Here is a 57,671-nt window from a genome sequence, read left to right on the forward strand (position 1 = left end):
GCCTGTGGCCCGCGGGTTCCTTCCTCGGGGACTTTCGTACGCCTGCCGGCGCCCGAAACTCTTCACGAATGCGGACTTGCAGCTTTCGAGCCCGCAGATATCGAAGCGGACATTCGCGTCGACGTGGGCATGATCATAACCTGACCCAGAACAGACCGGGAGCGAGGTGCCAAAAGCATCAACGTCGACGGGCGACTTAGGTCAGATCAGACGATCCTCGCTATGACATCGATGTTGCCCCGTGTCGCTTTGGAGTAAGGACAAGTTTCGTGCGCTTCATCCACCAGAGTTTGTACGACATCACGCTCCAGATCCGGCACCGCAATATCCAGTTGGACGCTGAGAAAGTGGCCGTTTTCTCCGTAGTTCAGATTCACCTCGGCCTCGATGCTCACCCCTGCAGGCAGCGCGATTTTTCGATCGTGGGCCGCTGATGCGATTGCGCTTGCGAAGCTGGCCGACCAGCCGGCCGCGAGCAACTGCTCCGGATTGGTGCCTATGCGCGCCGATCCGGGCGCCGAAAGCCAGATGTCCAGAAGGCCGTCGGAGCTGCGCGAGGCGCCATTTTCGCGGCCGCCCGTAGTTGCGGTCCTGGCCGTGTAGACAACCCTCGCGATGCGGCTCATGGGCATTCTTTTGCTGGCAGCGGTAACCGCCGGGGGCGGTTACCGCGAACTCGATCAGGCGTCGACCTCGACAACGGCATCAACGAAGGCCTGCGGCGCTTCCTGGGGTAGGTTGTGCCCGATGCCTCCGGTGACAACCCGATGCGCGTATTTCCCTGAGAACATCTTAGCGTATGCGCTGGCGTTCGGATGCGGCGCCCCATTGGCGTCGCCCTCGAGCGTGACCGTCGGCACGCCGATGAACGGTGCCTGCGCGAGTCTCTGCTCAAACGCGTCGTATTGCTGCTCGCCGGCGGCCAAGCCGAGCCGCCAGCGATAGTTATGGACCACAATGGCCACGTGATCGGGATTGTCCAAGGCCGCGGCGCTGCGCTCGAACGTGGCATCGTCGAAGTTCCACTGGGGGGACGCGAGTTGCCAGATCAGCCTGGCGAAATCTCGTGTGTATTTCTCGTAGCCAGCGCGGCCGCGATCAGTGGCGAAGTAATATTGATACCACCATTGCAACTCGTCCTTGGGTGGCAGCGGCAGCTTGCCGGCTTGCTGGTTGCCGATGAGGTAGCCGCTCACCGAGACCATCGCCTTGCAGCGTTCAGGCCATAGCGCGGCAATGATGTTCGCGGTGCGGGCGCCCCAGTCGCAGCCGCCAATCGTCGCCTTTTCGATGCCCAGTGCGTCCATCAGGGCGACGATGTCGGCGGCGATCGCCGACTGCTGGCCGTTGCGCATCGAATCGTGCGACAGGAAACGCGTTGGCCCGTATCCGCGCAGGTACGGCACGATCACGCGGTGGCCTTTCGCCGCCAGCGGAGGCGCGACATTGGCATAGGTGTGGATGTCATAGGGCCAGCCATGCAGCAGGATGACGGGTGGGCCGTCGGCGGGTCCAAGCTCGGCATAGCCGACGCTCAGCACGCCGGCGTCGATCTGCTTCAAGGGCCCGAAGGACGCCGCCACGGGCTCTCCCGTCGCCTGTTGCGCTTGTGCCGGGCCCATCAGGCCGAACTGGGTGGCGGCGAAAGCCATCGCGGTGGCGCCAAAGAACCGTCGGCGTTCTTGGTCGATCTCATCCGGGATATTGAGCGAATGCATTTGAGAACCTCTGTCGTTGTCCGGACGATCAGCCAAACGTGAAGGCAAAGACTTCCACGCCCGAGTCGAGAAACTCGATCTCGAACTGGCGATCGACGATGGGTTTCGATTGTCGAATAAGCTGGTACAGGCGCTGCTCAGTCACGGCACCTTCGCCCTTTTCATTGACGTCGATGCCGTAAGCCGTGCCTGGTGGCTGTCCGTCGATCAGCACGCGAAATCTCACGGACGTTCCCGGCGATGCCGGACCCATGACCAGATGAAGGTCGCGTGCGTGGAAACGGTAGACGATGCGGCCGTCGGACTTGTTCAGTACGACGTTCTCTTTCCTTACGGTCCAATCGCCAGACAACCCCCACTCATTCAGGCGTAATCGCGCCGGCAATTCGTAGGCATGCGGCTCGTCCAAGACTAGCTCGCCACTGGACACAAAATTCTGGGTGCGTTCATATCCGGAATAGTTTTCCGGAGACTTGAGGGTCTCCCAATCGGCCGCCGCTTCGATCCCGCGGGCATCTACCGACACAGGCTCACGATCGAATCCACCAGCGCCAGCCTCGGTCAGCAATTCCTGGATGACCATTTCCGATTGTTGGTATGACCCCTCGCCAAAATGATGATACCGGACACGTCCCCGCGAATCGATGAAATAGAGTGCCGGCCAATACTGGTTGCTGAAGGCCCGCCATAAGAGATGGTCGTTGTCGACGGCGATCGGATAATCGATCCGCAGGTCCTTCACCGCCCGGTGCACGTTGTTCGGGTCTTTTTCGAATGCGAACTCCGGCGCATGGATTCCGATCACCACCAAACTATGCTCCCGGTATTTCTCGTCCCAGGCCTGAATGTAGGGAAGCGCGCGCAGCCAGTTGATGCAGGTGTAAGTCCAGAAATCGATGAGAACGACCTTGCCATGCAAAGCCGAAGCCGTCAGCGGCGGTGAATTTATCCACTCGTGCGCCGCTTCGAGCGAAGCAAGCTCCGATTTTTCCTCAAGCCGGTAGGTAGAGAGTTCGTGAAGAAACGGAACCCGCATTGGTGTGGAGATTATGGACTGCGCCATATTTGTGCCTCCTAGAAAACCGGCAATCGGAGCCCCGATTGCCACTGCGAGCGCCACGGCGAACAGCAGCTTGGTTGCTTTCATCAATGACGCCTTTTAGTTCGATCGATGTCGTCGCGCGAATGGTTCGAATGCGCACTGCGCGCCCAATCGCTTCACAGTGGAAGCTCGTTGCCAGCCTGCTCAGCCACCATGTATTCCGCGTACCAGTCCGGCCAGTTCTCATCGCGCCGACCGCCTGTCCGCTGCTCGTGCTCGCCATGAGCCACAGATGCACGCCGAAGCGCGGTTGCGAGCTCGGCCGACGAGACAAAGGTGACGCCGTCGGCGTCGACGCGGCCTGGCGCTCGCGCAGTGACCTCCTGCAAGAGCCAGTTGTTTCCCGCCGGATCGCTGAAGGCAGCCCACGAGGAGTAGCTGCGTCTTTCCGGATCGGGCCCGCTGACGCGCCCTCTATCACCGGCATAATGGTACACTTCGCTTACGTCGAGCCCGCGATCGGCGAGTTCTGCGCGTGCTGCCTCGATGTCCGACACGACGAGTTCACCAGCGGTTTCGAGAATGTCGAGCTCGATACGAGCATAAGGGCCCGGTGCAACGCCTGAGCCGAAGACAACCGAACAGTTGGAGCCAGGAGGCGTAAACTGGACGATATGAAATTCGTCACCTATGAGGTCGGCGTCCAGCCGCCAACCCAAGCCTGTATAGAACAGCTTGGCGCGGTCGACATCAGAAACTCGAATGACTACGACCTCAAGCTTCATGTCGTGGGATCGCGGTTTTTGCGTCTCGACTACGGTGTTGCTGCGGGTAGTGGCAATCGTCATGTCTGCGTCCTCCGTTGAGTTTGATGGGAATGCTTCTTGTGCTCTCCGGTCCGTTCAATTTCTTTGCCGCAGCGACCTGAAGGCAGCGCGCAACTCGGCGGAGAAGAGCTCCGACTGCTCCCACGCGGCGAAGTGGCCGCCTTTGTCGACCTCATGGAAGTAGATCAGGTTGGGATAGGCGCGCCGGGCCCACGTCTCCGGGGCCTGATAGCCTTCCCCCGGAAAGACCGTGATTGCGACCGGCAGCGAGACTTTGTTGGTCTTTTCAGGGTCGGCAAAAACGGGACTGCGCCCGCCGCCGTACTCCCAGTAAATTCGCCCGGACGAGGTGGCGGTGTTCGTCAACCAGTACAGAGTTATGTCGTCCAGCACCTCGTCCGGCGACTTTTCAGGGTCGCTATCGTCGTAGGTCCAGCCTGAAAAGCCCGGATGCCCGAGCATCCACGCTGCGAGCCCCGCAGGGGAGTCATTGATGGCGTAGCCTATCGTCTGCGGTCGGGTGCCCATCATCGTGGCGTAGGATCTATTCCCCATCTTAGCGGCCATGCTGAGCGAGTCGAATGCCGTGCGCTCCTTACCCGTCAGGCCTGCCGGCACTGGTCCGCCGGTGGCGAGCACAGCAGCTATCTCTGGTGGTACGACAGCCGGCAGGTTGACATGGATGCCAAGAAGTCCCGCAGGGGCCAGGCGGCCCATCGCATTCGAAACGGGTGAGCCCCAGTCGCCGCCTTGGGCGACGTATTCTGTGTAGCCTAGGCGCTTCATCAGCTCTGCCCACGCTCGCGCAATGCGCTCTGTATCCCAGCCGGTCTCAGTTGGCTTGCCGGAGAAGCCGAAACCCGGCAACGACGGCAGTACGAGGTCGAACGCGTCCTCAGGGGAGCCGCCATGCGCGGTGGGATCGGTGAGCGGGCCGATCGTTTTGAGCAGTTCCAGCACCGAGCCGGGCCAGCCATGCGTCATGATCAGCGGCAGGGCTTGGGGATGTTTCGAGCGAACGTGGATGAAGTAAATGTCCACGCCGTCGATCGTGGTCATGAACTGAGGCAGGGAATTCAGCTTCGCTTCCGCCGTCCGCCAGTCGTAGGCCGTGCCCCAATACTCGACGAGCGGCCTGATCTTCGCGAGTTGAATGCCCTGCGACTGGTCACCGACGGTCTCCCGGTCGGGCCACCGTGTTTCTGCAATACGACCGCGAAGATCGTCGAGCGCCGCTTGTGGCATCTGAACTTTGAAGGGCCGGATCGAGCGATCCTCGACCGAATTTGCGAAGGCGGGCGCGGAGAGGGTGCAAAGCCCGAACGCCAGCGCAGCGGTACAGAGCACGCTGCAAGCCGCAACTGCGGCAAGCGTCTTGATGAGGGGGTTCATTGCAGTCGCTCCCTTCGGAAGTTCGCTACGCAGCTATCGCAGGGCGGAAGATGACCCGCGTCCGGCGCGCCATCCCCCGCCAACACGTCAGGTCTGCAACGTCTTGAATGTTGCGCGCACCTCATCGGTGAAGATCTTCGGCTGCTCCCAGGCCGCGAAATGGCAGCCCTTGTCTGTGCGGCCGTAATGCAGAAGCTTCGGGAACGCGCGTTCAGTCCAGCTCTTCGGAGCTGTGTAGATTTCGCTGGGGTTCGCAGTGGCGCCGACAGGAATTGTGATGCCCTTGGCGTCGAAGAAGCCGGCCTTCGCGGTTTGCGAGTGTTCCCAATAGAGACGTGCCGACGAGATCGCCGTGTTGGTCAGCCAGTAGAACGTGATGTTGTCGAGGATGTCGTCGCGGGTAAGGCCCTCCGGCTCTCCGTCGAAGGAGCGGGCGATCAGCGCATAGCTATCCGCATCGTGATCGAGGATCCACGCCGCCAGGCCGGCCGGTGAATCGACGATCCCGTAGAGCGTTTGCGGACGAAGCGCCATTTCGTTGGCGTAGCCCAGGCCGTTCTTATAGAAAAACGCGACCTGGTCGTAGCCGCGCTTCTCGTCGGGGCCGAGATCGGCAGGGGGCGGGCCGCCAGAGGCAAGCGCCTTCACGATCTCAGGCGGAATGGTCCCCGGCATGTTCGTGTGGATGGCGACCAGCTCGGGAGGTGCGATCAGAGCCATCTGTTCGGTGATAAGTGCTCCCCAATCGCCGCCCTGCGCGACGTACCGGTCGTAGCCGAGGCGCTTCATCAGCACGATCCACGCCCGCGCGATGCGCGCTGGACCCCAACCGGTTTCGGTGGGCTTGCCGGAAAAGCCGTAGCCCGGCATCGACGGGATCACCACGTCGAACGCGTCGCCCTCGGTACCGCCGTGCGCAGTGGGATTGGTGAACGGATCGATGATCTTCAGGAGTTCGATGACCGAACCGGGCCAGCCATGCGTGATGATGACAGGCAGGGCGCCCTTATGCTTGGATTTCACGTGGATGAAGTGGATATCGAGGCCGTCGATCTCGGTGACGAAATTCGGCAGCGCCTTCAACCGCGCCTCGCATTTGCTCCAATCATATTCTGTTCCCCAGTACTGCATGAGCTTCTGCATCGTGGCGAGTTGCACGCCCTGCGTTGGCCCTGCCGTCGCCCGGGCCGACCAGATCCGCCGGGAGGCTTCGTCGGATACGAGCTCGCGCTCGGGCCAGCGCGTAGCGATGATGCGCCGGCGAAGCTCGGTGAGCTCTTCCTGCGGGAAGCTAACGGTGAAGGGGCGAATGCCATCGCTGGTTGATGCGGCGGCCTTTTGTGACGGGAGCAGGCTCGCGGCGCCTGCGGCGGCGATGCCGACCGCGGCAGTACCCAAAAGTTGCCGGCGATCCTGGTCGATTGCTTCGGAGGTTCTGGTCGTGTTCATGGGACTCTCCTGGGGTTGATGGATGATGCTATCTGCCCTGCTTGACGTACCCCCGGGAGATGGGATTAGCCCGTTATGCGTCGTGAGCCCTTGTTAGTCGCTGCCTGCCTGACGCTTTTTTGAGCAGGTAGGAGGCGCCAGACAGTGGGACTCCCTATGGTGCGGGAGCGCTCCTTGACCTAAACTGAGGCGCTGGGTGCAGGCGGCTCCCAAAAGAAGAGACGCCATGACGATAACGGCAAGTCAGGCCAAAGACGGATTGTCGTTCGGCCCTTTCTGTTTGGCTGCGGGTGAAAGGCTCCTGACAAGAGAAGGCGTTCCCGTAGAGCTTGGCTCGCGCGCCCTTGAAATTCTCATCGTTCTGACTTCCGCGCCGAATGAAGTCGTCAGCAAGAAGGATCTGATGTCGCGGGTCTGGCCCGATGTGGTTGTCGAGGAAGGCAGCCTGCGGTTCCACATGACCGGACTGCGCAAGGCGTTGGGCGATGGAAAGGATGGCGCGCGTTACATCGCGACACTTCCGGGGCGCGGCTATTGCTTCGTTGCACCGGTTTCGCGATCAAGCGGCCCACACGACGAAGCCCCATTCATCGCCGCCGGGTTTCCGCATGCGAATCTTCCAAACCGCTTGAGCAGAATGGTCGGGCGGGATGAGGACGTTCTCAAGCTGTCGGCGCAACTGAATGCTTCGCGGTTCGTCACCATCGTTGGCGCCGGCGGTGTCGGCAAAACCACCGTCGCGATCGCAGTCGGGCATCATCTCATCGACGCATTTTATGGGGCAGTGCTGTTCGTCGATCTGGGAATGATCGGTGATCCCGGTCTGGTGACGACAGCCGTCGCCTCGATGCTTGGGCTAACCGTTCAAACAGAAGATGCCACGCCCAACCTGATCGCTTACTTGCGCAACAAGCGGATTCTCTTGATCCTCGATACCTGTGAGCATCTTTTGGATGCGGTGGCGCCTTTGGCAGCAAGCATCGTCGATGCGGCGTCGCAGGTCCACATTCTGGCGACGAGCCGCGAGGCGCTTCGGGTCGAGGGCGAGCATATCTATCGGTTGGATGCGCTTGCCTATCCGCCCGACGAACCTGGACTAACGGCGGCCATTGTCCAAACCTTCCCGGCCACCCAACTGTTCGTCGAACGTGCGGTGGCAGGCGGCGCTCGTTTGGACGTCAGCGATGCGGAAGCCCTGCTCATCGCAAGCATCTGTCGAAAGCTCGACGGAGTGGCGCTCTCCATCGAACTGGCGGCCAGGCGCGTCGAATCCTATGGGCTGCAACAGACCGCCGCACTTCTTGATCAACGCCTGACACTGCTGTGGCTCGGTTCGCGGATCGCGCCGCCGCGCCAGCAAACTCTGCAGGCGACGCTGGACTGGAGCTTTGGACTCCTGACCGACCTTGAGCGCGTGGTGTTGCGTAGGCTCGCTGTATTCGTCGGTCATTTCACGCTTGATGCGGCACTGGAGGTGGTGACGAGCGCGACCCTTGATCGATCGACCGTCCTAGGCGCCATGGACAGTCTCGTCGCCAAATCGATGGTAGCGACGCGTCCGGTCGGAGCGATGATACGCTACCGGCTCCTCGATACCACGCGCGCCTACGTTCTCGATATCCGGATCGATGACGCCGAGGCTGCCGATCTGGCAGTGCGCCACGCCGCGTACTTTCGAAGATGGCTAGAGCAGACGGGGATCGGATGGCCAAACCTGGCGACCGGTGAGGAACGGGCTCCTCATTTCGCCGCCATCAACAATGTCCGGGCTGCCCTGCAGTGGTGCTTCAGCGACCGCGGAAACGCCGACATCGGCATCGGACTGGTCACCGCTGCCGCGCCGGTTTTTCTAGCGATGTCATTGTTGCCGGAATGTCACCGCTGGTCCGAACGCGCGATATTGGCTTTCGACAATGCAGCTCTTGGCGGACTTGACGAGATGCATCTCCAGGCAGCCCTCGGCGTGTCTTTCATGTTTATGCGAGGAGGACGCCACAGGGCGCGAGTAGCCCTGGAGAGAAGTCTGGCGATTGCCGAGCAGCGCGGCGATCCGCTGGATCGAGTGCGTCTGTTGGGTCCGCTTAACATGTTCCATCTGCGGACGGGCAATTTCGTAACCGCCCTCGAAGTTGCAAGACGTTGTTCAGCCACCGCCGCCGGTCTGGAGGATTCGGTCGCGATCGCGCTTGCACACTCGATCCTGGGTATCTCGCTTCACTTGCGAGGTGACCTCGCGGAAGCGCGCGCAGAGCTGGAGGCGGCGCTCGACCGTGGACCGCGCTCTCAGCGGACCACGACGATCTATCTGGGCTTCGAAGGCAAAATCCTGGCCAGGGCGATTCTGGCGAGGAACCTTTGGCTGCAAGGCCATCCGGATCAAGCCACGGCACATGCCCGGCAGGCCGTCGAAGAGGCTGCCGCCATGGATCACTCTTTAACGCTGGCGATCGCGTTGATCTGGGCGATATCGGTCTTCCTGTGGACGGGCGACCTGAAGAGCGCCGAGGCCTACATCGACATGCTCATCGCCCGCGCGGAATCCCATTCCATGACTCCTTACTTACTGGTCGGTCGGGGATTCAAAAGCGAAGTCGCGATCCGTCAAGGCGATGCAAAAGGCGGTGTCGAGGGCCTGCAGACTTCTATTCAGAAGCTGCACGCGGCACCTTACGAATTGCTCACGACTCCGCTCAACCTCTCGCTGGTCAGGGGATTGTCTGCAATCGGTCAGGTCGATGAAGCAACTGCGCTGATCGACGAGTCGCTTGGCCTCGTCGAAAAGAACGGCGACCAATTGTACCTCCCGGAGTTGCTGCGGATGAAGGGAAGCCTCCTTCTTCAGTCGCAACGCAACCGCGACGAAGCTGCCGCATACCACATGCAAGCACTGGAGTTGAGCCGCAGTCAGCACGCGCGGGCATGGGAGTTGCGAACCGCAATCGACATGACGACGCTGATGGCAGGGCGCGGGGAGATCAATAGCGCTCGCGAGCTCTTGCAACCGGTTGCGGCACATTTTGTGGAGGGCCTGAATACGGCGGATGTTAAGGCTGCCGAACACCTGCTGGCGACACTCAGGTAGAAGCTTCAATGCCACCGCCCCCACTGGTGTCGTCCGCTGTCGGTGCATTCAACGGTAGGGCACTATCAATGTCGGCTTCGAGAGGGGAGGCGTGGGCTGGCTGAATGGCCGACTTAAAGGCGCAAAGCTGCCATTCCGTAGATGATACATCCGATCGGCGAGTGGCTGGACCGGCTCCTTGAATCGACTTCGGCGAACTGCTTCGTAACCTATTGGCGAATAACGATTATGGTGGGCCCGGAGGGCGCATTAAGGCGATTGATTTTATTGCCTTTTTCGTGGGCTGAAACCGGGCGTCTTACCGTATCGTTCCGTATGACCCCGTCTTCGGGTTTACTCCCCTAGTCCCCTAACTGGGCCCCAGGCCGGATAGAGCGACCGTCGGGAGCCACATTGCGAAATGGCCGCCGCAGGTCAGCTTTGGCGGCAGAAATTGCGATGAGCTGCCATTCTCCCAAACCTCCAGCACATTTATGGAAAGATATTCCGTGATGGAGAACACCTGTTTATATTCCCTCCGTTAAACGGGGGCGAGGGTAGATGCAGGTCACAAACTGCGGCCGTGGCGTTCATTCGCGTGAGGTAAAAGGCCTTGAGCGGCTCAAAAAGGAGCTGCCGTCGAATTGGTATGCCTTCACGAATCTCGATCTGACGCTGGGTCTTGGGAAATCACGCGAGATCGACGTCATCATCGTGTCCGATCACCGCATATTCCTGATCGACATCAAGGACTGGAACGGCAAGATCGAAAACAGGGACGGGCGCTGGCACAACAATGGCAGGGACTGCGGCCCCTCCCCGGTCCAGAAGATTGGCGACATCGGGCGCGAGGTTCTTGGCCCCCTGGCCAGCCACCTGAAAAGCAGGACTGAGACCCGCCGCGAGCCAGTGCCATTCATCGTTGGTCTTGTCGTACTCACGGGGCTGGCGACCAATGCCCATCTCGATGGCCTGGAGAAAGAAAAGGTCCTTGCCGTTGATGATTTTATCAAGCTCGCAACGAATACGCGCAAGCTAAACGAGACCTTTGGCGACCCTCTCGCCACGTTCCTCCACAGGCCCCTCACAGACGGTTTTTGGAAGGATAAGCTAAGCAGGTTCTTTAACGTTGGTCCCAATTCGCCGTTCAAACCTGGGCGGCGTCGATTCCAGAGGTATGTTGCCGAGGATATTTTCAGCTACGCGCATCCCAGTGACATCTACCGGGAATATGAAGCGACGGACGAAGCCAACAAGAACAATCTCGGAATCTTGAGATTGTGGGACTTCACCAAGTGCAACGATGGCCGCTTCCAGACGGAAGAGGGCCGGCTGGAAATCGCCGGGCGCGAGCAGCAGGTTTATCACTGGCTCCGCGACCGGGATCAGGAGCTTGAGCGAACTCTTCTCACGCCGCGGCTGGATGATCCCGACCGTGGAGTCAACTACTGGGAAATTTACGATCGCAGGCGCCGCATGCGACGCCTCAATGAATTTTCCATCAGTGAGGCTTCCACGACTCTTCCCGGTCAGAAGATCGAACTGGCGCGACAGATCGTATCGTCCGTTGCGGCGCTGCATCGTCAGAATGCGTCACATCTTGATATCGGCGGCCACAGCATCTGGCTGGAACTGCCAACATCGGTCAGGCTGTCTCATTTGCTGGCGGCGCGTATTCCCGAAGGAAAATCCCTCGGGCCTTCCCGTTATCAATTTCTTTCTGGAGTTACGGTGCCCGAGGACGTGCTGGGCGTGGACAGCGGTCCGAAGCGCCGGGACGTCTTTCTGCTTGGCGTCGCGGTGCACAAGCTGCTTTTCGGTCGACTGCCATCAGGCGAGCCGGCGGAATGGAAGGCCACAGTCGATGGCGCAAACGAGTATGCCGCACTCCATGACTGGTTCGCGGAGGCTCTGGAAATCAGCCCTGATCAGAGATTCGCGGACGCGGCAATCGCCCTCGAATCTTTCAACAAGGCAACGGCGTCGAGGCCAACACCTGACGAAATATTCGCGGGGCTCGAATCGTTCAGAACGACGATCCGCTCACAACGCCAGTTATTCACGACTTTCCCCGTTGAAGGGGAGATGGTCATTGAAAGCGACCGTATGGACGCATGGCGAAGTGTCGAGGATGACATCCCAGTCCTGGTCAAGCAGTGGAAACAGTCGGCTTGGGGTGACGGGCAGAAGGAGGGAGGAAGCCTTCTTTCCTTCCTTCGTAGGGCTGCCGACATGAAGGCCGACAAACCGACAGGGATTGCTCCTGTCCGCGGCGTGCATTGGCTGGGTGACAGTCTTGTTCTTGTCCAAGCGTGGATCGAGGGCGCTGCGCTAGATACCGTTCTTGCCAATGGGCATGAGTTTAGCGACGCCACCAAAGCCCTGTCTTTGTGCAGCAACCTCGTCTCCATCATGGATGCCCTGCACGAGGAGGGAATCGGGCACGGTGACTTGAAACCGGCCAACATAGTGGTCAGTGAGGAAGGTCAACCGACCCTTATCGATGTGCTCGACTATTCGCCGCGTGTCGACGGCGAAGTCGTAAGTTCCGCGTACGCGCCCGATAGCGGAAACCGCATGGAGCGCGACCGGTTCGCACTTACAAAAATCACCGAAGAAATCTTGGCCGCGTCTGATCTTGATCCTGCGGACGGGGCCGACATTGCCTCCGCGATCAGGGACTGCCGCGAGAAACCGCCCGCACTGACCACCCTCCTTCCGTTACAAGAATCATTGGCAAAGACGATCGAATGGCTTCAGTCGAAGGGTCAAAAAGAAGCAATCGACGACAAAGCAATTTCGGTCTCCCTCGCTGGCCAGCAGACAGGCCCGATCGATTCTGACGAAGGCTTCCTCTTTCTTCGCGTCCGTCGTCACCCTCATCGTGGCTATCTGGCCCTCCACATTCGCGGAGCCTTCGAAGAACTCGAAGTCCGTCTTGACCCAGAGGGGCGAGCAACCGTTGCAACGAGGCGTAAGCTTGAACAGTGGCTTCTTGCCCTCGTGGCCAAACAGGAATTCCACAGGATCGGAGCAACCCTGAACGTTACGAGGTCTGATGTCACGGACCTATCGGCGCTGGAACCCATCTTGAATGATCCCTTGGTCAAGGCGAGGATCGAAAAAGAAATCTCTGGGCCTGCTTCGCCAGCCGCCTCCGAGACACCGGAAAGCGCCGATCTCGTGCCGCAAGAGGACGAGGCCGAAGACGCCCTTGCCGAAGAGATCGCCGACAGCGATACGCCGACCACCGACGTCGACGTGCCGGAGCTGTGGCGTGTACTTATGGAGGTTGAGAATGAACTTACCACCGAAGGCGTCGCCCAACTTGATAGCGCCTACGATCGCGGCATTGGCCGCCATAAGGTCATCATGGAGCTGGAAAGCGGTGAGTTCGACTTCTCCCGCAATGATACCGTGGGCGTTCAGAAGCAGGATAAAAAAGGAATCTGGCGGCGCATCGGTGATCTCGATCTGAACCGGTCGAAACCAGACATTGCTGTCATCGACGCACAGGGCGGATGGTCCTTCGGCCCACGGCTCGTTGAAGCTGGACAGCGCCTGCGCTTTCTCAGTCACTTCGAGGGCACCAGTCTCAAGCGCCGGACCGACGCCGTTGGCCGCATTCTGGCTGGCAACGGTCGCGCCAACGGCCTGCTGTCGGTCTTTGATACGCGCTCCGATGCGGCCCCGGACATGGCGGAGCAGCAAGCGAGCGACGAGGCATTGGCGCTGTACGGCCTCAATGATGACCAAACGCAAGCCTTTCGAAAAATCATCAATACCCGGCCAGTGGGTCTGCTCCAGGGGCCGCCTGGGACCGGAAAAACGAAGTTCATTGCCGCTCTTACCCACTATGCGATCACCAAAGGGCTCGTTCGGAACGTCCTTCTGTCCAGTCAGTCGCATGAGGCGGTAAACAATGCGGCAGAATCGGTACTGGCTCTATTCCGCAAAACCGGAGAGTTACCTAGTCTGCTCCGCGTCGGCATGGATGATGGGCAAGTTTCCCCGCTCCTACGCCCTTATCACACCTCCCGCGTCGAGCAGTCCTACAAGGATCGCTTCGGCGCCACATTCGGCGAGCGCATGGGCGTGGTGGGTAAGACTTTGGGAATTCCGCCCGACATCATTTCGCAAGTCGTTGTTCTCGAAACAACGGTAAGGCCAGTCGTCCAAAGAATCTACGAGCTGAACCGCGATGCTGAAGCGCAGGTGCAGCGGATCAACGGTCTAAAGGATACGCTTAAACAGCACTTGTCGCTGCTCGACATCGAGATTTCGCTGCCAGAATCCGGCTTCGAGGATGATTGGCGCGATTTTCTGGACGAAGCGGCCGCCGCCATAGCGCGACGCGCGGCGCGGCAACATGCGGTCGGTGCGGATAGGATCGACCGTTTGAGATCCATAGCGGGACTGGGCCGGGATTTTATCGGCAGTGTGTCTCGCGCCGAGCGGAGTTTCGATACGTTCCTTGCCGGCACACGCCAGATCGTTGTCGGAACATGCGTGGGACTCGGTCGATCATCACTGGGCTTAACGGCCACCGCATTTGACCTGGTGATTGTCGACGAAGCCGCTCGCTGTACGTCCGGCGAACTGCTGGTCCCGCTACAGGCTGCGCGCTGGGCCGTCTTGGTCGGCGACCATGCGCAGCTACAGCCGCAACATAAGCCCGAGGTCATCAATCTCGTCGCGGAACGCACTTCAATTGCGAAAAAGGAAATCAAGCGAAGCGATTTCGAGCGCACGTTCAAGACGGGGTATGGCCTCGCCGCCGGCTCGCGGCTGAAAACCCAGTACCGGATGCTTTCTCCCATAGGTCAGCTCGTGTCCGAGGTATTTTACCCCGACCTCACGCTGCTCGCCGGTCGCGCGGAACCTGTTGTCGATCCCCAGGTGCTGCCTGATGACCTGAAGTATCCGCTGACATGGGTGGAGACCGATGGTCTAGGCCCGATGGGCTACGAGCGTAGAGAAGCCAAGAGCAAGATCAATCCGGCAGAGGCCGATGCGGTCGTCCATTTGCTTGACCGGTGGTACGCGGATGACAGGTTTCGCGAATGGCTGCTTACACAGCAGGATCACCCGGTCGGCATCGGCGTGATCTGTATGTATGCTGCGCAGCGCAATCTGATCGAACGAAAGCTGAGACAGTCCGCGCTGGCTTTTCTGTTAGACAAGAACGTGAAGGTCGGCACGGTCGACAGCTATCAAGGGAAGGAAAATCCCATCGTCATTCTGTCGCTTGTCCGCAACAACGAGTTGGGCGGAATCGAATCTGGCGTCAAAACCATAAAGGATGGCTTTCTCGTTACACCAAACCGCATCAATGTCGCTGTGAGCCGCGCGATGGACAGACTAGTGATCGTTGGGTCGCGCCATAGATGGAGAGCCAACAGACCCATGGGGCAATTATCGGCGGGATTTGGACGACGTACGGATGAAAGCGTTGCTTCAGTCATCGCGGTGGAGGATTTACTGGAAGCTCAGGCAGACAGAGAAACGGAAAACTCATCTCGGGGCAGCTCAATGAAAAAGCGAGGCGTCCATGGGAAAGCTTAGTCGGCCGCTATTGCGACTAAAGGGCCACGAACTGGTGCCGCCGGAGGAAGATCGCCGCGTTGACCTCGACATTTTTGATGTGCTGTTACCCTGCCGCATTTACGAGGTTAGTTACAAGGTGGCCTCATTGGGGCAGGTAAGTCCGACACTTGAGTTCTTGCTCCGCCTCGCCAAAGCGGCCCCTGGGATCGCTGACGAAGAGGCGGCCGCCTTCTTCGGCTACAGCCAGACCGAAATGGCGTATGTCCTGGAGGAAGCCATTGGTCCAGGATATTTGGAGCGCAGGGCCGGAAAGCTCTGGTTGACGATATCAGGTGAGGGCCTTTTCAAGGCAGACGACGAACAGCCGTCCATCTACACCGTCGAGGCACGACGCCGTTCGTTCGGTTTCGACCTCATGGCGATAGCTCCCCAAGTCAAACGCTTCCTTGATGAGCTTGAGCGGCTTCTGCCCGAGCTGCCCTCAGAAGACCCGGCAGGCACAGGCCGAGTTGCGGAGCGCGTCCCGGCTCGTTTCAAGCAATTCTTCAGGGAACTCGCAGATCAAGCGGATCGCGGCAAGACCGAGCGCCGTGACATCTATTCGATCGATCCGGTGGTTACGCCGGGCGAAAGATACCAGATGCCTCTTCGCTTCGTGACGTTCGCCCAGGCGTCCAATCCCAGCGCCGCTGAAATCGACTTGTCCTCGTGGAGGATGGATCACGAGGTCGCTGACCGACCTGAGATCGAGCGCGCCGTAGCTCTGTTTGTGAAAGATCAGCAGACGTCGGCCGCTCACCTCGACGCTGCCTCCGGGTATCAAACGCTGATCGATATGGCCCCGGAATTCCTGAAAGAGTTTACGACTCGGAATGGTCTATCCGAAATCCGTTACTGGAGGGAAGCGGTCAGCCGTGCTGGCGAACCCAGAACCGACCGAAAAACCATTCCGATCGTAGGCTCGTTACTTTTGCCGGGCAACATCGAGCGCGTGCAGGCGGTGCTCGACTACGGTCTGCGCAACGTGACTGAAGTACCGGTGAACATATACGCGGTCGCGCCGCAGACCCGCAGGTGGGGAGCCACGACCCAGCAGCGAGACCTTTTGACTTTGATACAGGAGAAGACCGCGCTCATCTTGCCCGGTGATAAGCCGGATATGAAATCCGTCTGCCTCTACGCATGGGACAAGCCTGCACAGTACACGGCGAAAACGTTCGATGAAATTCAGGTTGTCCGCGTCGGGGACTTCCCGAAATCACTAGAGCTCTTGCTGGTGCCCGGAGTCATGGTGGCGGCGATCGTTCATGCTCCGCTCGGTGCATCCACCGGCAATCCGGTGCCGCTTGGACTGGCCTCCTTTGACCCGCTAGTCATCGACCGGGCGTATGCCTACTTTCTGGAACGCTATCAGTTTTACCAAAGCAAAGGCCGTCCCGACTGAACACCTAAGAAGCTTCAATACTCGGGATTGTGACCCCTTCCAACCCTCGTTCCAGCACCAGAAAAGGACATGTTGGCCGCCTAGATCGGCGCAAGGGCGGCGACTATGTCCGCTTTTTGGTGGAGGGACGCAGATGTGCAAATGACCACCTTGCGGCGCAAAGCGGCCATCGCGTCCGGACTTGAGTGCGCTGTCATCATGGGCGCGGAGAACGTCTCGCTCGCCACCCCGAGGCTCGGTTGCTGTGGCCGGAGTTCGCGCTGGGTTCTGTGGGTTCCGACGGACTCCTCAGCTCACTTGAGACGACAATTGGCGGCCCGGTAAGTAAAGATGTTGCTTCGAAAACCGTCAAATATTGTTCTTTACGTGCCTTTCTCGGGTTGTTTGACTCACTAAGCAGTGGCATAAAAATGACCGGGCAGCTTGGGGGTAAACGCCACAAATGGCACTTTTTCGTTATCTTAATGATGACGCGTTTCTGATCTTTTCGCGCAAATTCCGGTTCCTCTATGAGGCGGCGTTACTAGATACCTACGAGCGATTCTTCTCTCGTGGAGCATCCTTCCCTACCCCTCAGGAAGTTGTCCACGCAATCTACGATCTCATCAAGCGAAAGCCTGAGCTTCTTGCCGAGGGCGACGATGTTGGTGAAGGCCTTCCCGACCTGGTGTCAAAGCGCCGTCGGCGTCTGAAGTTCGCAGGGGAGGCGAACGAGGCTGCGGAAACAGCGTTGCGGGTCGCGAGCGTTGCTTACCAAAAACTCATCCAGACCGGTTGGCTCGAAGAGGAAGAATTTGGCCTGAGGGTGACCGTAGATATGCCCATGGGGGCAAGCTTGGTCATGCAGCTCCTGTCCAGCCTGAAATCCGACGTGAGCCAGCGCTTTGGTGGGATTGTCGTCAATGTGAAACAAAGTTTGGAACTGGCGGCGAGACTCCAGCCGGACTCGTCAGGAAAGGACGCAGTGGATGCTGCATATGCTGTGGTGCAAGCGCGAGAACATTCCACCGCCTTTCTCAAGACGCTTAGGGCCATCCTCTCCGATCTGAGGCGAATCCGCCGGACCATTATGGAATCGCGGAGCATGCGTGAGAGAGTAGACGCTTACTTTCAGGAATTCATCGGCGAGTTGGTCCTGAAGGACTTCCAAGCCATTCACACCTTCAATCATCCCTTTAGATTCAAAGATCACATCCTTGATTTGGCTCGCGCGATCTCTGTCGATCCCGAAATCATGAATACGATCGCCGGGGGCTACATCGAGAGCGGGATGGCTGACATCCTCGATAACGGGCTTAGAACCGCAGAGAGCGACCTCCTGTCGATTCAGGAAGTCTTTGATGGCATCGGCGAGATGTTCGATCGGATCGCCATCTTTCGCAGGCAGCTTGAACAGCGACTTCGCAACACGGTCAAATACGCGGAACAAGGGAGCAGTGGCATTTCAAGCCGGGCTGCATCGCTCATTCATCGGCTCCACAAGGTGATGGATCAGCGCCCCGCTCTTTCTGAGTTCGCTTGGGTACCCCTCCCGGTCGAACCGACGCGTACGCCTTGGTCGGAAAGGCATCTCGCGCAACCGCGGCAACCACGTAAGGCGCTGGAGTCAATGGCGGTCCCACCCAAAGTGGTGGATCCATTGCTGGCGCTGCGTAAGAAACTCAAGAAGCAATACTTGGAACGAATCATTCCAGACGAAAGACAACTACTGCGATGGCTGCGTGACCAAGTTCCGTTCGCAGTAACGAAAGAGGCGCGCTTCTTGGAGATAGCAAACGTGGATTCCTTCATTGCATTCGATGTGATCCGACGGTTCACGAAACCCGGCGACCTGCCGGCTTATATCGCGGCCGAGTTTGAGATCACGAATGACGCTGAAGGACCGGAGCACGATAGCGATTGGCTGAGGTGCGGTAACTTCCTCATCCGGAGAAGGGCTGTCGCGGCTGGAGGCGTCGATGCTGACTGAGTTCGAAGAGCTAGAATCCCGGTATGGCTCGGACAAGGGTGCCGATCTCAGAAAAGCTTGCCGATACCTCCTCCGTCATCAATTCGTTTATTCGGGAGATCGGGGTGTGGCGACCGTCTATGATGTAATTATGGATAGTCGCTTCAGAAGAGTGATCGACAATTTCTTTGATTGTATCGGCTACCGCGTCCACCGCGAGCAAGACGAACAATGGGCGGGGATCGTGCTGGAGGACGAGGAGATGTCGTCAACCCCAAAAATGAAGGCTGACGAAACTATCGTGCTTCTGGTGGCAGCTGCTCATTGGCAGGACGAAGCGAACCAGGGCAACGTGGAAGAACGTGCGACGGTCTTGACCACATTTAACGTCCTCTATGAGAAATACAGGGAAATGGCTGAAAGGGGCACAAAGATGCTTGTGTCCCAGTCCAGGTTCCAAGACATTCTTGAGGATCTTGCTGCGCGTAACCTGATCTGGCTCGGAGAGTTCGATCGTGTCCTTCAGGATCGGGAGGTGGTGGTTCGGCCGATAATCAAGCTTGTTTCCGGATCCGACGCGTTGAGGCGCATTGAGGAGCAGGTTGCGCTAGAAGACTATGAGCCCCGCCAGCTCGGTCCCGTCGAGGAAAAAGTGCAATGATGGAACTCGTGCATCTCACGCTGGTGAATTGGCATTCATTCACTGTCGAAGATATTCCGGTTGGCGGCCACGTCGGTTTCCTTGGCGAAAACGCGTCGGGCAAATCAACAATCCTGGACATGATCCAGGTGGTGCTCACCGGCGCCAGCGGACGCTACATGAACCTAAACCCAGTCGCTGGTGAGAGTCGTCGCAGAAGCGGTCCGAGGCGCACGGTACAGGGGTACTGCCTCGGTGCCCGTGGAGAGGGCGATTTTCGGCGCGAAGCCTGCCTTACCTACGTGGCGATTAGTTTTCGCGACGCCGATGGAGTGAAGCCCGACTTGACGATAGGCCTCGCCATGGAGGCAAGGAAGACACAACCAGCCGAGACCGTACTTGGCCGTTTCGTCGTCCGCGGCAAAGTATTGACTACGGCCGATTTCCTGCGCGAGCGGGAAGGACGGCAAGAATTCGCGCAATGGGAGGACGTAAGACAAGCACTGGAGAGGGAATGCGGTGGCGGCTTCGTAAACCATCGCGACAGCGCCACGGACCACATCCGGGAATATATGCGTGACTTGGTTCCACGATCGGCACCGACTTCCGGAAACGCCGCCGCGCTTGCAAAGGCGATTGTGAACGGCATGACGCTCAATCAGGGCCTGTCCGCAACTGACTTCGTCAGGAACTATATCCTCGAGGAGTCTCCGATGAGGATCGGTGAACTGCGAGAGTCACTGAAGACTTACCGGCAAGTCAACCAGACCATCAAGAACATGCGGGAGCGTGCGAAGCGCCTGAAAGTGGTCAAGGCGCGAGCGGAAGATTTTAGAAACTCCCTCAACGAACACGTCGAGGAGGATTGGATCAGTCGCAAGGCGAGGTACCTCGCGGCCTCGGCGGCGATGCGGGCACTCGAAGAAGAGGTCAAGGAAGCCGAGGCATCTCTTCTGGCAGAGAGCGAGGAAATCAACGATCTGAACAGTTCGATCACCGAAGCGACCCAGGATGTGCACCGCATCATCAAGCAGATCGAAGCGATCAAAGCCAAGGTGGGCATCGACGATCTTACGAAGATGGCCGAAAGTCATTCCTTTTCCGCCGCAGATTGCCTCAAACGGGTCTCTGAAAGAGTGAAGCACATGCAGCGGATCGCAGCCGCGGCCGAAGCACTCGGAAAGGGTGATGTAAGCTCCCGCGAATTGGCTGCTCACGCCTCCGCGGTGGCCGAGGCGGTCAAGCGCGGGAACACGGAAGCCACCACAGTGATCGAACAAGCGTTCCTGGCTTCGCTCCCCGTCATCGCCGAGAGAATTGGCAGGGCGCGCAGCGAGGCGGAAGCCGCTTGGCATACCAAGAATGAGGAGGTCGACAAGCTGTCTCGATCTATCGAGGCGGCCGCTTCCGGTTCACGGGATTCTCACCTCGGCGACCATACCCGAGAGTTGATGAGGCTCCTTCGCATGGCCGGGATGGTTCCGAGAGCGCTTTGCGACATCATAGACCTTACCGACAAGGACTGGGGACAAGCGGCTGAAGGTCTTCTCGGTCGAGATAGGGAAGCGATCTTCGTCGATCGCGACCATATCCACATGGCGACGACGATCCTGAGAGAAAACAGGCGGGATCTACGCCAGGCTTCCCTGGTCAGCCTAAACAAGCTCGAGCGATACAAAGATCCTGTCGAGTCAGGTTGGTTCCCTTCGCTTTTCAGGTCCGATGACAAAGACGCAGTCGCCTTCCTGCAGCGCAGATATGGCAATGTGCGACTGGCCCGCACCATGGAGGAGTTTAACCAACCCGGCCGTGCCCTCATGGCTGATGGCCTTTATGATGATGGACTATTACGAGGGACCCGCCTGGAGGAAGCCGACCGCCTCAAGATCGGTAGGGCGGCGCAGGAGCAACTTTTCCTGGAGCAGAAAAGGCGGTTGGAAGTGCTGCAGGAAGAAATCGAAACCCTATCCCAGCGCAGGCGCATCCTTTCCGAGGTTGACCGCTCCGCCGCTTTCGTAGCTTCGCCTGCGGACAGTGAGACAGTTGCACGCCTGCTTGAAAGAGCACAAGCGCAGGAGAGGCTGGCAGGAGAGGCTCGATCCAGGCTGGAGGCGGTCGATCAAGGCGACCTGAAACGCCTATATGAGCTTGAGGAGAAGAAGAAGGTTCAGCAGGCCTATGTCCAGGCCAGAAATGTCGAGCTCAACTCAATCCAGAAGAGGCAGGGCGCTTACCAGAAACAAGCTGAAACCGCGAGAAAGACGCTCACGGGCCTTACCAACCAAGAGGGTTCGCGCCATTCGCGGAATCTCGCCCGCCGCATGTTCCAACACAACTGGCGCTTGACGGCCCCACTCCCGGCCAACCGCAGGTACCGGGAGAGGATCGCCGGTAAACAAATCCCAACTGATCCATCCGCCCGTTACGAAGCACTAGCCGCGATCCATCGTGCGATTGGGCAGCGCGCGGAGGATCGCTCCAAACAGGCAAAAGACAGAATGATGGAGGCCGACAGGAATGTGCGGGCCGCCATGAGGAGCTATTTTGACATCGCTCCCATAAGCTCGGAGGTCGGAGCTGAAAGCGACATCCTGAAGGATATACTGCCCTGGGTGGAGGCCACGCTTCGCGATATCGAAGAGAACGAGCTCACGCGGCATGAAGCACTGGCAGCTGAAGCTTCCGAGCGAGTCTCGTCTATCTTTCGCGGCGAGTTCGTCAACTCTCTCCACTCACGCATCTCCAAACTGAAGAGAGATATCGACTCGCTGAACTATAGCCTCCGTAATCACACATTCCATGGCGAGCGATATTCGTTCAGCAGGACGCAAGTGGCTCAGTTCGCGCCGATCTTGAAAGCGGTCGAGATTTACGTGACTTCAGAGGATGCGCTAGATCTTCTGTTCAAGGGCGAGATACCCGATGGCTCCCCCCACAAACCCGTGCTCGACGAGGTGAAGCGCATCCTGGAGGATCCCGATACAGACTTCGACAGCTTTGAGGATTATCGGAGCTTTTTCGTTTTCGAGATTCACATGGAGAATCTCGATACCGGGCATAAGACACGGTGGGAAACTCGCCGCGGCACGGGCTCTGGCGCCGAGCAACAAGTCCCGCTCTATGTGGCCATCGGTGCCTCGCTGGCCTCCGTTTATGGGACCGCCGAAGGAAGATCGGGATCGCAACTTGGAATGGCACTCGCCGTCTTCGATGAAGCCTTTGCCAAGTTGGACGGCAAGAACCAGCGGCAGATGATGAGTTTCTATGAGAGTCTTGGCCTGCAGGTGATCGTCGCTGCACCACCAGAACGGAGGCCTTCTTTGCTTGGCTACATGCATGCCATCGTCGAAGTGGATAATATTGGCAACGGACAATCGGAAACGACAGTAGTTCAGGTGAAGGAAAAAGCTCGCAAGGAGCTGCAGCGGATCAATCCCGAACTTATGGATGAGGAAGCGCTGCGTAGGATGGCAGCCGAGTGAAATTCACCGATCCGATTGCGCTTCTTTCCCATCTGCTGGATAGGCACGAGGACGGCCGAACAGGCGCACGTGCTTATCCTGACAACGGCGCTTTTTCGAATATCGTGGAGGCTGACCGTTTTCGGAAGAAGTTGGAAGAGGCAAGCCGGGCGGGTGCAATCGAGCTTCGAATGGAGATGGGGCGCCGGCGAGCCGGCGAAATCAAGTTCGTGCGCATCGCCGACGTGGCGAGGCTCTACTGTTTCGTCGAACGAATACCTTCCAGCGAGCGCTCGGCGTCAGCGCTCGAGGATCTATTTCGTCGGACCGAGCTGTCTGCCCCGTTCGCTGAGCATGCGCGGGAAGCTGCTCAAGCCTGGTCCAGAAATCGGCGGTGGACGGGCATTGCTCCCGGCGACATAGATTCGCTTGAGCGAGCGCTACTCCTCGCGCAAGCGATATACAGACGGCAACATTTAGGACTGGACTATCGCACTTTCTCCAGAAGGGCCGTTTCCGATAGCAAAGCATTGGAACGGCTGGAGGCAGCCGTCGCAAAGGTCCTTCGAGGTGTTGGCGCGGACATCCCGGAGGGCGCCACGCCCCGGGAAGCACTCGGTGCACTTGGGCTGGAAAAGGTGCCTCCTCCCCTCCTCCTTTCAGGACCGATCACTTTTGGAGCATCCCAACCTGGCGTATCCTTCCTCGGCGTCCCCGCAGATGCCATCAGCACCGTCGGCTTCAGCCGCACGCCGGAATACGTCCTCGTAGTAGAGAACTACACGAGCTTCGTCAGGCACGTGACTGAGGCAGATCCGGACCGCCGAGGACTTGTCATCTACGGCGGCGGCTATCCGTCGACGGGAGTTCAGAAGGCATTCGGCTTGATCGCCGGTCGCATTCCCGACGCCGTACCCTTTTACCACTGGTCTGACATCGATCCCGATGGCATCTGGATCTTCCTGACAGTTGAGAGAGCATTCGGCCGCAGGCTACTCCCGCACCTCATGACCGTCGACTTGGCCGAAAAGCACGGTAGTAAACCAGATCAAACGGCAAGCAGAGTAGCCAAGGCTGAAGGATCGGTCCTCTTTGATTTGATCGCGTACCTTGCAAAGCCTGATGCAAAACACTTAGAGCAGGAAGAACTCGATCCTATTATCCCACGCCTACACCAGAGCGAGTGGCGAGCCTCGTGATGCAAACCAATTTTTGTCCTCGCCCAGTTGATCGGCATAGCTGGCGAAGGCGCTCCGCTTCCAAAACTGACCATTGCGCGGGGCGTCCGAAGACCTGAACGGGCAGATGAACTGGCGGTACTGGTTTGCTGGTGCGGTCGAGACATATCTACAAACTGTAAGGCGTTTCGCTAGCGGGGATATCAGGTCGTAATTGAAGGCTATACGAGACTTCGGATATTTGCGTGACTGTTGACCGACAACCAACCCTTCGGGTGTCGCAAATGGTCAAACAGCAACAGTCTTCTGAGTTCGACAAACCGGAGGATACCACAAATCGCCAGCAGGGCCTGCTTCCGACTCTGCCCCACATTGCGACGAGTAGGGTAATGCGAACCATACGCCGGCCGCAGCTGAGAGAGATCGTTCCGCTGTCCGACACGACAATCTATGAGATGGAGCAACGCGGCGAATTCCCGCGCCGCTTCAATCTCAGCCCGCGCTGTGTTGTCTGGGACTTGGAAGAAGTCGAAGCTTGGATCGAAGAGCGGCGGAACGCGTCAAATGCGGGAAAAAGCGAGAGCCGGCCAGCTCCCAACGTAAGACTACGAAAGACCCGACCGGTCAAATCGGATCGAGAGTAATCGCTGCTCCTGTAGGCGGCTGAAGTGCAGGCGTATGCTTCCTGCCTGCCGTCCACGAGTCCACCATATCAGCCCACTCCTGCAGCATATGACGACGCTGCAACTCATATTCAGCCCTGTTGTAGACACCGCGCGATGAGCGGCCGTCTTCGTGGGCAAGACATTTTTCAATCCAGTCGCGATTGAACCCGATTTCGTTCAAAAGTGTAGACCCGGTGCGCCGGAGATCGTGCACCGTGAAAGGCGCAAGTGGAAGATCTTGCTTCCTTGCCCGCTCGACAATCGCTGCAGTTACGCGATTGAAGGTCGCGCGTGATATGGTTTCATCGGCATCGTAGCGAGACGGCAGCACATACCGCGAATTAGCCGCGCAAGTTTTAAGCGCTATCATGATGTCGAGTGATTGCCGTGACAGGTACACATTATGCGGCTTCTTCCGCTTCATGCGTTCTTTTGGGATATTCCAGACGGCGTTCTCGAAATCGACCTCGTCCCACGTTGCGTCGAGCAGTTCACCCTTGCGGACCATCGTGAGCAAGATAAGCTTTAGGCCAAGCCGAATGGTCGGCAGCGTTGGCACATTCTCCAACTCTTTCAGCATGATCCGGATCTCTGCGGGCGATAGTGCCCTATCTTTCGCCTCGAACGTGGCTATCGAGGCCGGCCCCACTTCGTCCGCAGGATTGCTAATCTTTTTGCCATGCAGAATGGCGTGACCATAGATCTGCTTAACGATATCCCGGATATGAATGGCTGTGGCAGGCGCACCGCGGTCCTTCACCCTCACGCAGAGTGCCCGCAGGTCGTCAGATGTGATCTCGGTTAGGAGCCTTTTCTGCCAAATCGGCAAAATGTCTCGATCGAAAATCGCTTTCCGCATCGAACGGGTGCTCTCCGCCATCTTTGCGTCCTTGAACCAGCGTCTACTTGCATCGCCGAACGTCGCCGTGGCTGACAGGCGATGCTTTTCGCGCTGCTTTTCCTGCGCGGGAGACTTTCCGGCTGCCACCATCTTCCGCGCTGCGATGCAGCGGTCGCGCGCCTCCGCCAGCGTGATACCTCCCTCACCGTAGCGGCCCAGCGTCAGAGTCTCCCGCCGGCCGTTCATCCGGTAGTCATACCGAAATGCAATCTGCCCCGTTGGAGAAACCGTCGCGTACATACCGTCGCGATCGGAAACCTTGTACATTTTCTCCTTTGGTTTCAGCTTCTTAAGTGCAATGTCGGTTAACATGGCTCCACAAAAAATTGGGAAAAACAAATCGAGCTAACGTCAATTTTACCGTCAATGATTTTACCGTCAACCTTTGAAGGTAATCCTTGTATTTCAAACGGTTGGTGGGAAAAATTAGGATGACCTAGAAATCGGCGCCATGACGGTATTGGGCGGCAAGAGGGAGGACAGAAAAGAGCGTACCGTCAGATTTACCGTCAGATGCTTCCGCTTAGGGGTGATAGTTGGCGATAGACCCGGAAGGAAAAATTAATTTACTTCAGAGGTTTACGGAGCTTTCCTAGATAGCCACCGAAAGCCAGAGAACGATGCCGCCTCATTCCCACTCGATAGTTCCGGGCGGCTTCGACGTTACGTCGTAGACGACGCGGTTGATGCCTTTCACCTCGTTGATGATGCGCGTGGCGGCGGCGCCGAGGAAGTTCATGTCGTAGTGGTAGAAGTCGGCCGTCATGCCGTCGACGGAGGTCACGGCGCGCAGCGCGCAGACGAATTCGTAGGTGCGGCCGTCGCCCATCACGCCCACGGTCTGTACCGGAAGCAGCACGGCGAAGGCTTGCCAGATGGCGTCGTAGAGGCCGGCCTTGCGGATCTCGTCGAGATAGATGGCGTCGGCCTGGCGCAGGATCTCCAGCTTCTCGCGGGTGATGCCGCCCGGGCAGCGTATGGCAAGGCCAGGACCTGGGAACGGATGGCGGCCGATGAAGCTTTCGGGCAGGCCGAGCTCCTTGCCGAGCGCCCTCACCTCGTCCTTGAACAATTCGCGCAGCGGCTCGACCAGCTTCATGTTCATGCGCTCGGGCAAGCCGCCGACATTGTGGTGCGACTTGATCGTCACCGACGGGCCGCCCGAGAAGGAGACGCTTTCGATGACATCCGGGTATAGCGTGCCCTGTGCCAGGAAGTCGGCGCCGCCGAGCTTCTTCGCCTCCTCCTCGAACACCTCGATGAACAGCCGGCCGATGGTCTTGCGCTTCGTTTCCGGATCGGCCTCGCCTTCGAGCGCCGAGATGAACCGGTCGGAGGCGTCGACCAGGATTAGCGGCAGGTTGTAGTGCTGGCGGAACATCTCCACCACGCTTTGCGCCTCGTCCTTGCGCATCAGGCCGTGGTCGACGAGGATGCAGGTCAGCTGATCGCCGACCGCCTCGTGGATCAACAGAGCTGCGACCGAGGAGTCGACGCCGCCCGACAGCGCGCAGATCACCTTGCCCTTGCCCACCTGCTTGCGGATCGCCTCGACCGCCTGCTCGCGATAGGCTGCCATGGTCCAGCCACTGGCGAGACCGGCGATGTGGTGGACGAAGTTGCTGAGCAGCTTCGCGCCATCCGGAGTGTGGACGACTTCGGGATGGAATTGCAGCGCGTAGAACTTGCGCGCCTCGTCGGCAATCGCGGCAAAGGGCGCGCCGGTGGAGGTGCCGACGATCTTGAAGCCGGCGGGAATGGCGGTGACCCGGTCGCCATGGCTCATCCAGACCTGGTGACGCGTTCCCCTGGCCCAGACGCCGTCGAACAGCGCGCAGTCGTCCTCGATCTCCAGGAAGGCCCGGCCGAACTCACGATGATGGCCGGCTTCGACCTTGCCGCCGAGCTGGGCGCACATGGTCTGCTCGCCATAGCAGATGCCGAGCACCGGAATGCCGGCGGAAAACACTTCGTCGGGAGCGCGGGGCGAACCGATGTCGACGGTCGAGTGCGGGCTGCCCGACAGGATGACGGCCTTCGGCCGGATGCGGCGGAAGCCCTCGGCCGCGGACTGGTACGGCACGATTTCGCAGTAGACCCCGGCTTCGCGCACGCGCCGCGCGATCAGCTGCGTGACCTGGCTGCCGAAGTCGATGATGAGAACGGTGTCGGGATGTGTCGTCATGGAGGGCCTTTAAAGAAAGAACCGATTCGGCGCAATGGCTGCGCGCTGCGGCCTTCGGTCCCTTTCAAGGCCTTAGGTAAGGCGAATCGCGGCCGATGCAATCGCCTGCTCGAGGAGACCTACAGCCGCCGCCAGCTTCTCGTCGATGACGTGCAGATATTCCGTCCAGTCGCCGACATGCCTGAGATCGGCGGCGCCATCGGAAATGCCGCGCAGGCCGATCAGCGGCACGCCGAAGAGCTGGCAGGCGCGCAGGCAGGCGAAGGTCTCCATGTCGACCATGTCGGCGTCGATCGCGTCATAGGCGATGCCGGTGACGATCGCGCCGCCGGTCGAGAGCGTGGCGCTCTTGATGCCCGGGATGACGAACGGCAGCGGCGCCGTAACCGGCAAGTCGAGGAAGGGCGTGGCGCCCTTCTCGAAACCGAGCGGCGAAGCGTCCATGTCGCGATAGCTCACCGACACAGCCTGGTAGATTTCGGTCTGCTCAAGCGTGCGGCTTCCCGCGGAGCCGAGCGAGACGACGAGGTCCGGCAGCGCGCCCCCCGCCTTCAGCGCCGCAAGCTCGGCACCAAGCCGCACGGCGGCCTCGACCGGACCGACCCCGGTCATCAGCGGCGTGAACAGTTCCTTGAGATGCGGGCCGTATTCGGCCTCCGCCGCCATGACGAAGAGAACGGATTTTTCCCCTATCCGCGCAGCGCTCGCCATGAGTCACCCTTCTATCCCATCGCGGCCGACCACCGTCATCATCGTGCCGGTCATGGTGGCGATAAGCTTGGCCTCGCCGTCGACGGCAAAGGCGTAGGCCTGGCCGTCGGCAACGATGATGGTGCGGCCGGGCTTTGTCACCGAGCCGCGGAACAGGAAGCGCTCGCCCCTGCCCGGCGCCAGCAGATTGACCTTGAATTCGATGGTCAGCACGCCGGAATTTTCCGGCATCAGCGAGAAGGCGGCATAACCGCAGGCCGAGTCCAGCGCGGTCGAGATGACGCCGGCATGCAGGAAGCCGTGCTGCTGGGTGAGCGAAGGCGCATAGGGCATCTCGATCTCGATGATGCCGGGCGTGACCAGCGTCAGTTCCGCGCCGATGGTGGCCATGGCTTTCTGGCGGGCAAAGGAAGCCCTGACACGATCCTCGTAGTCGGGAGCGGGTACGATTTTAGCTGCCATGGCCTTCGCCTCACTTTTGCTGGCGAAGCTTATTGCAGAGGCAGGCAGGACAGGCAATGTCTTATGTTGCAGCGCAGCAAAATGCCCGCTGCCCTCAGGGGGCCTTGCGCAGGGCGTGGAAATAGAAGCCGTCGGTGCCGCTGAGCGCCGGCGACAGCGAGATACCGCCGGCGCCGGCAATGCGCGCGGCGCCGTCATGGCCGGGGAAATGGCTGTCCCACAGCCGGCGATGGTCGATCGGCGCAAAATCCGCGTGGCGCGACCGGAAAGCCTGGACCTGCTCGCCGTTTTCGGCATCGAACACCGAACAGGTGATGTAGACGAGCAGTCCGCCGGGTTTCACGAAGGCCTGCGCCGTGTCGAGGATCGCCGTTTGCTCACCCTTGCGGGCGTCGAGCTGCCTGTCGGTCAACCGCCATTTGGCGTCGGGCCGCCGCCGCCAGGTGCCGCTGCCGGTGCAGGGTGCGTCGATCAGCACGACGTCCATATGCGCGGTGAGCGGCGCGAGTTCCGCAGGCTTGCTGACGATCTGGACATTGCGGCTGTGCGCGCGGCGGATGCGCTCGAAGATTGGCGCCAGCCGCACCTTTTCCGCGTCATGGGCGAACACCTGGCCTGTATTGCCCATCTCGGCCGAAAGCGCCAGCGTCTTGCCCCCGGCGCCGGCGCAATAATCGAGCACCTGCATGCCGGGCGCGGCACCGGCAAGTGCCGCGGCAAGCTGCGAGCCCTCGTCCTGCACCTCGAACCAGCCCTTCTGGAAGGCGGGCTCGGCCTGCACGTTCGGATGCCGGCCGTCGCCGTCGATCGGCGGGATGCGAATGCCGTGCGGCGTGATCGCGGCAGGCGCCGCGCCCGTGCCCTCGAGTTCCGCCAGCACCTTGCCGCGGTCGGCCTGGAGCGCATTGACCCTGAGATCCAGCGGCGGGCGCATCGCGAGGGCCGCCCCTTCCCCGACCCAGGCATCGCCATAGGCCTGCTCCAGCAGCGGCGCGCACCAGTCGGGCACGTCCGCGCGCACGGCATCGGGCGCATCGGCGAGCCGGCGCCCCGCGACCGCCTTCAATTCGGCGGCGCTGAGCAGCGGCGGCGCGAACTTGTCGCCGTCGAGCGCCTCGTTCAGCGACTGCGCCGTCTGGCCCCATTCGAGCAGCAGCGCGCCGAAGCCGATGGCGCGCGGCGTGTCTTCGCCGAAAAGCCAACCGGCCGAGCGCTTGCGGCGCAGCGCGTCGTAGACGATGTTGCCGATCGCCGCCCTGTCGCCGCCGCCGGCAAAGCGGTGCGACAGGCCCCAGTCGCGCAAGGCATCGGCCACCGGCCGGTGGCGCCGGCTAATGTCTTCCAGAACTTCGATGGCCGCCGCCAGCCTTCCGCCCAGTCGCATCCTGTCTACCTGCAAATTGTTTTCCGGCCCGCTCTTAAAGCGTTTCCGGCCAGGAATGAAACAGTTCTGTTGCGGCCATCGCGCCGAACCTTGCCGAGGGCAGCGACCGCCGGTGCCGGAAAGTCAGGCCTTCGACATGAAAAAATCCCGATCGACAAGAAGGCCCGGAACAATTCCATCAGTACATGAACGGCCTCTAATGCAATTAACTGGCGCGCACAAGCAATCAGCGTGGCTTAACCGCTCTGCTTTCCAAGCTTTCCGGGTGGGAATACTCTTTCGCTTGTGATTCGCGGCGCGGGAAACGCGGTTTGGCGGATTCCAATAAGGAGAGGGCAATGAAGACTTATCTGGCAGAAGTTCTAGGCACGTTTTTGTTGGTGTTCATCGGCACGGCCTCCGTGGTCACGGGCGGTTTCGGCGGCGCGCTGCCGCTCGGCCAGGAAGGCATCGGCCTGGCGTTCGGCATCGGCCTGATCGCCGCGGCCTATGCGATCGGCCCGATCTCGGGCGCGCATCTCAATCCGGCGGTGACGCTCGGCGTGTTCCTTGCGGGACGGATGCCGGCCAAGGATGTCGTTCCTTACTGGATCGCGCAGATCATCGGCGCCATCATCGCTTCGCTTGCGCTGTGGATCATCGTCACCGGCCAGGCCGGCGGCCACACCGGCGGCTTCGGCGCCAATGGCTGGGACGAGGCGAAATGGGGCATGAGCTCTGCCTTCCTGTGGGAGCTGATCGGCACCTTCACCTTCGTCACCGTCATCCTCGGCGTCACCAACGCCAAGCACACGACGGCCTTTGCCGGCCTGGTCATCGGCCTGACGCTGGCGGCAATTCACTTCGCCATGATCCCGGTCACCGGCACCTCGGTCAATCCGGCGCGCTCGATCGGCCCGGCGCTGTTTTCGGGTGGCGCTGCGCTCGGCCAGCTCTGGCTGTTCATCGTCGCGCCGCTGATCGGCGGGGCGATCGCCGGCGTCGTCGCCAAGGCGGGCATCTTCGAGAAAGATTGATCCTCGCGCGGTTGAATCAAAAGGCGCGGGGCAGGCCCCGCGCCTTTTACTTGGGAGGATGAGACCCTTACTTCGAGGCGACCTCGAAGCGATCAAGGTTCATCACCTTGATCCACGCCTTGACGAAGTCCTTGACGAACTTCGCCTTGGCGTCGGCAGAGCCGTAAACTTCTGAGAAAGCACGCAGCTGCGCGTGCGAGCCGAAGATCAGGTCGGCGCGGGTGCCGGTCCACTTGACCGCCTTGGTCTTGCGGTCGCGCGCCTCATAGACCTCATCCGAGCCCGGCTCGGAGCCCGCAGCCGGATCCCAGACCGTCGCCATCGAGAGCAGGTTGACGAAGAAGTCGTTGGTCAGCGTGCCGGGCTTGTCGGTGAAGACGCCGTGCTTCGAGCCGCCGGCATTGGCGCCGAGCACGCGCAGGCCACCGACCAGCACGGTCATCTCCGGCGCCGTCAGCGTCAACAGCTGCGCCCGGTCGACCATCATCGCCTCGACCGACATCGGCAGCTTGCCGCCGACGTAGTTGCGGAAGCCGTCGGCTCTCGGCTCGAGCGCCGCGAAGGACTCGACATCGGTCTGCTCCTGCGAAGCGTCCATGCGGCCGGGCGTGAACGGGACCTTCACCTCGTGGCCACCGTCCTTCGCGGCCTTCTCGACCGCGGCGACGCCGCCGAGCACGATGAGGTCGGCCAGCGAGACCTTCTTGCCGCCGGCCTCAGCAGCATTGAATTCCTTCTGGACGGCTTCGAGCTTCGCCAGCACCTTGGCGAGCTGTGCCGGCTGGTTGACGTCCCAATCCTTCTGCGGGGCAAGACGGATGCGGCCGCCATTGGCGCCGCCACGCTTGTCGGAGCCGCGGAAGGTTGAGGCCGACGCCCAGGCGGTCGAGACCAGCTCGGATACCGCGAGGCCGGACGCCAGGATCTTCGCCTTCAGCGCGGCGATGTCCTGGTCGCTCACCAGCTCATGGTCGATCGCCGGGATCGGATCCTGCCAGATCAGCTCTTCCTTGGGCACGAGCGGGCCGAGATAGCGCACGACCGGGCCCATGTCGCGATGGGTGAGCTTGAACCAGGCCCGGGCGAAGGCGTCGGCGAACTGGTCCGGGTGCTGGTGGAAGCGCCGCGAGATCTTCTCGTAGGCCGGGTCGAAACGCAGCGACAAGTCGGTGGTGAGCATGGCCGGCGCATGGCGCTTCGACGCATTGTGCGCGTCCGGCACCGTGCCCGCGCCGGCGCCGCCCTTCGGCGTCCACTGATTGGCGCCCGCCGGGCTCTTCGTCAGCTCCCATTCGTAATTGAAGAGGTTGTCGAAGAAGTTGTTGCTCCATTTGGTTGGCGTCGTGGTCCAGGTGACCTCGAGGCCAGACGTGATGGCGTCGCCGGCAATGCCGGTGGCATGCTTGCTCGACCAGCCGAGGCCCTGCGCCTCGATGCCGGCACCTTCCGGCTCCGCGCCCACCAGCGCGGCATCGCCGGCGCCATGGGTTTTGCCGAAGGTGTGGCCGCCGGCAATCAGCGCCACGGTCTCTTCGTCGTTCATGGCCATGCGGCGGAAGGTTTCGCGGATGTCGCGCGCCGCGGCGACCGGGTCCGGCTTGCCGTTCGGCCCTTCCGGGTTGACGTAGATCAGGCCCATCTGCACGGCGCCGAGATGGCCCTGCAGCTCACGGTCGCCGGAATAGCGCTGGTCATCCAGCCACTTGGTTTCGGAGCCCCAGTCGACGTCCTGCTCCGGCTCCCAAACGTCGGCGCGGCCGCCGGCGAAGCCGAAGGTCTTGAAGCCCATCGATTCCAGCGCGACGTTGCCGGCCAGGATCATCAGGTCGGCCCAGGAAATCTTGCGGCCATATTTCTGCTTGACCGGCCAGAGCAGCCGGCGGGCCTTGTCGAGGTTGGCGTTGTCCGGCCAGCTGTTGAGCGGCGCGAAGCGCTGCTGACCGGCGCCGGCGCCGCCACGCCCGTCGCCGATGCGGTAGGTGCCGGCGCTGTGCCAGGCCATGCGGATGAAGAGCGGCCCGTAATGGCCGAAGTCGGCCGGCCACCAGTCCTGCGAATCCGTCATCACATGGGTGAGGTCCTTGACCACCGCGTCGAGGTCGAGACTCTGGAATTCCTTGGCGTAGTCGAAGTCCTCGCCCATCGGGTCCGAGAGGTTCGACTGCTGGTGGAGAACGCCGAGGTCGAGCTGGTTCGGCCACCAGTCGCGGTTGGTCCGGCCGGCGGATCCATGCGCCACGGGGCATTTGCCAGCGCTGTTGTCGTCGGTTTTCGCGTCCATCTTACTCTCCGATTTTGCCGAGTTTTGAATTGAGTTTCCGGGGCGGCCAGCGGCCGCGCCAATCTGGAACGATTCCAGACTAGGGCGGCTTGCCGATAAAGACAAATTGCCTTTCCTGTTTTTTCCGATAGGATTTCCTTATGATAGGTCTCACCGTCAGGCAGATGCTTTATTTCGACGCGCTGGCGCAGATGCTGCATTTCGGCCGCGCCGCGAAGCTTGCCGGCGTCAGCCAGCCGGCGCTCTCCGCGCAGATCGCCGAGATGGAAGAACGGCTGAACTGCCTCCTGTTCGAGCGCGGCGGCAAGACCGTGCGGATGACCGACGAGGCGCTTGTCCTCCAGCCGCGCATCGAGCGCATTCTGGCCGACATACGTGACGTCGAGACGACTGCCCGGCGCGGCCGTCCAGCGATGGAGGGGCGCTTCCGGCTGGGCATCATCCCGACGGTTGCGCCCTATCTCCTGCCGCGCGTCCTGCCGGAACTGAAGCGGCACTTCCCGGCCCTGCAGCTCGAGCTGCGCGAGGCGGTGACCGCCTCGCTGGTCGAGGACAATGTCTCGGGCAAGCTCGACGCTTTCATCGCCGCCTTGCCGCTCGACCATCCAGGGCTCGTCACCGAGGAGCTTTTCCCGGACCGCTTCTTCCTTGCGGTGCCCGCCGGCGATCCGGCTTTCGCCTCGCCGCCTGTGCCGCCGGAAAGTCCGGCGTTGGAGCGGCTGATGCTGCTCGAGGAAGGCCACTGCCTGCGCGAGCAGGCTTTAGCCGTCTGTGGCAATGTGCGGCCGGTGGCCATGGCAAGCTATGGCGCGACCAGCCTGACCACGTTGCTGCAGATGGTGGCGCACGGACTGGGCGTGACGCTGGTGCCGGAGATGGCGGCAAGTGCTGCCGGCGTCATGCCGGACTTGAGGATCGTGCCGTTCCAGGAACCGATGCCGCAGCGCATGATCTGCCTCGCCTGGCGGAAGAACAAGGTGCGCCAGGACGAATGCGTGGAACTGGCGAAGATCATCCGCGGGCTGGATCAGGCAGTGCTGGCGGCTTGAGGTGCCGGGCGAAGCCGGTTCTTCAGCGAGACGATGTGGCCCCGGTGCAAGCCTCAACCGGTTGAACCCGGAACCGTCCGCTCTCTCCACGCATTTCGATGGATGGTGAGCAAGCCTATTTTCAACAATGCTGCGAGCGGGTTACCGGCAGGCTGGACGATCAAGCTCGGCGATTCCCCCGTCATTGGCACGGCGATCCACAGCGGCTCCGACGTTGGGCGCGCTTGCCAATCGCTCATGTGCATCCCCGACCCTGATCGGCTGCGGGAGGAGGATCCCTTCACCGAGCACTTCATCGCCGATTTCCCAACCCAGATCATCGTTCATCGATCGCGCTTTCAGGTCGATCTGAACCGCGCGCGCGAGGCTGCGGTCTATCGGTCGCCGGACCAGTCCTGGGGCCTGCGCGTATGGCGAGAGCCACCGGCCGAGGACATTGTGGACGAGTCACTCGCCTTTCACGACGCGTTCTATGGCGAGCTCAGGCGTGTCCTTGCCGATGTCGAGAGACGTTACGGCAGGTTCGTCCTTGTCGACGTCCACAGCTACAACCATCGGCGTGCAGGGCCGAAAGCAGCACCTGCGTCGGAAGATGGCGCGCCTGATGTCAATATCGGCACGTTCTCGATGGACCGCGCGCGCTGGGCTCAGGTCGTCGACGCCTTCACGGAGGCGCTGCGCGGCCAGGATTTCAACGGCGAGCCGATCGATGTGCGCGAGAACGTGTCATTCCAGGGCAAGGGCGAGCAGACCCGTTTCGTCCATGCCAATTTCCCCGAGACCGGGTGTGCCATAGCGGTCGAGTTCAAGAAGATCTTCATGGACGAATGGAGCGGCGAACCCGACTGGGCAGCGATCGAACGGCTGCGTGCCATGCTTGGGTCCACGGTGCCAGTTCTCGAGGCTGCGTTGCGGGGCATGACATGAAGCCAAAGCTCATTGAGGCTATGTCGCCGTTGGCCAAGATCGAAGCGGACCTGGACGCGCTTTTCCAAGAGGGCAAGCCAATCCGCCGCGAGTTCGGCGACGGCAACCGCTTGCACATCGATCGGCCGCTGCCGTTTCTCTGCGTCCATGTCGGGTCGCAGCAGGATACGGCGTTCCAAATTGTTTCCGCCAACGCCTCCTATCTGATCGCTGCCGATAGTGACCTCGCCGGCGAGGTCGCGCGGCTGGTGGCGCGAAGGATGCGCGATCATTGCGGCGCATTCCTCGTGCTCGACATCGGCGAGTTGGCCGAAGACCGGTTTCTGACGGAGGACATACCGTTCCTGCCGCCTTTCGAGATTGCATTGGCTAGCGGCGATACCGCGGCGGAGAAGGCGGCGCTCAAGCGCTTTGCCACTGCGGCGTCCGGACGCGAAGCGAAATACCGCACGCCGCGCGTGGACGAATTCGTTCCCACGACACGCGCCGAAGCGCGGCTCTCGGATCATCTCGACGATGTAGCGGGCCTGACGGTACGCTTCGCGCCGATCTACAGGGTGCCTGGCAGCGAGCGCATCTATCCTGAACTGCGCGATCTTGTCGTCGCCAACATGGTGGATTCCGCGCTCCAGGCGGTCAGCGCCTTTCTGAAGGCATCAAAGCTGGAACCGCCGGCGACCCATCGTTCGCTAGGGCGGCGCGCCTACATCGACGCTGTCGTGCGCGCCGACCGGGCACTCGACAGCGTCGCGTCGACATTCGATTTCCTGCTTGCCGTCACACCGATCAATGCCGAACCGGCCTGGCTGGAATTCCAGGCAGGCGGCTTCGAGCATGTCCCAGCACTGCTCTACAGGCCGCTCGAATTCGAGGTCGCCGCGCAGAAGCGGAAGCTCTATTCGGTCTCGCTCGATCATCTGGAAGATCCGCTGCTGGCCACGCTGTTCTCGCAAAAGCAGCAGGAACTCGATCTGCAGCTGTCGATGCTCGCGGCACGCGAGACGCCCCGCTTCGTCGAGCTCGGACGAGCACTCTATGGCAGCGTCGAGCCGAGTCTGGCGACGCGAGCACGCGCCATTGTCGAAAAGGCGCCTGGCGCTGCATCGGCGGTGAGGCAGAAAGGATTGGGCGCCGACGCTGTCGCCGCAGCCGCGCGAGACATGATCGCCGGATATCGTGCCGCCTATTCCGATTTCGATGCTTCCGTGGAGATCCGCGGCGACCTGCCGGCTGGCCTCCTGGTCTCTCGGAACCAGTTGCTGGTTTCGCGCGATACCAACCTTCCACCGGAGCGTCTGACCGCGCTGCTCAGTCACGAGATCGGTGTCCACCTAGTGACCTATTTCAACGGCGATGCGCAGGGGCTTGCCATCTTCCGCAACGGGCTCGCCGGCTACGAGGGCATGCAGGAGGGACTGGCCGTGCTGGCGGAATATCTGGTCGGCGGCATGACCGCGGCGCGGCTGCGGCTGATCGCGGCCAGGGTCCTTGCGTGTCAGGCGATGCTCGACGGCGCGACATTCGAGGAAACTTTCCGCATTTTCCATAAGGATTTCGGTCTCGATGATCGCAGCGCCTTCAACGTCGTTCTGCGTGTCTTTCGCGGTGGTGGCCTGGCAAAAGACGCCATCTATCTGCGCGGCGTGGTGCAGGTCCTCGATCACCTGAGAGGCGGCGGCAGCCTTACGCCGTTTTGGATCGGCAAGATCTCCGCCGCGCATTTCGGCGCAATCCAGGAACTCAATGCGCGCGGCTTGCTGCGCGCGCCGCGCCTCGAACCTGCATTCCTTTCTTCCGACGCGGCGCGTCCGCGGCTCAAGAAGGCGATGGCGGGCATCGATCCGATCGATATGGTTGAGACTTGAGGGAGCATCCCCGATGCGCATTGCGTTCTTCGTCAATTCGATCGAGAGCGAGACGCCAGGCTACACGACGACAACGCTGGCGCTGGCTGCAGTCCAGCGCGGACATTCGGTTGTCTATGTCGAACCGGGCGACTTCATACTGCGTCCGGATGACAGCCTGGCTGTCAGCGTCGCAGTCTTGCCGGAGGCTTCCTACAGGACGCCCGACAAGCTGCATGCTGCCCTGAAGGATGCCGCGAAGCAGAAAAAGACCCTCGCGACAAGCGATATCGACATTCTGTTTCTGCGCAACGACCCGTCGCTCGACGCCACCGATCGACCATGGGCCGCCAACGCAGGCATCATGTTCGGGCGGCTCGCAGCGGAACAGGGCGTCATCGTCGTCAACGATCCGGATGGTCTGGCACAGGCACAGAGCAAGCTCTACCTGCAGACTTTTCCCGAAGCGGTTCGGCCGGCGACCCTTATATCGCGCAGCATTGCCGAGATCCGCGCATTCATCGACAAACACTCGAAGGGCTGCATCGTCAAACCACTGCAAGGGTCGGGTGGCAAGAACGTCTTCCATATTGCGACGCCTACCGATTCCAACCTCAACCAGATTTTCGAGGCGGCCAGCGGTGACGGCTATCTCATCGCGCAGGCCTACATTCCGGAGGCCAAGGCTGGTGACGTGCGTCTTTTCCTGATGAACGGCCTGCCGCTGCTGCGCGACGGCAGCTACGCCGCCTTTCGCCGCGTCCCAGCCAAGGGCGACGTCCGCTCCAACGTCCACGCCGCCGGAACCGCCCGCAAGGTCAAGGTAACTGACACGATTTTGCGCATTGCCGAGATGGTACGCCCCAAACTGGTCAGCGACGGCATGTTTCTGGTTGGGCTCGACATCGTCGGCGACAAACTTCTGGAGATCAATGTCTTCACGCCAGGCGGACTGGCACGGCTCGCGGAGATGTACAAGACTGATTTTGCCGCACGTGTCATCATCGCGCTGGAGGAGAAGGCGACGCTGCGCCGAGCCTATGGAAAGACCATGCCGAATTCGCGGCTGGCGACGCTTTGAGGAACGCAGACAAGTCGGATAGCGACTTCCTGCCGGTCGCCGTCCCATCCCTGCGTCCGATTGCCAAAATCAGCTCGCGCCAAGGCGTTCACGGTACAAATATCAGAAATACATAAGTAAAAAACACCACAACATGGACCATGCCCGTCAGGAACGTGGTTCTTTCGGTGCTAAAGCTGACGCTGCATATGAAAAGCGCCAAGGCCAAAAGCACCGCATCGGCCGCCGGAAGCCCTAAGGTCAATCCTCTGCCCGTCAACAAACTGGCGGCCGCGACCGCCGGTATTGTCAAGCCGATCGTGGCGCAAGCCGAACCCATCGCAACGTTCAAGCCGCGCTGCAGCTCATTGTTGAGCGAAGCGCGAACCGCCGAAATGGCCTCCGGCATCAACACCAGGCCCGCGATCAACGCCCCCACAATACTGTCAGCCTGGCTCACCTGATAGGCAACGAGCGTATCCTCGACACTCGCGGCGACCTGCTCGGCGAGCATGACAATTCCGATCAGCCCGCTCAACAGCAGCAGAGCGCTGACAGAAATGCTTTCGTGAGGGGCAGTTCGCATCGATACGTCGTGCGCCTCTCCTTGGACGAAGTCCTCCCGGTGCCGGACGGTCTGGGCGAATACGAAACTTGCGTAGAGCAGCACGGAAAGGACGCTGACAAACCCAAGCTGAGCTGCCGAAAACGTGCCGGGATCCGTGGCTCGAGTATAGGTCGGCAGAATAAGCGTCATGACGGTCAGCGCGATCAGGACCGCCAGATACGCGCTGGTCCCTTGTCGAAGGATTGCCTGCTTGCGATGAAGCCAGCCGCCAAGCGTGAGACACATGCCGACAACTCCGGTGGAGGTAATCATCACCGTCGAGAAGACGGACTCACGCGCCAGCGTCGGGTTGTTCGCTCCATGAAGCATCATGGACACGATGATCGACACTTCGATCGCCGTCACGGCAAAGGTCAGCACCAATGTTCCGTACGGCTCTCCCACCCGCCGGGCCACGGCCTCGGCGTGGTCGAGCACCACGAAAATGGTGGTGAACATGATCGCGCTCGAAAGTGCTCCAACAACAATCCTGACGTTCAGCGAACCTTCATCCACCGAAAGGCCGCTGGCCCTGACCGTGACAGCCATCACCAGGGCGGCCAACGGCATCGTGTAGGAAATCACCGACCGTCCGAATCCAGCCATTGAAGCCCCCTGCGTTTCCGCGAATTTAGCGGAAAAGCCCGGTGGAAGCACCTCGGCCGATATCAGTGCGAAGCGGGCAAACCCATCACCCGGCGTTCGAGTTCTTCAAGCGATGCAGTGCCGCACTTGTGGCGGGCGATTTTGCCGGCTCATGACCGACCTCAAAGAACCCGAGACAGGAACTCGCGCGTGCGCGACGATTGCGGATCGGCGATCATTTCGCGCGGCGCGCCGCGCTCGACGATCACGCCGCCGTCCATGAAGACGAGCTGGTCGCCGATCTCGCGGGCAAAGCCGATCTCGTGGGTGACGACGACCATGGTCATGCCGCTCTCGGCGAGATCGCGCATGACCTGCAGCACCTCGCCGACGAGCTCGGGGTCGAGCGCCGAGGTCGGCTCGTCGAAGAGCAGCACCTTAGGCTTCATCGCCATGGCGCGGGCGATCGCCACGCGCTGCTGCTGGCCGCCCGACAATTCGCGCGGATAACGGTCGACCTTGTCGAGCAGGCCGACACGCTTGAGCAGGACCTCGGCCTCGGCCTTCGCCTGGTCGGGCGCGATGCGCCGCACCTGCGTCGGCGCCTCGATGAGGTTCTCCATCACGGTCATGTGCGAGAACAGGTTGAAGGACTGGAAGAGCATGCCGATCTCGGCGCGCCGCTGGCAGAGCAGATCGTCCTTCACCTCGTAGAGCTTGTCGTCCCTGAGATCGTAGCCGACGAACTGGCTGTCGACGAGCAGAAGCCCGCCGGCGATCTTCTCCAGATGGTTGATGCAGCGCAGGAAGGTGCTCTTGCCGGAGCCCGACGGGCCGACGATGCAGGCAACCGATCCTGCCGGCACATCGAGATCGATGCCCTGTAGCACTTCCAGCTGGCCATAGGATTTGCGCACGCCGCGCGCGAACACCATGGAATCGGCGGGCACACCAAAGCGAGCGCGGTTTTCGGACTTCACGTCGCTCATCGGGCGATGCCCGCCAAGCTTACGGCATTGCGCAGCGCGCGCATCGTCAGCGGGTCACGGCGCGTGTCGCTGCGGCCGAAATGGCGCTCGAGGAAATGCTGCCCGACTGACATGATCGAGACCACCGCGAGGTACCAGAACGCCACCACGATCAAGAGTGGGATCGTCTCGAAGGTGCGCGCATAGATGCTCTGCGCGGAATAGAACAGATCGTCGACCGCGATGAAGGTCACCAGCGACGTCATCTTGAGCAGGTTGATGGCCTCGTTGCCGGTCGGCGGCAGCACGAAGCGCATGGCCTGCGGCAGCGTGATGCGCTTCAGGATCATGCGGTAGGGCATGCCGAGCGCGCTCGCCGCTTCCGCCTGGCCCGACGGCACCGATTTGATGCCGGCGCGGATGATCTCGGCCATATAGCCCGCCTCGCAAAGCGAAAGCGCGACGACAGCTGAGAAGAACGGCGTCATGAAATCATTGGTGCGGGCGGAGAAGATCGTGCCGAGGAACGGCAAAGTCAGCGAGACCTCGCGCACCAGCAGCGACAGGTTGAACCAGAAGATGAGCTGGATCAGCGCCGGCACACCGCGGAAGAACCAGACATAGACGCCGGCGAAGCCCCGCAGCACCGGGCTCGGCGACACGCGCATGATGGCGATGACGGTGCCGATGACGATCGCCAGCGCCATGATCACCACGGTGAGGATCAAGGTGTTGGAAAGGCCGCGCATGATCGAGGGATGGAACAGATAACCAGCAGCCGTGCCCCAGGCGAAGGCCGGGTTGCTGGCGAAGGCCCGCACGATGAGGAAGGCCAGCAGCAAGGCGAATGCCGTGCCGACCCAGATGCCATAGCGGCGCTGCGGCACGACGGTGAGCCGCGCCACAGCGGTGGCGGCGCCCGGCTCGACGCTCATCTCTGTCGGGTGGGCCGTGCCCATCGCTCATCTCCTGATACCAACCGGCGCCTGGTACAGGACCGGGCGCCGGATCTCCGCTCACCACGCCGCAAGCCCAACGGGCATGCAGGCGCGCCTGCTAATTCTGCGCATGATCCTTCCCGAAAATCGATTCCGATTTCGGGTCGGTGCCTTAGTCGGCGCGCAGCGCATCCATGCTGTTGACGAAATAGGGTTCCTTGATCGCGTAGGCGCCCATGCCGTATTTCTCGAGAACGGCCTTGTAGGTGCCGTTCTTGAACAGTTCCGCGAGCGCCGCGACCATCATATCGGCGGTGCCCTTGTCGTCCTTGGCGATGGCGAGGCCCAGCGGCGCGACGTCGTAGAGAGTGGGCAGGACGACGAGCTGGCCCTTGCTGGTCACCTCGAAGTAGCTCGATGCGGTGGCATCGTCCATACGGGCATCGACGCGGTCGGAGAGCACCGCCTGGACGATGTCGGTCGAGGAGTTGAACACGGATTTCTCGATCGCCGCCTGGCCCTTGTCGGTGCATTCTTTGCTCAGCTTGTCGACCAGGAAGTCGGACGCGCTGCCGGCCGAGACGCCGATGCGCTTGCCGCAAAGCGGCGTGTCGCCGCTGAAACTTGCCTCTTTGTCCGGCGAGGTCGAGACGGCGAGGCCCGCCTTGAGGAACATGACGAAGTCGACCTGCTTGAGACGCTCGGGCGTGGCCGAAAAGGTCTCCCAGGCGATCTTGAAGCGGCCGGCCGCAAGGCCGGGGATCATCGACGGGAACGGCGTGCGCTGGATGTCGAGCTTGGCGCCGACCAGCTTGGAAACCTCGCCGGCAAGCTCGATGATGATGCCGGTCTGCTTGCCGTCGGCGTCGAGATATTCGAACGGCGCGTAGTCCAGCGTGTTGGCGACGGCGAGCATGCCTGTCTGCTGGACCTCCGCCGATTTCGGGATTTCGGCCGCCTTCGAAAGGCTGCTCCAGGCCGTGGCAAATGCAGCCAGCGCCAGGCCGGCCACGCGCAGATTTGTTCTCATCGTCGTTCCCCTTTTGCTTGTTCGGTGATTGCAGTTTCTCAATCGCCTCGCCACCGCACCGCTCGGGTCGGCGCCGATCCGGACCGTCGGTTCGCTTACGCGCTTGCCGTCTCCGCGGCCTTCTTCTTGCGATAGTGGTAGTTCTTGTCGATGCGCTCCATCAGGTAGTCGCCATAGAGCACCGGCTCGTATTTCGGCCTGGCGCCGGCCGGAACGCAGACGGGCAGCGCCTCGATCGTCTCGTCCATCGACGGGTCGAAGAAGAAAGGCTGCGAGTAGCGCTCGCGCCCCGACCGGTTGATGACGCGGTGCGGGGTCGAGACGAACTGGTCGTTCGACCAGCGCGCCAGGATGTCGCCGACATTCATCACGAAGGAATCCGGGATCGGCGGCGCCGGCACCCATTCGCCCGCCTTGTTCTTGACCTCGAGGCCGCCGACATCGTCCTGCGCCAGCAAGGTGATAAAGCCGTAGTCGGTGTGCGGCGCCGAGCCGAACAGCCCCTCCTCCTGCGGCTGCGTCGGATAGTGCAGCAGCCTTAGAAACGTGGTCGGCTGTTCGAAATAGCGGTCGAGGCTGCCGGCAGGCAGGCCAAGCGACAGCGCGATGGCGCGGACCATCTTGCGGGCGAGCGTGCCCATCTCGTCGACATAGCGCTCGATCGTTTGCTTGAAGCCATTCAGCGCAGTCTCGTCCGGCCACTGGTTCGGGCCCTGCAGCGGCTTTTCGGCGAGCGCCCGCGGATCATCTTCGCCGACCTCATGCATGAAAAAGATCGACTCGCTCTGGTTCGGCTTGCTGACGGTCGCGACCGACGAGGTGACGATGGTCGAGCCGGCGAAGGGCAGGTAGCCGCGGAAATTCCGATCGATCTTGAGCTTGAGCTTCTCTTCTTCCGGCAAGGCGAAGAAGCGCTTGCTCGCCTCGCGCACCGCCTCGACATCGGCGCGCGGGATCGGATGGCCGATGACATAGAGGAAGCCGATCGTCTCGAGATAGCGGCGCAGCGTTGCCGCGATCTCCCCGATCGCGCCCTGGTCGGTGCCGTAAAGAGCCGACACGTCGAGGATCGGAATTTCGGAAAAGTCGCCGCGCTCTCGTTCGCCCATTTTCGATCACCCTGTCTTGAACATAAGATACAGTACTGTATTTCTACACATCCGAACGGGCTCATCAATAGGCATTCGAAGGCAGGCATGACATGGCACCGCGCAAGATCATCATCGACACCGATCCCGGCCAGGACGACGCCTTCGCGATCCTGTTCGCGCTCGGCTCGCCGGCCGAGCTCGAGGTGGTGGGCATCACCACGGTCGGCGGCAACGTGCCGCTGCCGCTGACCTCGAAGAATGCGCTGAAGGTGGTCGAGCTCGCCGGACGGCCCGACGTGCCGGTCTATGCCGGCTGCCCGGGGCCGATGGTGAAGACGCTGATGACGGCCGAATATGTGCACGGCAAGACCGGGCTCGACGGCGCCGACCTCCCGGAACCGGTGACGCCGCTGCAGAGCGAGCACGGGGTGAACTATCTCGTGCGGGCGATCATGGATGCGCCGGAGGGCGAGCTTACCGTCTGCACGCTGGGCCCGATGACCAATCTGGCGATGGCCATGACCATGGAGCCGAGGATCATTCCGCGGCTGCGCGAAGTGGTTCTGATGGGCGGCGGCTTCTTCGAGGGCGGCAACGCCACGCCCGCCGCCGAATTCAACATCTTCGTCGACCCGCATGCGGCGCATAAAGTGTTCGACAGCGGCGTGCCGCTGACCATGGCGGGCATCGACTGCACCTACACCGCGATGATGACGCTGGAATGGCTGGACCGCCTGCGCGCCACCGGCAGCAGGGCCGCGATCGAAGCCGCGAACCTCGCCGATTTCTATCGCCAGTACGGCAGCCACAAATTCGGCACGCCGGGGCGGCCGATCCACGACGCCTGCGTCACCGGCTATCTCCTGGCGCCGGATATCTACGAAAAGCGCCAATGCGCGGTAACGGTGGATATCGTCTCGCCCGAGACGATCGGCATGACCGTCGTCGACTGGTGGCATGTCACCGGACGGCGCAAGAATTGCAACGTGCTGCGCCGCATCGAGCCGGCGCCGTTCTTCGAACTCATGCTGCAGCGGATTAGTGCCTTGCCGTAAACGTCTTCGGCGGCGGACGGCGATGGTTGCGGGTTGCGAAGCGGGCAAACATCGGCTTGATCAGGGACGGCTCGGCGAATTGCCGCCGGCCGCCATGGAGGCCTGGAAGCAGTTGAAAGCGGATGCCGCCTTGGCGAAAACGAAACGATCGTCCGGAGCGCGAGCCAGATCGACGACCGCCCGGCAGACGCTGAGCCGCGAGGCCTGGATCGCCGCGGCGCGAAAGGTGCTGGAAAAGCGCGGCATCGCCGAGGTCAAGATCGACCGGCTGGCCAAGCAGCTCAAGGTCACTCGCGGCAGCTTCTACTTCCATTTCACCAGCCTCGCCGACCTTCGCAACGGCCTGCTGCAGGAATGGCGCAACATCAACTGCGCGCCGTTCTGGGCAATGCGCGACATGCACGACGTGGATGGCCTGCAATTCTTCACCGACATCGTGCATGTCTGGGTCGACGAGGCACCATTCAGTCCGCTGCTCGACCTTGCCGTGCGCGACTGGTCGCGGACGTCGAGGAAACTGGCGCAGGAAGTGAAGGATATGGACGACCTGCGCATCGCGCTTCTCGTCCGCTCCTTCCGTGCCATGGGCTATTCGCCGGACGAAAGCCTGGTCAGGGCGCGCATCACCTATTTTCACCAGATCGGCCAGTACGCGCTGTCGTTCACGGAGGATCCGGCTGTGCGCCGCAGCTACCAGCCGCTGTTCGGCGAGGTGCTGCTCGGCCCGCTCGTCGAGGAACCGGGCTCGGCGCCGAGGCCGTCGGAGGGACGAAGCGGAAGGCGGTAGCGATCGGCGGGACGCTTCTGGCCTTTAGGTCCGGTTGGTATCGGCGCGTTGCTCCCTTGCCCTCTTACAGATATCATCCAATTTTTCGCGGACCCGGTCGTTATCAAACAGCAGCTTGGCGCGTGGGAATCCTCTGCTGCGAAGCTCCGATTCGATGGCAAGCCATCCTTCATAGTCGCCAGAGACCGCAAGTTTTCCGGCTTCGCGCCACATATGTACGTCACGCTCTCGGGACACACCCTTTCCCCCGCGCTTTTGCGCTGAGCATATAGAAGGTCGGGCCGATATGTGAATGCATATTGCATTTCACAGAATCTCAAATTGGGACACTACCGATAGCGCGGCTGCCTGGCATGATATATAAAGATTGCCTAATATGATCGCTTAGCCAAAAGAGACGATTTCGGGGATGCCCAGTTATACGAACAGAGGGGTGCTATCGAAGAGCGTGGTCGAAATGGGCCTGTTCTCCGCGGTGATGAACGCCCTGCTGCTGGTTCTGCCTCTCTACATGCTGCAGGTATATGATCGGGTTTTGCCCGCCGCCAATTTGGACACTCTCACCTACCTGACATTGCTTGCGCTTTCGTCGCTCTTGCTCTTCGGCGTGCTCGAAGTCGTGCGGGGTGTATATGCAAGCCGGCTCGCCGCGCGACTGGATGTCTCTTTGGGCACATCGTCTTTTCTCGCTGCAATGAGTGGCCCCCGCGCTGGCCTCGGCGATGTCCAGGCCTTGCGCGACTTGGCCACCCTGCGAAATTTCATCGCTTCGAGAACCATTTTCTTTCTCTTCGACCTTCCTTTCGGGCCAATCTTCGTGGGCCTGCTCTATTTCATCCATCCGTTGCTCTTCCTGGTGACGGTCGTCGGGGCGGTTCTCATGGTCGCCATCGCCATACTGAACCAGATCGCGAGTTCGCGACCCGGCAAAGAGGCGGCGGAGAATCTCAACGCCTCAATGAATTCGGCGCAGGCCTTCGCCCGAAACTTCGAAACCGTTCGCGCACTTGGCATGGTGTCCAACGCGATAGAGTTCTGGGGGACCCGTTTCTCCGGCTCTCTACACGCCTCGGATGGGCTCGCTCGCATCAATTCATTTTATGGCGGTGTATCCCGCACCACTCGTTCGACACTGCAGATCGCGATATTGGGGGTCGGCGCTTATCTGGTTCTGCGCAACGAGATGACCGCCGGTATGATATTTGCGTCCTCGATGATTTCGGCACGCGCTCTGCAACCTCTCGATCAGATCATTGGGAGTTGGCGGCAGATCATCGACGCCAATCTTGCATGGAAGAGGCTTTCGGCTCTCCGATCCGGACCCGACAACCAGGAAAACGTAGCATTGCCGGCTCCTGAAGGAGCGTTAAGCCTGGATCAAATAGTCTATCATCTCCCGGGCGCGGCCGACGGGTCGCTGCCGCTGATAAAGCGCTTGACCTTTGAAGTCGCCGCCGGCGAAACAGTCGCGATCGTGGGGCCGAGCCAGGCTGGAAAATCGACTCTGGCGCGCCTCATCGTCGGTGCGATCGAGGCCCGCTCGGGGGCGATCCGGATCGACGGCGGCGATATTCGAAACTGGGATGCGGAAGAACTCGGCCGCCATATTGGTTACCTCCCGCAAGATGTGGAACTCTTCCCGGGAACCATTGCCCAAAATATCACGCGTTTCGAACCGGATGCGCCCGACGAGAAATTGATCCAAGCAGCCCAGCGGGCCCAAGTGCATGAGCTCATCCTGGGTCAGAGGGATGGTTATTCGACGCTGATCGGTCCGACCGGCGTTCGCCTTTCGGGTGGCGAGCGTCAGCGCATCGGGCTTGCTCGCGCCTTTTACGGCGATCCCAAGGTGCTGGTTCTCGACGAGCCCAATGCAAATCTCGATTCCAACGGCGAAGCCGCGCTCGAGCGGGCGATCATCGGGGCGCGTTCACGAAAAACGACCGTGCTTGTCATAACCCATCGGCCCTCTCTCGCTTCCAAATGCGATCGCATATTGATGCTACGCAGTGGCCAGATCGAGGTCTACGGTTTGACCAAGGACGTGCTCGATAGACTTGTCACGCGACGGGGCCAAGCGGGGCGGCCCGCAGCCTCTCAGTCGCGTGGCAGCGAAGGAGTGGTGCCTTTCCCGTCGTCTGCTCGCGGGGAGATGAAGGTCGCCAATGACGGTTCCTAGCCAAACCATCGGCGCCAAGACGTATCGCTGGCAGCGCAACGTCGATACACGCACGAATCGTATCACCCTGGCGGGATATGCAAGCGTGTCCGTTTTCTTGCTTGGCTTCGGATTCTGGGGCGCAATGGCGCCGATTGCCGGAGCAACGATCGCGCCAGGAGTGGTCGCAGCAGCTGGACAGAATGTCATGATCCAGCATCTCGAAGGTGGCGTGGTCAGCAGCATCAAGGTCCGAGAGGGTGACAGAGTCCTACGAGGCCAGGCCCTGATCGAGCTCGATCCAACCGTGGCGCAGTCTCAGCTCAACCGAGTCCTCAAACAGTGGGTCGCACAAAAAGCTGAAATCGCGCGGCTCGAGGCAGAACGGGACGGCCTGGAGAAAATCGTCCTGCCCCGCGATCTAGGCGCCTACTCAGGCGCGCCCGAATTCAGTAACGTCTTTGCAGAGCAAGCCAAGGAGTTCCAAGCCCGGCTAGCGCGCTATGCCGCAGAACGGGAGATTCTGAGCGAACGGGTAGCAGCCCTTCAGGAAGCCATTGCCGGCTTGATGGCGCAGAAGGATGCTGCGGAAAACCAGCTCGCGATCGTCAATGCCGAGACGGAACGCAAAAAGCACTTGCTGGAAAAGGGACTGACAAATCGTTCTGAATACACCGAGCTTCTGCGTAGCACCGCCGAGTTGGTAGGTCAGGCGGGATCGCTGGAGGCGCAAATCGCCAGCTCGGCGACCCAGACCGTGGAAGCGCGTCAGGAGATTGAAAGACTTACCAGCAGCCGGGTCGAGGATGCCGTCACAGAACTGAACAAAGCGCGGGCGCAGGTGGCGGACCTTGAGGAACAAATCAACGCCGCTCGATCGGTCCTGGCGCGGACGACCATTCGCGCCCCGGTGGACGGCATCATTGTCCGCTCGCTCTACAATTCCGAAGGCAGCGTCATCCGTGCTGGCGAGGTTGCAATGGAGCTTCTGCCGACGAATGAACTTATCGTCGAGGCAAAGATCAAGCCTGAAGACATAGATTCTATCCGGGTCGGCCAAGGCGCGAACATGATGTTGACAGCCCTCAACGCACGGACAACACCAAAAGTGTCCGGAAAGGTGTTCTACATTTCGGCGGACCGGCTGATCACACCCAGCACTGGACAGCCGTATTACACCGTGCGGCTTAAGATGGTCGATAAGCTGCCCCCGCAGGTCAAGCCCGAGCAGATCTACCCAGGCATGCCGGTCGAAACTTTCATTTCAACCGGCGAGCGAACCTTTCTGACCTATCTGACCAAGCCGCTGGTCGATTCGTTCCAGCGCGCCTTTCGGGAAAGGTAGGCCCGCGCCTGCCTCGCCGTGCCATGGTGCGATCGCATGAGCGATCAAACGACGAACACGTCGTGATAGGTCAGGGCCGCCCCGGGCTCCAGGTGGGCGATTTCCACCTGGGGCGCCGATCTCGATCCGTCGGGATCATAGTACAGAACGCCCGTGGCCCGGTTGTAGAGCAGGTGATCGTTGCTGTGTTCGGCGTGTTCTCGCAACTCGAAATACCCCGAGTTCACTTGCGTCGGGCTGGACAAGGAACCGGAGCCCAGCTTGGTGAAGACGGCATTGTCGAGATAGAGCGCGTCATGTTCCGCGTCGAAGTCGGTGAGTGTGTCGACATTGCCGGGGCCATAGGCCGTGTCGAACACGAAGGTGTCCTCGCCCCTGCCACCAGTCAGCACGTCGTTGCCACCCTCGCCCCGCAGTGTGTCGTCGCCAGCCAGGGCATCATAGGTATCGGCCGCGCCAGTGCCGACAAAAGTATCGTTCCCGGTCGTTCCGTGGGTCGGGTCGGTCGGAGGTGACGGTGTCGGGTCGGTCGGCGGGGTCGGAGGTGACGGTATTGGATCGGTCCCGTCATGGGCTGCATGCCAGGCCGCCTTGGCATTGGCCCAGTAATCGCGGGCCGCCTGGCCTTGAAGGACCGTCCAGCCGGCGGGCGGCATTGGATAATCCGCCGGCAGCGGCGTGTCGGAGAGGTTGAGATAGTAATTGCCGTGCGACTCGACCGTCTTGTCCCAGGCCCGCTGCACCCGATCCAAGCCGTTGTGGTGAACGTCGGTGATCGCCACCACGCAGTCGATAAAGTGCAGGCTGGGTACGATATCGTCAGAGCCCGTGCCCTTGTCGAGTTTGAATGGCGAACCGTGGGTCATCACGCCTTTGCGAAGGTACTCGCCCATGCCTAGAAGCATGCCATCCATGGTGACCGTGTTGTCAGACCCATCCACGTCACCGTCGCCAAGGCTCACTCCGGAAAACACGTGGTCGAACAGGGAATCCCGGATGGCGCCGCCGATCACGTCGTCGTCCTCGACCGCGTCGTCGCGTGAGTTGCCGACATAGGAATCTTCGATGAGGAAGGTGCCGGTGCCGCCGACACGGATGCCATCCCAGGGCTGGGTAATCGTCCAGTCGTCGATGGCAAAGCTGTGGGCTGAGTTTATACGGACTGCGGCGGAGTTGACGTAAATGTTCTCCCAGTCGCCGGTTTGGGAGACCGTGCCGTTGATCGTGCCGCCTAAAGCCAGGAGGTTGTCGCCGGGATTGACGACCGCGAAGGGATAGAGGTTGGTGGGGCTTCCCTGATTGGCGACGATCCACGAGGCGTTGGTGGCATCGATTAGGGTGTCGGCGGGCAGACCGGATGCTTTATATTGGCGGTAGCCATAGTCGCCGCTCAAGACAATGGTGTTTGTATAGGCCATGCTTGGCCACCTTTCACACCCCCGCCCTTTTTGCCCAAACGCCTGAAGCCAGAAAGACCTGCACCCACCAGAGCCCCGTCAAGCGGTATGGTGCAAATCACAAAATGTAAAAAAAATCTCAAAATGTAAAAAATATGTCCCTCGCAGAAAACGCTATGCCACAGCGATTTCAGCGCGGCTTCCTTTCGGTGGTCTCAACGCGGCTTTCACGTCCTTTGCCCGCCAAAACCAACGACCTCGCGCGGGCACAAAGGTCGCCGACCATTATTATTGATTTTTGGGGTACCAAGCCTAGACGAGCAGGCCGGACCGCGGAATACATCATTTGTAGCTAGAACGCAGTCCGTTTTCTGTCCGTTAGCCCTGACGTCGGCTCATCCGTAAGGCGTATTGCCGGGCGGACCCTCACGCCGTCTTCTGCGCCACCAGCCCCAGTTCCTCGACCATCGCCTCGCGCATCAGGAATTTCTGCGGCTTGCCGGTCACCGTCATCGGCAATTCGGTGCGGAAGCGGATATAGCGCGGCACCTTGTAATGCGCGATCTGGCCGGCGCAGAAGGCCTTGATCTCCTCAGCGGTGGCGATCTGGCCGGGTTTCAGCACGATCCAGGCGCAGAGCTCCTCGCCATATTTGTCGTCGGGTATGCCGAAGACCTGCACTTCCTTGACCTTCGGATGACGGTAGAGGAACTCCTCGACCTCGCGCGGATAGACGTTCTCGCCGCCGCGGATGACCATGTCCTTCACCCGGCCGACAATGTTGCAATAGCCTTCGGCGTCTATTGTTGCGAGGTCGCCGGTATGCATCCAGCCGTCGGCGTCGACCGCCTCGCGCGTCTTCTCCGCGTCGTCCCAATAGCCTTTCATCACCGAATAGCCGCGCGTGCAGAGCTCGCCAGGCTCCCCGACCGCGACGGTAGCGCCGTCGGCGTCGATCGCCTTCACCTCGACATGCGGATGGATGCGGCCGACGGTGGAGACGCGCTTTTCCAGCGGATCGTCGACGCTGCTCTGGAAGGAGACAGGGCTGGTCTCGGTCATGCCGTAGGCGATCGTCACTTCCGACATATGCATCAGCGACACCACCTTCTTCATCACCTCGATAGGACAGGGCGAGCCGGCCATGATGCCGGTGCGCAGGCTCGAAAGATCAAAGGTCGAGAAATCGGCATGGTCGAGCATGGCGACGAACATGGTCGGCACGCCATAAACGCCGGTGCAGCGCTCCTGCGCGATCGCCTTGAGCGTCGCGCCGGCGTCAAAACCTTCGCCTGGGAAGACCATGGTCGCGCCCTTGGTGACGCAGCCCATCGTGCCCATCGACATGCCGAAGCAATGATAGAGCGGCACGGGGATGCACAGCCGGTCGTCGACGGTGAGCCTGATGGCCGAGGTGACGAAGTTGCCGTTGTTGACGATGTTCAGGTGGGTGAGCGTCGCTCCCTTCGGCGCGCCGGTCGTGCCGGAGGTGAACTGGATGTTGATGGCCTCGTTTGGCTTCAGGCTTTCGGAGATGCGGTCGAGGCTGTCATGCTCGTCGCGTCCGGCCATCGCCAGCACATCGCCGAAATTGAACATGCCTGGCGAGTTGTCGTCACCCATGCGGATGACGATCTTCAGCGCCGGCAGCTTCTTTGCCTTGAGCTTGCCGGCCTCGGCGGTGGCGATCTCCGGCGCCAACGTCTCGATCATACCGAGATAGTCGGAGGTCTTGAACTGGACCGCTGTCACCAGCGCTCGGCAAGCGACCTTGTTGAGCGCATATTCCAGCTCGGTCAGCCGATAGGCCGGATTGATGTTGACCAGGATGAGGCCGATGCGTGCGGTGGCGAACTGCGTCACCAGCCATTCCCAGCGGTTCGGCGACCAGATGCCGACGCGGTCGCCCTTCTCCAGACCCAGCGCCAGGAAGCCGGCGGCTAAAGCGTCGACCGCGTCCGACAGTTCGCTCCAGGTGAAGCGCTTGTCCTGGCCGACGAAGACGGCGGCGTCGAGCGTGGCGTATTTGCTCACCGTATCGGAAAACAGCTCCGGAATGGTCTTGTCGAGCAAGGGCGCCGATCGGTCGCCCGAGACATGCGCCCTGCCGTCCACCGGAGCAATGAAGCTGTTGCGCGTTTTGCGCAGGTTGGTGGCGTTCATTAGCTCGTCAAGTTTGATCGCCATCGCCGTCTCCTCCCGGGATAAGCCAGCCTATCAGCCTGCCGGGATGGTGAAAACCCGCCGAAGGTAGGGAGGGGGGTCCCCCTCCCCCTTGAGGGAGGGTGGCCCGTATGGCCGGGAGGGGTCCTCGGCGAAACGCTCGACTCTTTTGGTTACGGTCGGAGGCCGGTGAGTTCGCTTGAGGTTGAGCACTGCCGCGGCGACCCCTCCCGTCCATCCGCCTTCGGCGGCTGTCCACCCTCCCCTCAAGGGGGAGGGAGGGCGCTCATCTTCGCCGCGATATCGCGCAAGACCGCCTCGTCGGCCGCCCCACGTGTCTTCCTGGACGCCACCAGACAGGCCTGCGACTTCAGGATTACGCCGTCGCCCAGCACCTTGAGATGGTTGGCGCGCAGCGTCGAGCCGGTCGTGGTGATGTCGACGATGACGTCGGCCAGACCCGACGCCGGCGCGCCTTCGGTGGCGCCCAAGCTCTCGACGATGCGGTAGACCTGGATGCCGTGCTTGAGCGAAAAGAACTGCTGCGTCAGCCGCCAGTATTTGGTGGCGATCCTGAGCCGCCGGCCATGGCGCTGACGGAAATCGGCGGCGACGTCGTCGAGGTCGGCCATGTTGTCGACATCGAGCCAGATGTCCGGCACGGCCACCACGACATCGGCGTGGCCGAAGCCGAGGCGGGCGACGATTTCGGCGCGCGCTTCCCAGTCGGCGAGGTTCTCGCGCAGCAGGTCCTCGCCGGTGATGCCGAGATCGACCGCGCCCTGGCCGATCTCGCCGGCAATCTCGGAAGCCGAGAGGAAGGCCACCTCGACTTTGTCGAGCCCGTCGATGCGGGCGCGGTATTTGCGATCGTCCTGCGGCAAGGTGACCGCGAGGCCTGCCTTGGCCAGTATTTCAAGAGACTGCTCCTTGAGACGGCCTTTAGACGGGATCGCCAGTGTGATCATTTCGCGCCCTCCCGCAAGGCCTCGATGCGGTCGAGCCAGACCGAGAAGCCGACGCCGGGGATCGGCTTTTTTGCGCCCAGCAGCGTCAGCAGCCTGTCGTAGCGCCCGCCGCCAACCAGCGGCCGGTCGCCATCGGCGGCGGCGATCTCGAAGACCAGGCCGGTGTAATAATCGAGCGGGCGGCCGAAGGCGGCGTCGTAGCGGATTTCCGCCACCGGCAGGCCATGCGCTTCGATCGCCTTGGCGCGGGCGGCGAAATTCTCCAGCGCGGCGCCCAGCGACAGGCCAGCATCGGCCGCGAATTTTTCGAGTGCTGCGGTCGCGCCACCCAGCGCGACGTCGATCTCGAGAAAACCTTTCAGCGCCGAGAACGCTTCGTCGGACAGCCGGACGCTGCGCAATTGCGCTTTCTCGATCAGCCGCCGCGCTATGTCGGCCGGCGCGCGGCCGGATGAAGCGGACAGCCCGGCCGCCTCCATGCCGGCGGCGATATGCCTGGCAAGAGCTTCCGCATCGCCATCGAGCACCAGCGTGGCCACCGGACCCGAGAGCTGGCTGTTGCGCGGCGGGTTGGCGAGGTCGGCAAGGGCCGCTTCCAGCATCGGCGCCGAGCCGAAGGCGCGGGCGAGGCGCATGCGCCAGCCACGCGGCAGACCGAGTGCCGCCAGCACCGCCTCGAACAGGGTCTGGTCGCCGAGCGTGACGGCGAGCGGCTGTCCAGGCAGCACCAACGAGAGCAGAGCATGCGCGTCGGCCAGCGAGCGGGCATCGGCCGCTGCGATATCGCGGTCGCCGAGATCCTCGATCCCGGCCTGGAAGAACTCGTTGCCGCCCTCGCGGCGCTGGCGGAACACTTCGCCGAAATAGGAGTAGCGGCGCGGCGTGCCGGCCTGGCTGGCGATATGGTCGAGGCAGACCGGAATGGTGAATTCGGGCCGCAGGCACAGCGTCTTGCCCGTCTCGCTCTCGGTGAGGAAGATGCGGCGACGCAGGTCCTCGCCGGCCATGTCGAGGAACGGATCGGCCGGCTGCAGCACGGCGACTTCGACGGCGTGCGTGTCGCGCTCGGCGAAGAGTTTTGCGATGTCGGCGGCGATGGCGGGGTAGCGGGAGGTCATTGATAGGCTGGGCGCGAGGCACCCCCCTCTGGCCTGCCGGCCATCTCCCCCGCAAGGGGGGAGATCAGCAGCTTCGATGATGCCGCGAAATGCGCAGCGTTGGAGATTGGCGAAAGCATGCGCGACATCCAATCTCCCCCCTTGAGGGGGAGATGTCCGGCAGGACAGAGGGGGGTGCTCAAGCGCCACCTTTCGCGCGATCGGCCGCCTGCGCCGCCAGGATCTTCTTCACCTCACCAACCAGATCGCCTTCCGCCACCGTCACCTGCGCCGGGCGCGCGGCGCGCCATTCGGCGTTGTCGGTGATCTCGGCCGACAGGCGCGCGCCTTCGATCAGGTCCTTGATCTGAACCTCTCCTTTCGCACGCTCGTCGCCGCCCTGGATGACGGCGATCGGGCTGCCGCGGCGGTCGGCATATTTCAGCTGCGCCTTCATGCCGGCGCCGCCGAGATACATCTCGGCGCGAATGCCGGCGGCGCGCAGCCCGGCGACCATCTTCTGGTAGCGGCCAAGGCTTTCCGTATCCTTGTCCATGACGAGAACGACGACCGGAGCAATCACGTCCGAGGTGTCGAGCTTGCCGAGATTCTTCAGTGCCGTCATCAGCCGGGAGACGCCGATCGAAAAGCCGGTCGCCGGCACTGGTTCGCCGCGGAAGCGCGAGACCAGCCCGTCATAGCGGCCGCCGCCGCCGACCGAGCCGAAGCGCACGATCTGGCCATCCTCATTGGGGATCTCGGCCAGCAGCTCGGCCTCGAAAACCGGGCCGGTGTAGTATTCGAGACCGCGGACAACGGAGCGATCCATCGCAACGCGGTCCTCGCCATATCCTGCAGCCCTGACCAGACCTTCAATCGTTGCAAGTTCGCTGACGCCCTCCTGATACACAGCGTTGGCACCGATGCTGGAATCCTGGCCAGCCTGTCCGTTCCTTGCCGTTGCGAGAAGAACCGCTTCGGCCTGTGCGTCATTCAGCCCTGCGCCCTTTGCGAAATCACCTTCGCCTTCCTCGCCGCCATCCCATCGTCCCGGGCCAAGCAGGAGCCTCACGCCTTCCGGCCCGAGCTTGTCCAGCTTGTCGATGGCGCGCAGCACCGTCAGACGGCGGCCGGCGTTCTGATCGCCGCCGAGGCCGATCGCCTCCAGCACGCCGTCCAGCACCTTGCGGTTGTTGACGCGGATGACGTAGTCGCCGCGTTTGATGCCGAGCGCCTCCATCACGTCGGCCATCATCATCGCCATTTCGGCGTCGGCGGCGACGCCCGGCGTGCCGATCGTGTCGGCGTCGAACTGCATGAACTGACGGAAGCGGCCGGGACCCGGCTTCTCGTTGCGGAACACCCAGCCGGAACGATAGCTGCGATAGGGCTTCGGCAGGCGGTCGTAATTCTCGGCGACGAAGCGCGCCGTCGGCGCGGTCAGGTCGTAGCGCAGCGACAGCCACTGGTCGTCGTCGTCCTGGAACGAGAACACGCCTTCGTTCGGCCGATCCTGGTCGGGCAGGAATTTTCCCAGCGCGTCGGTGTATTCGATCATCGGCTGGTCGACCGGCTCGAAGCCGTAAAGCTCATAGACCGAGCGGATGGTCGCCATCATCTTCTCGACGGCGCGGATGTCTTCGGCGCTGCGGTCGGCCAAACCGCGCGGCAATCGCGCTTTCGTCTTTTCGGATTTGTCGGCCATGGGATGGTCTTTTCGCTGAGTAAACGCTGACTTCTTTCGAGCGGGCGTGTCCTAACCGATGCCGGTTGGTGCGGCAAGGGTTTGCGCCATCTCCCCCCTTTGTGGAGGAGATAAGTCGCACCCTTCGAAACAAAATCACACCAAAAGCGAAACAATTCCGACATCGGCACGGCATGCTGCAGACACAATCGAAGACCATAAAGCGCCCCGGAAACAAGGGTTTCGGACCATGACGACGGCTGAGGACATCATCGAGGGCGGTACCGCCAGGCTGCGGCCCGCCGGCAGCCTCATGCCCAAGCCGGCGCAGCAGCCGGCCGGGCCGTTCGAGGTTGCGGCGGAAGCGCGCAAGCCGACGGTGCGCGACGCATTGGTGACCGGGTTGCTGGTGATCTACCCGGCCTTCGCGGCCGTAGCGGCCATCATTGCCGGGCTGTTTCTGGCCGGCGCCGGCAGCGTCTAGTCCTTACCCTCCTCCTTGTGGGGAGGGTCGACGCGCAGCGTCGGGGTGGGGGTCGCAAAGAGACCCTTTTACCCCCACCCGCGCCTTCGGCGCGACCTCCCCACAAGGGGGGAGGTAGAGGTGACGCTACTTCGGCCTCTTAAACCTCTTCCGCTCCTTCTCCACCTCTGCCCTGCAGACGCAGCCTTCCAGGTGGTCGTTGACCAGCCCCATCGCCTGCATGAAGGCGTAGACGGTGGTCGGGCCGACGAAGCTCCAGCCGCGCTTCTTCAGTTCCTTCGAGATCCTGACCGAGACCGCCGTCGTCGGATTGGCGCGCAGATGCGCGAGGTCGACGATTTCCGGCCGTTCGTCGGAGCCAGGCTCGAATTTCCAGAACCACGCCGCCAGCGAGCCGAATTCATCGACCATTTCGCGGGCGCGCCTGGCGTTGTTGATGGTCGAGACGATCTTGCCGCGATGGCGGATAATGCCGGCATTGCCGAGCAGGCGTTCGACATCCTTGTCGGTGAAGGTAGCCACCTTGTCGAAGTCGAAATTGGCGAAAGCCTCGCGGAAATTGTCGCGCTTGCGCAGGATGGTCAGCCAGGACAGGCCTGACTGGAACCCTTCGAGGCAGATCTTCTCGAACAGCCGGCGATCGTCCGCCACCGGCCGACCCCATTCATGATCGTGATAGTGCAGATAGTCCGGCAGATTGCCGTGCCAGAAGCAGCGCGCGATACCGTCGGGGCCGTCTAGCAGGCCGGCATTTTCTTGTCCCATCGCCACAAATCCGTTCGTTAATGCGCTTCAGCACCCGTTTTACCGTGGCTTTACCAGATTCCTGAACCGGCCGGTAACCACACCGAAATGTTTACTGACAAGTCGGCATTTTACGCATTCCGATTCATGTTTTGCTTGCCGCTCCGCGCCAAGGATCGCGACACCCGAGGGCCATCCTCGGACGAGTTCGACGATCAAGGTGCGTTCCGATGAAGACAGCGTTTTGTTCCCTGCTTGGCGCGGCGGCGGTCCTTGCCGCCGGCGCGACGACTTCTTTTGCCAATGACCGCTATGCCGACATGCCGCCGGTGATGGTGAGTCCCGATCTTTCGGCGCCCTGGGTGCTGCAGCTCGGCC

General features: G+C 61.3%; 42 protein-coding genes (1 of these 42 running past the window's edge). 19 read left to right on the forward strand and 23 right to left on the reverse strand.

The window, feature by feature from the left end:
- Positions 1–206: 206 nt before the first annotated feature.
- The 6 genes from RFM40_RS16040 to RFM40_RS16065 all read right to left on the reverse strand — a co-directional run bounded on the left by RFM40_RS16040 (position 207) and on the right by RFM40_RS16065 (position 6,428).
- Positions 207–626, reverse strand: coding sequence for an Ohr family peroxiredoxin (locus tag RFM40_RS16040; protein WP_320229318.1), 420 nt, complete (start codon positions 624–626; stop codon positions 207–209).
- A gap of 54 nt (positions 627–680) precedes the next feature.
- On the reverse strand, positions 681–1,703 hold the full coding sequence (locus RFM40_RS16045; protein WP_320219996.1) for an alpha/beta fold hydrolase: 1,023 nt from the start codon (positions 1,701–1,703) through the stop codon (positions 681–683).
- Positions 1,704–1,746: 43 nt separating this feature from the next.
- On the reverse strand, positions 1,747–2,865 hold the full coding sequence (locus RFM40_RS16050) for a redoxin domain-containing protein (protein ID WP_320229319.1): 1,119 nt from the start codon (positions 2,863–2,865) through the stop codon (positions 1,747–1,749).
- Between the two features lie 71 nt (positions 2,866–2,936).
- Complete coding sequence (locus tag RFM40_RS16055) at positions 2,937–3,608, reverse strand: VOC family protein (protein ID WP_320229320.1); 672 nt, start codon at positions 3,606–3,608, stop codon at positions 2,937–2,939.
- Between the two features lie 54 nt (positions 3,609–3,662).
- Positions 3,663–4,979, reverse strand: a complete 1,317-nt coding sequence (locus tag RFM40_RS16060; protein ID WP_320229321.1) for an epoxide hydrolase family protein — start codon at positions 4,977–4,979, stop codon at positions 3,663–3,665.
- An 87-nt stretch (positions 4,980–5,066) separates the two neighbouring features.
- Entirely contained in the window at positions 5,067–6,428 is a 1,362-nt protein-coding gene (locus tag RFM40_RS16065) for an epoxide hydrolase family protein (RefSeq protein WP_320229322.1), read from the reverse strand.
- A 226-nt stretch (positions 6,429–6,654) separates the two neighbouring features.
- Here RFM40_RS16065 and RFM40_RS16070 point away from each other — a divergent pair, with 226 nt between their 5' ends.
- The 8 genes from RFM40_RS16070 to RFM40_RS16105 all read left to right on the forward strand — a co-directional run bounded on the left by RFM40_RS16070 (position 6,655) and on the right by RFM40_RS16105 (position 24,351).
- A complete protein-coding gene (locus tag RFM40_RS16070; protein WP_320229323.1) occupies positions 6,655–9,510 on the forward strand; it encodes an ATP-binding protein in 2,856 nt (951 codons plus the stop codon).
- 540 nt (positions 9,511–10,050) lie between these two features.
- Positions 10,051–15,054, forward strand: coding sequence for an AAA domain-containing protein (locus RFM40_RS16075; RefSeq protein WP_320249874.1), 5,004 nt, complete (start codon positions 10,051–10,053; stop codon positions 15,052–15,054).
- Positions 15,041–16,480 carry a hypothetical protein gene (locus RFM40_RS16080; protein ID WP_320249876.1) on the forward strand — a complete coding sequence of 480 codons (1,440 nt, stop codon included), beginning with the start codon at positions 15,041–15,043 and terminating at the stop codon, positions 16,478–16,480. Before RFM40_RS16075 ends, RFM40_RS16080 begins: the two co-directional genes overlap by 14 nt.
- Positions 16,481–16,922: 442 nt before the next feature.
- Entirely contained in the window at positions 16,923–18,449 is a 1,527-nt protein-coding gene (locus RFM40_RS16085) for a Wadjet anti-phage system protein JetA family protein (protein ID WP_320249877.1), read from the forward strand.
- On the forward strand, positions 18,439–19,089 hold the full coding sequence (locus RFM40_RS16090; protein WP_320249878.1) for a DUF4194 domain-containing protein: 651 nt from the start codon (positions 18,439–18,441) through the stop codon (positions 19,087–19,089). Before RFM40_RS16085 ends, RFM40_RS16090 begins: the two co-directional genes overlap by 11 nt.
- Positions 19,086–22,550, forward strand: a complete 3,465-nt coding sequence (locus tag RFM40_RS16095; protein WP_320249880.1) for an SbcC/MukB-like Walker B domain-containing protein — start codon at positions 19,086–19,088, stop codon at positions 22,548–22,550. The genes RFM40_RS16090 and RFM40_RS16095 overlap by 4 nt, the downstream gene beginning before the upstream one ends.
- Complete coding sequence (locus tag RFM40_RS16100) at positions 22,547–23,728, forward strand: Wadjet anti-phage system protein JetD domain-containing protein (protein WP_320249881.1); 1,182 nt, start codon at positions 22,547–22,549, stop codon at positions 23,726–23,728. The genes RFM40_RS16095 and RFM40_RS16100 overlap by 4 nt, the downstream gene beginning before the upstream one ends.
- Positions 23,729–24,096: 368 nt before the next feature.
- Positions 24,097–24,351 carry a helix-turn-helix transcriptional regulator gene (locus tag RFM40_RS16105; protein ID WP_083354661.1) on the forward strand — a complete coding sequence of 85 codons (255 nt, stop codon included), beginning with the start codon at positions 24,097–24,099 and terminating at the stop codon, positions 24,349–24,351.
- Here the strand turns inward: RFM40_RS16105 and RFM40_RS16110 are convergent.
- The 5 genes from RFM40_RS16110 to RFM40_RS16130 all read right to left on the reverse strand — a co-directional run bounded on the left by RFM40_RS16110 (position 24,332) and on the right by RFM40_RS16130 (position 30,015).
- The gene (locus tag RFM40_RS16110) at positions 24,332–25,585 is read right to left on the reverse strand and encodes a tyrosine-type recombinase/integrase (RefSeq protein ID WP_320249882.1); all 1,254 of its coding nucleotides are present in this window, start codon (positions 25,583–25,585) and stop codon (positions 24,332–24,334) included. The genes RFM40_RS16105 and RFM40_RS16110 overlap by 20 nt on opposite strands.
- A 316-nt stretch (positions 25,586–25,901) precedes the next feature.
- A complete protein-coding gene (gene guaA, locus RFM40_RS16115) occupies positions 25,902–27,458 on the reverse strand; it encodes a glutamine-hydrolyzing GMP synthase (RefSeq protein WP_320226462.1) in 1,557 nt (518 codons plus the stop codon).
- Positions 27,459–27,530: 72 nt separating this feature from the next.
- Positions 27,531–28,169 (reverse strand): 5'-methylthioadenosine/S-adenosylhomocysteine nucleosidase, encoded by a 639-nt coding sequence (locus tag RFM40_RS16120; RefSeq protein WP_320226461.1) that lies wholly within the window; start codon positions 28,167–28,169, stop codon positions 27,531–27,533.
- Positions 28,170–28,172: 3 nt separating this feature from the next.
- The gene (locus tag RFM40_RS16125) at positions 28,173–28,631 is read right to left on the reverse strand and encodes a PaaI family thioesterase (protein WP_320226460.1); all 459 of its coding nucleotides are present in this window, start codon (positions 28,629–28,631) and stop codon (positions 28,173–28,175) included.
- Positions 28,632–28,725: 94 nt separating this feature from the next.
- Positions 28,726–30,015 carry an RsmB/NOP family class I SAM-dependent RNA methyltransferase gene (locus RFM40_RS16130; protein ID WP_320226459.1) on the reverse strand — a complete coding sequence of 430 codons (1,290 nt, stop codon included), beginning with the start codon at positions 30,013–30,015 and terminating at the stop codon, positions 28,726–28,728.
- Positions 30,016–30,353: 338 nt separating this feature from the next.
- Between RFM40_RS16130 and RFM40_RS16135 the strand changes: the two genes are divergently transcribed.
- Complete coding sequence (locus RFM40_RS16135; protein WP_126101894.1) at positions 30,354–31,031, forward strand: MIP family channel protein; 678 nt, start codon at positions 30,354–30,356, stop codon at positions 31,029–31,031.
- A gap of 67 nt (positions 31,032–31,098) precedes the next feature.
- Here the strand turns inward: RFM40_RS16135 and katG are convergent, their stop codons facing one another.
- The gene (gene katG / locus RFM40_RS16140; protein ID WP_320226458.1) at positions 31,099–33,312 is read right to left on the reverse strand and encodes a catalase/peroxidase HPI; all 2,214 of its coding nucleotides are present in this window, start codon (positions 33,310–33,312) and stop codon (positions 31,099–31,101) included.
- A 140-nt stretch (positions 33,313–33,452) separates the two neighbouring features.
- On the opposite strand from katG, the gene RFM40_RS16145 reads away from it, so the two are divergent.
- From RFM40_RS16145 to RFM40_RS16160, 4 genes are all read left to right on the forward strand, one after another.
- On the forward strand, positions 33,453–34,361 hold the full coding sequence (locus RFM40_RS16145; RefSeq protein ID WP_320219975.1) for a hydrogen peroxide-inducible genes activator: 909 nt from the start codon (positions 33,453–33,455) through the stop codon (positions 34,359–34,361).
- A 102-nt stretch (positions 34,362–34,463) separates the two neighbouring features.
- On the forward strand, positions 34,464–35,288 hold the full coding sequence (locus RFM40_RS16150) for an N-formylglutamate amidohydrolase (protein ID WP_320226456.1): 825 nt from the start codon (positions 34,464–34,466) through the stop codon (positions 35,286–35,288).
- Positions 35,285–37,153 (forward strand): flavohemoglobin expression-modulating QEGLA motif protein, encoded by a 1,869-nt coding sequence (locus RFM40_RS16155; RefSeq protein WP_320226455.1) that lies wholly within the window; start codon positions 35,285–35,287, stop codon positions 37,151–37,153. The genes RFM40_RS16150 and RFM40_RS16155 overlap by 4 nt, the downstream gene beginning before the upstream one ends.
- Positions 37,154–37,166: 13 nt before the next feature.
- Positions 37,167–38,213, forward strand: coding sequence for a glutathione synthetase (locus RFM40_RS16160; protein WP_320226454.1), 1,047 nt, complete (start codon positions 37,167–37,169; stop codon positions 38,211–38,213).
- Positions 38,214–38,301: 88 nt separating this feature from the next.
- Here RFM40_RS16160 and RFM40_RS16165 read toward each other — a convergent pair whose 3' ends face one another.
- The 5 genes from RFM40_RS16165 to RFM40_RS16185 all read right to left on the reverse strand — a co-directional run bounded on the left by RFM40_RS16165 (position 38,302) and on the right by RFM40_RS16185 (position 43,429).
- Complete coding sequence (locus tag RFM40_RS16165; RefSeq protein ID WP_320226453.1) at positions 38,302–39,405, reverse strand: calcium:cation antiporter; 1,104 nt, start codon at positions 39,403–39,405, stop codon at positions 38,302–38,304.
- A 161-nt stretch (positions 39,406–39,566) separates the two neighbouring features.
- Positions 39,567–40,373, reverse strand: coding sequence for an amino acid ABC transporter ATP-binding protein (locus RFM40_RS16170; protein ID WP_320226452.1), 807 nt, complete (start codon positions 40,371–40,373; stop codon positions 39,567–39,569).
- Positions 40,370–41,311, reverse strand: coding sequence for an amino acid ABC transporter permease (locus RFM40_RS16175; protein WP_320226451.1), 942 nt, complete (start codon positions 41,309–41,311; stop codon positions 40,370–40,372). Before RFM40_RS16175 ends, RFM40_RS16170 begins: the two co-directional genes overlap by 4 nt.
- A 151-nt stretch (positions 41,312–41,462) precedes the next feature.
- Positions 41,463–42,320: an ABC transporter substrate-binding protein gene (locus tag RFM40_RS16180; protein WP_320226450.1), complete on the reverse strand. Its 858-nt coding sequence runs from the start codon at positions 42,318–42,320 to the stop codon at positions 41,463–41,465.
- A gap of 95 nt (positions 42,321–42,415) precedes the next feature.
- Positions 42,416–43,429 (reverse strand): isopenicillin N synthase family dioxygenase, encoded by a 1,014-nt coding sequence (locus tag RFM40_RS16185; RefSeq protein WP_320226449.1) that lies wholly within the window; start codon positions 43,427–43,429, stop codon positions 42,416–42,418.
- A gap of 92 nt (positions 43,430–43,521) precedes the next feature.
- Between RFM40_RS16185 and RFM40_RS16190 the strand changes: the two genes are divergently transcribed.
- From RFM40_RS16190 to RFM40_RS16205, 4 genes are all read left to right on the forward strand, one after another.
- Positions 43,522–44,466 (forward strand): nucleoside hydrolase, encoded by a 945-nt coding sequence (locus RFM40_RS16190; RefSeq protein ID WP_320226448.1) that lies wholly within the window; start codon positions 43,522–43,524, stop codon positions 44,464–44,466.
- Positions 44,467–44,578: 112 nt separating this feature from the next.
- Positions 44,579–45,253, forward strand: coding sequence for a TetR/AcrR family transcriptional regulator (locus RFM40_RS16195; protein WP_320226515.1), 675 nt, complete (start codon positions 44,579–44,581; stop codon positions 45,251–45,253).
- Positions 45,254–45,662: 409 nt separating this feature from the next.
- Entirely contained in the window at positions 45,663–47,432 is a 1,770-nt protein-coding gene (locus RFM40_RS16200; RefSeq protein ID WP_320226447.1) for a type I secretion system permease/ATPase, read from the forward strand.
- Positions 47,419–48,756: an HlyD family type I secretion periplasmic adaptor subunit gene (locus RFM40_RS16205; RefSeq protein WP_320226446.1), complete on the forward strand. Its 1,338-nt coding sequence runs from the start codon at positions 47,419–47,421 to the stop codon at positions 48,754–48,756. The genes RFM40_RS16200 and RFM40_RS16205 overlap by 14 nt, the downstream gene beginning before the upstream one ends.
- A gap of 44 nt (positions 48,757–48,800) precedes the next feature.
- Here RFM40_RS16205 and RFM40_RS16210 read toward each other — a convergent pair whose 3' ends face one another.
- The 5 genes from RFM40_RS16210 to hisS all read right to left on the reverse strand — a co-directional run bounded on the left by RFM40_RS16210 (position 48,801) and on the right by hisS (position 56,086).
- On the reverse strand, positions 48,801–50,174 hold the full coding sequence (locus tag RFM40_RS16210; RefSeq protein ID WP_320277805.1) for a calcium-binding protein: 1,374 nt from the start codon (positions 50,172–50,174) through the stop codon (positions 48,801–48,803).
- Positions 50,175–50,579: 405 nt separating this feature from the next.
- On the reverse strand, positions 50,580–52,340 hold the full coding sequence (locus tag RFM40_RS16215) for an AMP-binding protein (RefSeq protein WP_320226444.1): 1,761 nt from the start codon (positions 52,338–52,340) through the stop codon (positions 50,580–50,582).
- Between the two features lie 242 nt (positions 52,341–52,582).
- Positions 52,583–53,284 (reverse strand): ATP phosphoribosyltransferase, encoded by a 702-nt coding sequence (gene hisG / locus RFM40_RS16220; protein ID WP_320226443.1) that lies wholly within the window; start codon positions 53,282–53,284, stop codon positions 52,583–52,585.
- A complete protein-coding gene (locus RFM40_RS16225) occupies positions 53,281–54,402 on the reverse strand; it encodes an ATP phosphoribosyltransferase regulatory subunit (protein ID WP_320226442.1) in 1,122 nt (373 codons plus the stop codon). The genes hisG and RFM40_RS16225 overlap by 4 nt, the downstream gene beginning before the upstream one ends.
- Positions 54,403–54,580: 178 nt before the next feature.
- Positions 54,581–56,086 (reverse strand): histidine--tRNA ligase, encoded by a 1,506-nt coding sequence (gene hisS, locus RFM40_RS16230; protein WP_320226441.1) that lies wholly within the window; start codon positions 56,084–56,086, stop codon positions 54,581–54,583.
- Between the two features lie 229 nt (positions 56,087–56,315).
- Between hisS and RFM40_RS16235 the strand changes: the two genes are divergently transcribed.
- Complete coding sequence (locus tag RFM40_RS16235) at positions 56,316–56,549, forward strand: hypothetical protein (protein WP_320226440.1); 234 nt, start codon at positions 56,316–56,318, stop codon at positions 56,547–56,549.
- Between the two features lie 126 nt (positions 56,550–56,675).
- Here RFM40_RS16235 and RFM40_RS16240 read toward each other — a convergent pair whose 3' ends face one another.
- The gene (locus tag RFM40_RS16240; RefSeq protein WP_320226439.1) at positions 56,676–57,314 is read right to left on the reverse strand and encodes a DNA-3-methyladenine glycosylase I; all 639 of its coding nucleotides are present in this window, start codon (positions 57,312–57,314) and stop codon (positions 56,676–56,678) included.
- A gap of 209 nt (positions 57,315–57,523) precedes the next feature.
- On the opposite strand from RFM40_RS16240, the gene RFM40_RS16245 reads away from it, so the two are divergent.
- A protein-coding gene (locus tag RFM40_RS16245; protein ID WP_320226438.1) for a L,D-transpeptidase crosses the window boundary here: on the forward strand, positions 57,524–57,671 show its 5' portion. 593 nt of this gene lie beyond the right edge of the window; the window shows 148 of its 741 coding nt (coding positions 1–148); the start codon lies at positions 57,524–57,526; its stop codon lies beyond the right edge, outside the window.

This window comes from Mesorhizobium captivum (assembly GCF_033977165.1).
Lineage (GTDB): Bacteria > Pseudomonadota > Alphaproteobacteria > Rhizobiales > Rhizobiaceae > Mesorhizobium > Mesorhizobium captivum.

Excerpts from the sequence above, each read along its gene's own strand:
- RFM40_RS16040 (WP_320229318.1), bottom strand. The coding sequence starts at position 626 with ATGAGCCGCATCGCGAGGGTTGTCTACACGGCCAGGACCGCAACTACG.
- RFM40_RS16050 (WP_320229319.1), bottom strand. The coding sequence starts at position 2,865 with ATGAAAGCAACCAAGCTGCTGTTCGCCGTGGCGCTCGCAGTGGCAATC.
- RFM40_RS16055 (WP_320229320.1), bottom strand. The coding sequence starts at position 3,608 with ATGACGATTGCCACTACCCGCAGCAACACCGTAGTCGAGACGCAAAAA.
- RFM40_RS16060 (WP_320229321.1), bottom strand. The coding sequence starts at position 4,979 with ATGAACCCCCTCATCAAGACGCTTGCCGCAGTTGCGGCTTGCAGCGTG.
- RFM40_RS16065 (WP_320229322.1), bottom strand. The coding sequence starts at position 6,428 with ATGAACACGACCAGAACCTCCGAAGCAATCGACCAGGATCGCCGGCAA.
- RFM40_RS16070 (WP_320229323.1), top strand. The coding sequence starts at position 6,655 with ATGACGATAACGGCAAGTCAGGCCAAAGACGGATTGTCGTTCGGCCCT.
- RFM40_RS16075 (WP_320249874.1), top strand. The coding sequence starts at position 10,051 with ATGCAGGTCACAAACTGCGGCCGTGGCGTTCATTCGCGTGAGGTAAAA.
- RFM40_RS16080 (WP_320249876.1), top strand. The coding sequence starts at position 15,041 with ATGGGAAAGCTTAGTCGGCCGCTATTGCGACTAAAGGGCCACGAACTG.
- RFM40_RS16085 (WP_320249877.1), top strand. The coding sequence starts at position 16,923 with ATGGCACTTTTTCGTTATCTTAATGATGACGCGTTTCTGATCTTTTCG.
- RFM40_RS16090 (WP_320249878.1), top strand. The coding sequence starts at position 18,439 with ATGCTGACTGAGTTCGAAGAGCTAGAATCCCGGTATGGCTCGGACAAG.
- RFM40_RS16095 (WP_320249880.1), top strand. The coding sequence starts at position 19,086 with ATGATGGAACTCGTGCATCTCACGCTGGTGAATTGGCATTCATTCACT.
- RFM40_RS16105 (WP_083354661.1), top strand. The coding sequence starts at position 24,097 with ATGCGAACCATACGCCGGCCGCAGCTGAGAGAGATCGTTCCGCTGTCC.
- RFM40_RS16110 (WP_320249882.1), bottom strand. The coding sequence starts at position 25,585 with ATGTTAACCGACATTGCACTTAAGAAGCTGAAACCAAAGGAGAAAATG.
- guaA (WP_320226462.1), bottom strand. The coding sequence starts at position 27,458 with ATGACGACACATCCCGACACCGTTCTCATCATCGACTTCGGCAGCCAG.
- RFM40_RS16120 (WP_320226461.1), bottom strand. The coding sequence starts at position 28,169 with ATGGCGAGCGCTGCGCGGATAGGGGAAAAATCCGTTCTCTTCGTCATG.
- RFM40_RS16125 (WP_320226460.1), bottom strand. The coding sequence starts at position 28,631 with ATGGCAGCTAAAATCGTACCCGCTCCCGACTACGAGGATCGTGTCAGG.
- RFM40_RS16130 (WP_320226459.1), bottom strand. The coding sequence starts at position 30,015 with ATGCGACTGGGCGGAAGGCTGGCGGCGGCCATCGAAGTTCTGGAAGAC.
- RFM40_RS16135 (WP_126101894.1), top strand. The coding sequence starts at position 30,354 with ATGAAGACTTATCTGGCAGAAGTTCTAGGCACGTTTTTGTTGGTGTTC.
- katG (WP_320226458.1), bottom strand. The coding sequence starts at position 33,312 with ATGGACGCGAAAACCGACGACAACAGCGCTGGCAAATGCCCCGTGGCG.
- RFM40_RS16145 (WP_320219975.1), top strand. The coding sequence starts at position 33,453 with ATGATAGGTCTCACCGTCAGGCAGATGCTTTATTTCGACGCGCTGGCG.
- RFM40_RS16150 (WP_320226456.1), top strand. The coding sequence starts at position 34,464 with ATGGTGAGCAAGCCTATTTTCAACAATGCTGCGAGCGGGTTACCGGCA.
- RFM40_RS16155 (WP_320226455.1), top strand. The coding sequence starts at position 35,285 with ATGAAGCCAAAGCTCATTGAGGCTATGTCGCCGTTGGCCAAGATCGAA.
- RFM40_RS16160 (WP_320226454.1), top strand. The coding sequence starts at position 37,167 with ATGCGCATTGCGTTCTTCGTCAATTCGATCGAGAGCGAGACGCCAGGC.
- RFM40_RS16165 (WP_320226453.1), bottom strand. The coding sequence starts at position 39,405 with ATGGCTGGATTCGGACGGTCGGTGATTTCCTACACGATGCCGTTGGCC.
- RFM40_RS16170 (WP_320226452.1), bottom strand. The coding sequence starts at position 40,373 with ATGAGCGACGTGAAGTCCGAAAACCGCGCTCGCTTTGGTGTGCCCGCC.
- RFM40_RS16175 (WP_320226451.1), bottom strand. The coding sequence starts at position 41,311 with ATGGGCACGGCCCACCCGACAGAGATGAGCGTCGAGCCGGGCGCCGCC.
- RFM40_RS16180 (WP_320226450.1), bottom strand. The coding sequence starts at position 42,320 with ATGAGAACAAATCTGCGCGTGGCCGGCCTGGCGCTGGCTGCATTTGCC.
- RFM40_RS16185 (WP_320226449.1), bottom strand. The coding sequence starts at position 43,429 with ATGGGCGAACGAGAGCGCGGCGACTTTTCCGAAATTCCGATCCTCGAC.
- RFM40_RS16190 (WP_320226448.1), top strand. The coding sequence starts at position 43,522 with ATGGCACCGCGCAAGATCATCATCGACACCGATCCCGGCCAGGACGAC.
- RFM40_RS16200 (WP_320226447.1), top strand. The coding sequence starts at position 45,663 with ATGCCCAGTTATACGAACAGAGGGGTGCTATCGAAGAGCGTGGTCGAA.
- RFM40_RS16205 (WP_320226446.1), top strand. The coding sequence starts at position 47,419 with ATGACGGTTCCTAGCCAAACCATCGGCGCCAAGACGTATCGCTGGCAG.
- RFM40_RS16210 (WP_320277805.1), bottom strand. The coding sequence starts at position 50,174 with ATGGCCTATACAAACACCATTGTCTTGAGCGGCGACTATGGCTACCGC.
- RFM40_RS16215 (WP_320226444.1), bottom strand. The coding sequence starts at position 52,340 with ATGGCGATCAAACTTGACGAGCTAATGAACGCCACCAACCTGCGCAAA.
- hisG (WP_320226443.1), bottom strand. The coding sequence starts at position 53,284 with ATGATCACACTGGCGATCCCGTCTAAAGGCCGTCTCAAGGAGCAGTCT.
- RFM40_RS16225 (WP_320226442.1), bottom strand. The coding sequence starts at position 54,402 with ATGACCTCCCGCTACCCCGCCATCGCCGCCGACATCGCAAAACTCTTC.
- hisS (WP_320226441.1), bottom strand. The coding sequence starts at position 56,086 with ATGGCCGACAAATCCGAAAAGACGAAAGCGCGATTGCCGCGCGGTTTG.
- RFM40_RS16235 (WP_320226440.1), top strand. The coding sequence starts at position 56,316 with ATGACGACGGCTGAGGACATCATCGAGGGCGGTACCGCCAGGCTGCGG.
- RFM40_RS16240 (WP_320226439.1), bottom strand. The coding sequence starts at position 57,314 with ATGGGACAAGAAAATGCCGGCCTGCTAGACGGCCCCGACGGTATCGCG.